The following is a 57,671-nucleotide window of genomic DNA, read 5'->3' as shown; positions in this document are numbered from 1 at the left end:
AGCCGATATAAAAGCTCCAGGCCAATATTAGTAAAATAATAATAGAAAACATTATTTCTCCTCTATTTACCCGACTTTTCTCTCAAATCACTGAGCATTTTGTGACGAAAATCTTCTAGTTCTTTTTCTTTGTCATCAAACTCAATCTCTCGACTGAGTTGAGTAGATAGGCTATTGACCGCCAGCAAAATCGCCAAGACTTCATCATCTGCCGCAGGCATCTGCTCTTTGATAGCCTTGTATTTTTCCTTTGCTACCCGTTCTACTTCTTCCATAAAGAGATTATCGTGTTCTGTTGTTAGAGTTAAGGTCTTGTTTCCAAATGTAAATTTATATCGATTCAAATTTGCCATAAAATCACCTCATTGTATTATATCAAAAAAGAAGCCCTTTGTCAGTTATTAAAACACTTGGAACTAGACAGGGACTTTCTTTTTCATCTTTTTTGACATTGCAAGCAGCAGTGCTCTCCTACAAAATTTTTGTAGGATTTTCAATCTTATGGCTTTCGACTTTTCCTTTTTATGGTACAATAGGGGGTATGGAAACTATCACCCTCAGTCCCAAACAGCAAGAAATTCAGGCTTTTGTTGAGAAATATCAGGACCAGCTGGCTCCCAGCAAGAACCCACATATTCAATATTTCTTCCGGCTGAATCAGGCGACGGTCAGTGTCTTTAGCTCCGGAAAAGTTCTCTTTCAAGGGGCAAAAGCTGCTTACTACGCTGGCTTTTTTGGTCATCAAGTGACCAAGACCAGTTCTAGTCCTGCTTCTCAGAATTTTGCCCTCATTGGGACAGATGAGGTCGGNAACGGCTCCTACTTTGGAGGTCTAGCCGTCGTAGCTTCTTTCGTCACTCCAGGCCAGCACGACTTTCTGAGAAAACTGGGCGTTGGTGATTCTAAAACCTTGAACGATAGCAAGATTCGCCAACTGGCGCCGGTCTTAAAAGAAAAGATTGCCCACCAAGCTCTGCTCTTATCGCCAGAGAAGTACAACGAAGTCATCGCTTCTGGCTACAACGCTGTCTCTGTCAAGGTAGCCTTACATAATCAAGCTATTTACCTACTGCTGCAAAAAGGCATCAATCCTGAAAAAATCGTCATCGATGCCTTTACCAGCCAGCAAAACTATAATAAATACCTAAAGCAGGAAAAAAATCATTTTCCAAATCCGGTAAGTCTGATTGAGAAGGCTGAAGGAAAGTTTCTAGCTGTTGCGGTCAGCTCTATTATCGCTCGCGACCTCTTTCTGGAAAATCTAGAAAATCTCAGTCAAGAGTTAGGCTATACCCTGCCTAGCGGAGCCGGAAGCAAGAGCGATCATGTTGCCAGCCAGATTCTTCAATCCTATGGAATGGCCGGTCTGCAGCATTCTGCTAAACTCCACTTTAAAAATACTGAAAAAGCACAAAAACTTCTAGAAAGGTAACCTATGAAAAAATCAAATACTGCTGTTGTCATTCTCAAAGAATGGGGACTCTTTATCTTCTTTATCTCTGTCATTATCCTGTCAAGGCTCTTTCTCTGGTCCCCTGTCAAGGTAGACGGCCACTCTATGGACCCTACCCTGGCCAATGGGGAATATCTGCTTGTCCTCAAACATCAGTCTATTGACCGCTTTGATATCGTCGTCGCTACTGAGACAGACGATGACGGAACGACCAAGGAGATTGTCAAGCGGGTCATCGGTATGCCAGGTGACACTATTCAGTATGAAAATGATACTCTTTACATCAACGGTAAAAAAACAGATGAGCCTTACCTGACGGACTACATCAAGAAATTTAAAGAAGACAAGCTCCAATCCACTTACACTGGGGACGATTATGATGACAATGGTGAGTTTTTCAGGAAACTCGCAGCTCAGGCTCAAGCCTTCACTGTTGATAGTGAAGGTAGCCCTGTCTTCACCGTCAAGCTTCTGGATGATGAATATCTGCTTCTAGGTGACGATCGGATTGTTTCCAAGGATAGTCGCCAAGTCGGTACCTTCCAAAAAGAACAAATTCAGGGCGAAGCCAAGTTCCGCTTCTGGCCACTGCTGCCCTTTAAGACCTATTAAGCATATCGAACTCAGTTGAACGTCAGCTGGGTTCGTTTTAAAAGAAGAACCTATAAACTATGGAATTTTACTTTTCAGGAACGATTGAACGGATTATTTTTGAAAATCCCAGCAACTTTTTCCGCATCTTGCTCTTAGATATTGAAGATACAGATGCCGAGGATTTTGAAGATTTTGAAATCATTGTCACCGGATCTATGGCAGATGTCATGGAAGGCGAAGATTACACTTTCTGGGGCAGTCTCGTCCAGCACCCCAAATATGGCCAGCAGCTGAAAATTTCCCGCTATGAGCGAGCCAAACCCAGCAGTAAAGGCCTAGTAAAATACTTCTCCAGCGACCATTTCAAGGGCATCGGGGTCAAGACTGCTCAAAAAATCGTCCAACTCTATGGAGAAGATACTGAGGACACCATTGACAAGATTTTAGCAGAGCCGGAAAAGCTGACCCAGATAAACGGCTTAGCTGCTAAGAACCGCGAGGCCTTTGTCGCCAAGCTCAGACTTAACTACGGAACTGAGATGGTACTAGCCAAGCTGGCAGCCTACGGCATTCCCAATAAGTTGGCTTTTCAAATCCAGGATACCTACAAGGAAGAAACGCTGGATATTGTCGAAAAATATCCCTATCAGCTGGTAGAGGATATTCAGGGGATTGGCTTTAAAATCGCTGACCATCTGGCAGAAGAGCTGGGTATCCAAAGTGATGCCCCTGAGCGTTTTCGGGCTGGTCTTGTCCACACCTTGCTGACCCAGTCTATGGAGCGGGGAGATACCTATGTTGAAGCTCGTGATTTACTTGAGCATACCATCAAGCTCTTAGAAAGCTCACGCCAAGTGGAGCTGGACCCTAGTCTAGTCGCTGATGAGCTGGCCCATCTGATTGAGGAAGATAAGGTCCAGAATGTAGAGACCAAGATCTTTGAAAACAGCCTATTTTTTGCTGAAGAAGGAATAAAAAGTAATCTGGTCCGTCTGCTGGAAAAAGGAGAGCAAGACTGCTTTGACGCAGATAACATTACTGCGGCTATCCAGCAAGTGGAGGAAAGCTCCGGCATCTCCTATGACAGTATCCAAAAAGAAGCCATCCGTCAGGCTATCAATCAGAAGGTCTTTATCCTAACCGGCGGACCGGGTACTGGAAAAACTACTGTTATCAACTGCATCATCGCAGTCTACGCCCAGCTTCGCGGCTTGGATCTGCGAAAGGTCAATGATCTGCCTATTCTGCTTGCAGCTCCGACCGGACGTGCTGCTCGTCGCATGAACGAATTGACTGGTCTTCCTAGCGCTACTATCCACCGGCATTTGGGGATGACCGGAGATGATGATACCAGTCATTTGGATGATTATCTGGATGCTGATTTTATCATTGTGGATGAATTTTCTATGGTGGATACTTGGTTGGCTAATCAACTCCTCAGCAATATCTCCTCTCAGACCAAGCTCTTGATTGTCGGAGATGCGGATCAACTTCCGTCTGTCAGTCCAGGTCAGGTTCTGGCGGACTTACTGCAGATACCGACTATCCCACAGACCAAGCTGGAAACCATCTATCGGCAGAGCGAGGAGTCTACAATCGTCACACTGGCCAGCCAGATTCAGAAGGGCATTCTACCAGCAGACTTTACAGAGAAAAAAGCGGACCGATCTTATTTTGAAGCTAGAAATGAGCATATCCCACCTATGATTGAAAAAATCGCTAGCGCTGCCATTCGCAGCGGTATCCCAGCTCAAGATGTTCAGGTATTAGCACCTATGTATCGGGGGCCAGCCGGTATCGACCAGATTAACAATCTCATGCAAAATCTCATCAATCCTGTAGAGAAAGATGAACTGATCTTTGAAGCTCCCGACTGTCAGTATCGCCAAGGAGATAGGGTTATCCACTTGGTCAATGATGCCGAAAGCAATGTCTTCAACGGTGACTTAGGCTATATCAGCGACCTGCTGCCTGCTAAGTACACCGACTCCAAGCAGGACGAGCTGACCATTGACTTTGATGGCAATGAACTTGTCTATCAGCGTAGCGAGTGGTACAAGATCCGCCTGGCCTACGCCATGAGCATTCACAAGTCTCAGGGCAGTGAATTTCCGGTAGTTATTTTGCCCATCACCAAGAGCAGTCACCGGATGCTGCAGCGCAACCTCATCTACACTGCTATCACCCGCGCCAAGAGCAAGTTGATCTTACTTGGGGAAAAAGTAGCCTTTGACTATGCCGTCAAAAACACCGGTACCGCCCGCAAAACCTATTTAATCGAGCGCTTTGGCGATTTTCTGCAAGCTGAGAGCAATATTCACAATCCTGTGGAAAACTATGTCTTGACTGAGGAAAACTTCCAGAAAATTGACCCTATGATTGGGATAAGAGAAGAAGATATAAAGGGAATTTTTAAGTAAGCCTTGACTCCCTTCTTTGCTCTGTGTATAATGCTAAAATGTGGCTATACGACCAGACAAAACAACAATTAACTTTCTTCAAAGGAGATATTAATGAAATACAATAAATATGCCTCTCTAATAAAATGGGTGCTTGTAGGATGCTGTCTCATTTTATTGGGTACCCGTTCATCAACAAGAATTAAGGATATCAGTGTGGAAACCTTGCGAAAAGAAGGAAAAATTCTTTCTGCAAAAATCTCTGATACCTCCTACAGCCAAGCAATACAAATTACTCATATTGATGGACCGGTTGCAGAGTTAAAAGAAGATCATGACTCAACCTATTTCTACAGAGTAACTTATATAGATAAAAATGGTAGGGAAGCCGATGTTGGCCTGCGCAATGATTCTTCAACTAGCCGCTTCGTAGATGAACTAGAAAAAGCGGATAATTTAGGAGGAGAGCCAAAATGGTTGATTGCCTCAGTAGAGTCTGCTTCAGATATTCCCGATTACGCTAAAATCATGAACTCGTATCTATTTAATGATGAAAATAACCAACAACTGAAATACTACATCACTCTCTCTGATGACAAAGAATTCCAAAAAAGTGGAACAACTTCCTTCACTTTCTTCACCTATATTGCTATATTCTGCATTTTGATCGGGTTCATCCGTTATTACTTAAACCATAAAAGATTGAATGATTTTTTCAAACTCTATCCCGAGTTGAATGAAACGCTGGATCAGATTGAAAACAATGGTGGCTATGTTGACCCAGATATCCGTGTCTTCTTTTACAAGAATCATCTGGTCAGTTACAAATCTAGCTTTAAAACATGTGACATACATGACGCGCTAACAATTTATCATCATAGCAATTCATTCATGATTTCTATCTTTCCAATCATCAGAAAAAATGAGATTCGGGTTGTCCTTTCTGATGGCAACGAAGAGAAACTGCCTCTAAGACATCAAAACGTTTCTAAAACTGATCTTGCTTTAACTCGTTTAAAAAATCAAATCCATGAAAAATTTCCAAATATTGAATTATAAAGAGGACAGTTTTCTGTCCTCTTTATATTAACTTTCTACAATTGTATTTGGAAAATTCGGTGTACCAATCATCGCTTAGCTTCGTTTTAAGTATGTCAGAGTCTGTTCCATCAGATCGTCACTAAGAATATCAATGCCAATAGATTCCAGCATAAAGCGGATAAAGCGGAGACGCTCAGCCTGCTTTTCAAAACTTTTCTCTGAAAATCGACCCNCTAATCGGCCTGACCGAGGAAGATATCCACAGTATATTCAGCACATAAATAAAAAGGCTGGGACAGAATTAAATTTTTTAGTTCTGTCCTATCGCCTTTTTTTATGCCTTATTTTTCTGGCTAAAGTGCTGCAGGAGCTCGTCAGTAAAGATATCCATGCCGACCGAGGTCATCATAAACTGCAGAAAATGGATGCGTTCTGGCAGTTTTTCAGGATCGCTTTCAAAAACGGTCTCATTCATCCAGAAGTTCACCAGCAGCAGAAAGACTTCCGCAGCCTGGTCCGGATACTGAGTCTGGATAGACCCATCTGCCATGCCTTTTTTGATAATATCGCTGACCAGAGGGGAGCCTATCCGCAGATTGTCCCGCATCATGGTCAAAATAAAACCTGCATCCTGCTCGTACTCTTCCACAATGCCGTCCATGGCCCGGGCTGTCTGACTTTCCAGATTAGACTTGAGGATGGTTTGCAGCTGCTCCCTACCGGTCAGATTTTCCGTAGCCTTGAGCCACTGCTTCATCTCTTCTTCCATCAGCTCCTGCCGGCTCCTCATCACCGCCAGGACAATCTCATCTTTTGACTTGAAATGATGGTAGATAGCCCCCTTGGAAATGCCTGCCGTCTGAGCAATATCCTGCATACTGGTCTTTTCGGACCCCTTTTGGATAAAGAGCTGGGTTGCTGTATTTAAAATTTTTTCTCTCATGGCCTGGGATTTGTCTTTTCGCTGCGCCATTCTGTTCCCCTTTGTTTCTAATATAGCTTTATTCTACCAAAAAAGCCGGAGAAATACAAAATCATAAAAATATCTTTAAGCCTTGTCTTGCTGATCCCTTTGATACCAAAGATAGATACTGTAAGCCGCCATCAAGATATAGCCTAGGAAAAAGAGCGGATTTTCCGTCCCCTTGCCTACAAAGATGCCTTCGCCAATTGTATTAATGAGCCCATGAAAGAGGACACAATAGAGGACAGACTGACTGGTCTTGTAAAGGGCTGCCAGCCAGAAACGGCCGAGCAGGCAAAATGCTGTAAAGACCAGAAGAGAGGTCCCTGCCTGACTGCTGCCGGGGGTAAAGAAGAGGGGCAGATGCCAGACAGCCCAGATTAACCCAGTTGCTACAGTTGCCAAAGGGAAGGGCAGGATCTTCTCCAGACTTGGCTGCAGGAAGCCCTGCCAGCCAATTTCTTCATTACCACCTGTCAAGAGAGTGGTTACCAGAGCCAGAACCAAGACATTCAAAAGATTCAAATTTGGCAGCGGCTTGGTCACAAAGACAATGGAAATCGTGAAGAGACCCACAAAAATCAACAGATAAGGCCAGCTTCCTTTCCTGGCAAACTTGATAAAAGTCAGCATTTCTTTCAAAGACTTACCTAAGACAAGCTTGGCACTTATAGCAGGACCAAATGTTCCCACTATCGTGAGCAGCGGAGGAAGCAACGGCACTCGCCCTTTCAGCACAGCCGAGAGAATCCACGCAGACCAAGTGATACCAAAAGTCCAAAGCAGAAAAATTAGAATTTGCTTGACAGATGAGGAATCTTTATAGTTTCTAGCTTGCATCTTTCTCAGCCCCTTTCCGATTGCCCTTCCAGTACCACCAGCCTAGCAGTAAAATTGTCATCACCGCATTTGCAGCATGAAAGCTTAGGGACGTTCCGCCCTTGCTAGCTGCTCCTACGATGACTGTCTGGGCAAAGTTTATACAGCCATGAAAGACCATGCAGGCAAAAACAGACGCCGTCTGCTTATATAGAACAGCCAAACAAAAGCTACCCATGACGCAAAATAGAGTATAAAAAGGCAGGGAAATCTGACTTTGACTCGTTCCCGGAATCAGCCAGAGGGGCAGATGCCAGGCCACCCAGACCAGAGCCGTGATGACAGTTGCCAGAGGGAAGGAGATTTTTTTCTCCAGAGCCGGCTGCAGGAGGCCCCGCCAGCCCAGCTCTTCGTTCCCGCCTCCAGCAAAGGTGACAAAGGTCCAGCCCAGAGGAAACATCAGAATAGCATTCAGAGGCGGCAAGGCTGGATTGGCGATAAAAAGGGTCAAAACCCGAACCAGACAGAAGGCCAGCATATAAATCCACCAGCCCTTAGCATGAGAAAAGATAAAGTCCAGCATCTTCTTGGGATGAGAAATTTTGAGGCTGATAAAAGTTCCCAAAGTCGGTCCGAAGCCCCCAATGAAATTGAGAGCAAAGCCCAAAGGCTCAGCCCCGCTGGTCAGCTTCAGGGCGGTTAAAATATACTGAAGCAGCCAGGCTCCCCAGGTAATGCCAAAAGTCCAGGCCAGAAAGGGCAGGATATGCCTTGTCTCTGGCTCTACATGTGTTTGTTTGTTCATACGATAACTCCTTATCAAATGTAGAATAGTGAAAAGTCATTCGAAAACTGGACAAAGGCATCCTTTACTCTCAGTCTTTCAGATGATTACCTGTTTTGAAACGCAGATTTTTAAAATCCGACCATTCGGTTTGTTTTATTATAAAAAATAAAGACCTGCGCCAAATAGAAAACGTAGTCTTTTAGTCCTTGCTTGAAATAAAAAGCAAAGATAGACTAAATAATGCTAAAAGCTATGTCAGCACCGTTTAGCTACTGCCTGCTGCTTTTAGTTTCTAAGTTGTCCTGACTCTGATGCTTAAGACAGGCCATTTCTCTGCTACTTGCTCCTTTCCTGATTTTGCAATCGCCGGATATGCCAGAGATTGGAGGCAAGGCTCAGACCCCCTACTGCCATAATACCCAGTCCTCGCCATGGGCTAAAGACAGAAGTCAGCAAGCCACCAGCAAGGACAGCATATCCAGCTTTGACTCCCCACTTAGAATAGCGTATGCCATTCTCACCCTGTGTTATCTTTTCTAGCCACACCTTACGTTTTTCTGCCTGCTGCTGCAAAAACTCTTTCTGACCTTCCCGCTGCCGATCCAGTTCCTGATTCAACTTGAGAATGTGCTCGCTTGTTTTTTCTACTACAGATTTCTTCATTTCTGCTCCTTTCTTTTTAAAAACCGACCGGGCGGTTTTTGTTTTACAAACTTAGTATAACAGACACAGAAAACTTTGTCCAGTATTTTTTCAAAAAAGATTATTTTTAGTTAATGAAAATCATCAGACAACTTAGAAACTCGTCACAANCAACTCTCTTATATTAAAGACTATATCTAAAAAAGCTCGGTAACGAACCAAGCCTTTATCTTTATTCAAACCCCGTCACTGTCAGTCCTAGCAGTCGGATACCTCGTGGTTGCTCTTCCAAGCTATCGTAAATCTCATGAGCCGTTCGCTCGATTTGCTCCTTGTCTTGAGTGGCTAGATTCAAACTTTTCCTTTTAGTCAAGGTGGAGAAATCGGCATAACGAATTTTCAGAACGATGGTTCGCCCTTTCTTGTCATGCTTAGTCAGGCTATTTTCTACTTTTTGAGCCAGCAGGGTCAGCTCTTTCTTGATATCCTCCTCACTATAGAGCAGTTTGGCATAGGTCCGCTCCTTCCCGATCGACTTACGGATGCGATTGGACTTGACTGGACTATTACTGATGCCACGCGCTTTCCGGTAGAGATCAAAACCAAAGCGACCAAACTTATCAATCAAGGTCATTTCCGGTATCTTGAGCAGATCTGCACCAGTATAAACTCCCATTTCATGCAGTTTTTCAACGCTTTTCTTACCAACCCCATGAAACTTGGCAATGTCCATAGGCGCCAGAAAGGCCTCAGCCTCTTCGGGTAGAATAACAGTCAGACCATGGGGCTTCTCATAGTCACTGGCAATCTTGGCCAGAAACTTATTATAAGAAACGCCTGCCGAAGCTGTCAGATGCAGCTCATTCCAGATATCGTGCTGAATCAGCTTGGCTATTTTGACTGCGGATTTAATCCCAAGCTTGTTTTCCGTTACATCCAGATAAGCCTCGTCGATGCTCATTGGCTCAATCAAGTCCGTATAGCGTTTGAAAATTTCTCGAATCTGCAAGCCGACTGTTTGATATTTTTCATAATTTCCCGAGATAAAAATGCCCTGCGGGCAACGCTCATAGGCTTCCTTGGAACTCATAGCCGAATGAACTCCGAACTTTCTGGCCTCATAATTGCAGGTGGAGACGACACCACGACCTCCAGTCAAGCGTGGGTCGCTGCCGATGATGACCGGATGCCCCTTTAACTTAGGATTATCCCGCTCTTCCACCGAAGCGAAAAAAGCATCCATATCAATGTGGATAATCTTCCGAGATGTATCGTTAATCAGTGGAAAAATCAGCATGCCCTCCTCCTTTCTCCTACAATCAATCTCAGCTTACAGGCTTTCACAAAGTCGGCCCTTTTTGCTCAAATAAATCTGAAACAGTTTTTCATTCTTGTAAAAAGTATTTTAAACGTAAGATTCTTCGTCAGTAATTTTTATATGACATTTTAATTACTTTTATTATAACTTTTTTACCCATTTTTCCAAAATATTTGAAAAGAGTTATGTTTTTCAAATCTATAGTACACATCCGCTATTTTTTACTTTCTGTATTATAAAAGAAAGTCTTTCTTTCTGCCGAAAATGGTTTGTGAAACCGATTACCGTATGATATACTTTACTTATAAATGTAACAGTTTATGTTGCTAGAATAAAGAGGAAAATCAAATGGTTGTAAAAACAGTTGTTGAAGCTCAAGATATTTTTGACAAAGCTTGGGAAGGCTTCAAAGGTGAAGACTGGAANGAGAAAGCAAGTGTTTCTCGCTTCGTTCAAGCTAACTACACACCTTATGATGGAGATGAAAGCTTCTTGGCAGGTCCTACTGAGCGCTCACTCCACATCAAGAAAATCGTAGAAGAAACAAAAGCTCACTACGAAGAAACTCGTTTCCCAATGGACACTCGTCCAGCATCTATCGCTGGTATTGACGCTGGTTACATTGACAAGGACAACGAACTGATTTACGGTATCCAAAATGACGAACTCTTCAAATTGAACTTCATGCCAAAAGGCGGTATCCGCATGGCTGAAACTACTTTGAAAGAAAATGGATACGAACCAGATCCTGCTGTTCATGAAATCTTTACTAAATATGTTACTACAGTAAATGACGGAATATTCCGTGCTTACACTTCTAACATCCGCCGTGCTCGTCACGCCCACACTGTAACTGGTCTTCCAGATGCTTACTCACGTGGACGTATCATCGGGGTTTACGCACGTCTTGCTCTTTATGGAGCTGACTACCTCATGGCTGAAAAAGTTCGCGACTGGAATGGTTTGACTGATATTGATGAAGAAACAATCCGTCTGCGCGAAGAAATCAACCTGCAATACCAAGCACTCGGTGAAGTTGTAAAACTTGGTGACCTTTACGGAGTAGATGTTCGCCGTCCTGCCTTTGACGTTAAAGAAGCTATCCAATGGACTAACATCGCCTTCATGGCTGTCTGCCGTGTTATCAACGGTGCTGCTACTTCTCTTGGACGTGTGCCTATCGTTCTTGACATCTATGCTGAACGTGACTTGGCTCGCGGTACTTACACTGAATCAGAAATCCAAGAATTTGTTGATGATTTCGTTATGAAACTTCGTACAGTGAAGTTTGCTCGTACAAAAGCTTACGACCAACTTTACTCTGGTGACCCAACCTTCATCACTACTTCTATGGCAGGTATGGGTAACGACGGCCGTCACCGTGTTACAAAGATGGACTACCGTTTCCTTAACACACTTGACAACATTGGTAACTCTCCAGAACCAAACTTGACCGTTCTCTGGACTGACAAACTTCCATACTCATTCCGTCGCTACTGTATGCACATGAGCCACAAGCACTCTTCTATCCAATACGAAGGTGTAACAACAATGGCTCGAGATGGTTACGGTGAAATGAGCTGTATCTCTTGCTGTGTGTCTCCGCTTGACCCTGAAAATGAAGAACAACGCCACAACATCCAATACTTTGGTGCTCGTGTAAACGTTCTGAAAGCCCTTCTGACAGGTCTCAACGGTGGTTACGACGATGTTCATAAAGATTACAAAGTATTTGACATCGAGCCTATCCGTGACGAAGTTCTTGAATTCGAATCAGTTAAAGCGAACTTTGAAAAATCTCTGGACTGGTTGACTGACACTTACGTAGATGCCTTGAACATCATCCACTACATGACTGACAAGTACAACTACGAAGCTGTTCAAATGGCCTTCTTGCCAACTTACCAACGTGCTAACATGGGATTCGGTATCTGTGGATTTGCCAACACTGTTGATACCTTGTCTGCTATCAAGTACGCAACTGTTAAGCCAATCCGCGACGAAAACGGCTATATCTACGACTATGAAACAATCGGAGAATACCCACGTTGGGGTGAAGATGATCCTCGTTCAAACGAACTGGCTGAATGGTTGGTAGAAGCTTACACAACTCGTCTGCGCAGCCACAAACTGTATAAGAATGCAGAAGCTACTGTGTCTCTTCTGACTATCACATCTAACGTTGCTTACTCTAAACAAACTGGTAACTCACCAGTCCATAAAGGAGTGTACCTCAACGAAGATGGCAGCGTGAACTTGTCTAAATTGGAATTCTTCTCACCAGGTGCTAACCCATCTAACAAGGCAAAAGGTGGCTGGTTGCAAAACCTTAACTCTCTTGCTAGCTTGGACTTCAGTTACGCAGCTGACGGTATTTCCCTGACAACTCAAGTATCACCTCGTGCGCTTGGTAAGACTCACGACGAACAAGTAGACAACTTGGTTACTATCCTGGATGGCTACTTCGAAAACGGTGGTCAGCACGTTAACTTGAACGTTATGGACTTGAAGGATGTTTACGAGAAGATTATGTCTGGCGAAGATGTTATCGTTCGTATCTCAGGTTACTGTGTAAATACTAAGTACTTGACTCCAGAGCAAAAGACTGAATTGACTCAACGTGTCTTCCACGAAGTGCTCTCTATGGACGATGCTTTGAGCTAATAAACGACTAAAGACTTACAAACCATTTGAAAGAAGATTGGAAATCCCCAATCTTCTTTTTTATATCTATGAGTCCAAATGGCTGCCAACTTGATGATATTTTTAAGAGGCTTTATGGTATAATGGTTCTATTGCTATACTAGGAAAAGGATTGGGGAAATGACAGAGAAAGGTATCAGGGAAGAAGCCAAAGATTTCAATCTGGCAGTAGATGTTATCATGCTGGCTGGGACACTGCTGCTGCAGAGCGGATCCGAGACCTATCGGGTAGAAGACACCATGATTCGCATCGCTCATTCGCAAGGGATCATCGACTGCAATGCCTTAGCAATGCCAGTGGCTATTTTCTTTTCGATTGAAAATACAAATGTTTCACGGATGAAACGTAATCTCAAGACCAACTACAATATCGAAAAGGTCTGCGACGTCAATCAAGTCTCCCGTCAGTTGGTAACAGGAGAAATCAGTCTTCAGGAGGCTTTTGATGAGCTGAATCGCCTCAAGGTGAAGGAGCTGCCCTATAATAACAAGCAGCTGATTGCTGCCGCAACGCTCAGTGCTCCCTTCTTCTCCATCATGTTTGGCGGAAATTTCTACGATGCTTTGGGGGCTGCCATTGCTACCTTCTTTGGCTTTGCTTTCTCTTTGTATGTTGACAAATATATCCGTATCCCTTTTGTGACAGCTTTTGCCGGAGCCTTTGTCTTCGGACTGCTGGCTCATATCTGGACGCGTTATTCCGGTTTTAACTCCACAGACGATTTGATTATTGCGGGTTCTGTCATGCCTTTTGTGCCTGGCATTGCTCTGACCAACTCTGTGCGTGACATCATGACCAACCATATCAACTCTGGGATGAGCAAGCTCTTTGAATCGCTCCTCATCACTCTTGCTCTCGGTGCAGGTACCTCTGTTGCCCTCCTTATTATGAAATAAGCCTATGACAATCTTGACTTTCTTACTGCAAGCAGTTGCCAGCCTACTGGCTATCATTACTTTTTTAATCGTTTTAAATGTTCAGCGCAGTATGCTGATTCCCGGCGGAGTGCTGGGCATGGCTATTTGGCTACTCTATCTCCTACTCAAAGGACCGACCAACGTCATCATAGCAACCTTTGTAGCTGCTATCATCGGTTCCTGCGTCAGCCAAATTCTCAGCATCATCTATAAAACGCCTGCTGTTGTTTTTATTTTGGCTATTCTAGCGCCTTTGGTCCCAGGCTATATTTCCTATCGGACGACTGCCTTCTTTGTCACTGGTGACTACAGCCAGGCTATGATTCACGCCACTCTGGTAGTCATTCTGGCCTTAGTCATCTCAATTGGTATGGCCAGCGGCACTGTCGTACTCAAACTCTATCACTATTTAAAAAAGCGCCAAACCAAACTCACAGTAAACAAACAGTAGAACCATCTGCTGTTTTTCTTTTGGAAAATACATCTTAAGCCTGATTTAGTTGAGATTAGATGTTTTTGTAAGAGTTTTATTCCTAAGTATGGTAAAATAGTCTTCGGAATATACTAGAATAAAAGGATTTAAAGAGGTCTTATAATGACAATCGGAATCGACAAAATCGGTTTTGCGACCAGTAATTATGTCTTAAAATTAAATGATTTAGCTGCAGCCCGTGGGACTGACCCAGAAAAGCTTAGCAAGGGGCTCTTACTCAAGGAACTTAGCATTGCTCCTCTGACTGAGGATATTGTTACCTTGGGAGCGGCGGCAGCAGAGCCCATCCTGACAGCAGAGGACAAAGAAAAGATTGATATGGTCATCGTGGCCACTGAGTCAGGGATTGACCAGAGCAAGGCGGCAGCCGTTTTTGTCCACGGCCTTTTGGGCATCCAGCCTTTTGCCCGCAGCTTTGAAATCAAGGAAGCCTGCTATGGGGCAACTGCTGCACTGGACTATGCCAAGCTCCATATCGAAAAACATCCAGACAGCAAAGTTTTGGTGTTAGCTAGCGACATTGCCAAGTATGGCATTCATACACCTGGTGAGCCAACGCAGGGAGCGGGAGCTATTTCTATGCTGATTAGCAGCAATCCTCGTATCCTCGCTTTCAATGATGATAATGTGGCCCAGACACGCGATGTCATGGATTTTTGGCGCCCAAATTACTCGACAACGCCTTATGTCAACGGGCTCTATTCAACCCAGCAGTATCTGGATAGCTTAAAGACAACTTGGACGGAGTACCAAAAACGCCACAAGCTGGCTCTCAAAGATTTTGCGGCCTACTGCTTCCACCTGCCTTATCCAAAACTGGCTCTCAAAGGTCTCAATAAAATCATGGATAAAAGCCTGCCTCAAGAGCAGCAAGACCAGCTTAGAAAGAACTTTGAAGCCTCTATTCTCTACAGCCAAAAAGTTGGAAATATCTATACAGGCTCCCTCTTCCTAGGCCTCCTGTCTCTTTTAGAAAACTCTGACAACCTCAAGGCTGGCGATCGGGTTGCTCTCTTCGGATATGGCAGCGGAGCTGTCTCTGAAATCTTCAGTGCCAATTTGGTAGAAGGCTATGAAAAGCATCTATCCAACACACGCCTAGAGGAATTAGACCAGCGTCAGGCTCTTTCCATCGTAGACTACGAGCGCATCTTTTTTGAAGAAGCTGAGCTGGATGCAGAGGGCAATGCTCGCTTCTCTGGCTATGAGAACCAAAGCTTTGCTCTGGCTGAAATTGCAGAGCACCAGCGTAAGTATATCAAAGTTGAGAAATCATCATGAAAGTAAACTGGACTGGATTTTCCAAAAAAACTCCTGCTGAGCGGCTGCAGATGCTGAAAGAAAAGGGACTTTTACAAGATGAACATTGGCAGCTGCTAGACAGTCAGCAGACTTTGCCTCTGGAAACAGCCAATCAGATGAGCGAAAATGTAGTGGCCACTCTGGCCTTGCCCTACTCTCTGGTGCCAGACTTTCTGGTGGATGGCAATACCTATCAAGTTCCTTTTGTGACAGAAGAGCCATCTGTGGTAGCAGCAGCCAGCTTTGCCGCTAAGATTATCAAACGTTCAGGCGGATTTGAGACAGAGGTCCACAAACGCCAGATGATTGGGCAAATCGCCCTCTATCAGGTTGATAATGCAGACCAAGCCATTAAAGATGTTCTCAGGCAAAAGAAAGAGTTGCTGGAACAGGCCAACCAAGCCTATCCATCGATTGTTGCTCGTGGTGGCGGTGCTAGAGATCTTTGGCTGGAGCAAAAGGATGACTTCCTCATTTTTTATCTGTCTGTAGATACGCAGGAAGCCATGGGAGCCAATATGCTCAACACCATGCTGGAGGCCCTCACCCTTCCTCTGGAAGATCTGACTGGCGGTAAGAGTCTGATGGCTATCCTGTCAAACTATGCAACAGATAGCCTGGTAACAGCCCGCTGTGTCATCGACTATCGCTTTCTCAGTCGGGATAAGGCTGAGGCGGAACTTCTTGCGGATAAAATGCAGCTGGCTAGCAAGCTAGCCCAGGTCGATCCTTACCGAGCAGCTACCCACAATAAAGGTATCTTTAATGGTATTGATGCTTTGGTACTGGCTACTGGAAATGACTGGAGAGCTATAGAGGCTGGCGCTCATGCCTATGCCAGCCGAGAAGGAAGTTACCGCGGCCTCTCTACTTGGACGGCGGACCCAGACAAACGCCAGCTTCATGGTCAGATGACCCTGCCCATGCCTATTGCAACTAAGGGAGGATCCATTGGCCTCAATCCCAAAGTGACAGCCAGCTTTGACTTGCTGGGGCTGCCTCAGGCCAAGGACTTGGCTTCCCTCATCGTATCGGTCGGATTGGCGCAAAATTTCGCTGCCCTCAAAGCCCTGGTCAGCACTGGCATCCAAGCCGGACACATGAAATTGCAAGCCAAATCTTTAGCATTGCAGGCTGGAGCCCAAGGCGAAGAAATCGCTGCTATAGCCAGTCGCTTAACAGCCAAGAAGACTTTCAACCTCGCTGCTGCTCAGGAAACCCTAGCTGACTTGCGAAAACAGGACAAGTAAAAAGGCCATTGATGGCCTTTTTTGTATGTCTTTATGCTATTTAATCTGTTCCTGAGCTTCTTTCAGTCGCCCATAGAGTAGATAGGGTACACTCTTTAGTTCTTGCAAGTTTCGGCAGGACAGGGCGCACATGATGAGGCGCAGATCTGATTTCCAACCTTCTACAATATCAATAACCTCTTCCACTGAGTGATTTTCTACCAAGTCCAGCATGGCGCGAGAAAGGCCAACTGACTTGGCTCCTAAGACCAGAGCTTTGATTATGTCCAAAGGATGGCGGACACCTCCACTAGCCAAAAGTTCGACCTCATCGCGAAGTGACTGAAGTGCTAACAGGCTCTGCAGAGTAGATTGCCCCCAATCATTGAGGTAGTCACGATTGCCACCCCGCTGATTTTCAATATAGGCAAAGCTAGTGCCACCCCGGCCGGAAATATCAAAAGTCTGAATGCCCAAGGAGCGTGCTTCTTCGACAGTAGAGCGATCCATGCCAAAGCCAACTTCTTTAAGAATTAGGGGAATATCCAGTCGCTGACTATAATCAGTCAAGTGCTGGCGCCAAGAACGAAACTCCCGCTCGCCCTCTGGCATGAGCAATTCCTGCATGAGATTGACATGAACCTGCAAAAAGAGGGGCTGCAAATCAGCTACTGCCTGCTGGGCGTCTTGATAAGGCTTGTCCAAGCCGATATTGGTAGCCAGCAATAAATTAGGCCGACCAGCCGCCACCCGATAGGAAGGATCAGAAGGATTTTTCAAGGCTGCGCTGTAAGAGCCAGTTACAAAAAGAAGGCCGCAACTTTCAGCTACTTGAGCCAGCTTTTCATTGATCTGACCACCTTTTTGGCTGCCGCCAGTCATGGCATTGATGTAAAAAGGAAACTCCCAGTCACGACCAGCAAAGTGAGTAGATAGGTCAATCTCAGCCAAATCGTACTTGGGCAAAGAGCGGTGAACCAGTTCCATTTCATCAAAACTGTTGTAACCCGGACGCTGCTCTAAAGCGTATTTGATATGGTCGTCCTTACGATTCTGGCTCATCATGGCTCATCCTTTCTCTATATAATAGCTCAATGCCAGCTTCTTGCCAGGCTTGAATCAGTTGCTTGCTAGATGCGGCATCAAAGCTGAGAGCAATCCCGCAGTCGCCACCGCCGGCACCACTGCTCTTAGCCACGCAGTTCAGTCCATCTGCCGCTTCTTTTAAGACTTTCAGCCTGTCTGTATAGATAGCTGGGCTGAGCCTTTCTAAGAGCTGGCTAGCCTTTTCCAGACTAGACTGAATAACGTACTTCTCTCCTGCTAATAAAGCTCTCTCCAAAGCATCAACCTGCGTTCTACTGCCTGTCAAAAAGGACTCCGAAATAGCTGACTTGACCTGATTGACCAAGTCCTTAGAAATCGCTGGCTGCTTGGTCCATCCAACCAGAAAATCCATGGCTAAGCAAGGCTTAATACTACGAATTTCAAAACCCCAATCCTCTGCTAACAGCTGTGGCAAATCAACTTTGTCTATACGTTTGCGGACCAGCTCTCTATCAAAAGACCGGTAGTAAATCATGTCTTCATAAGCAATGCAGGCTAGATCTCCCATGGAGCCATTGTCTCCGCGCCTGAGGAGGACGTAGGAAGCCAGCTTAAAAAGTAGCTCGGGCTCTATGTCCAGCTCATAAAGTGCTGCCATGGCCTTGAGGGTCAGAATAACAACACTACCGCTGGAGCCAATCCCGAACTTCTTGCCTTCTCTTTCCATCTTGCCACTAATCTGCAGAAAAAAAGGCTGAAGCTGGTAGCCTAAGTCTAGCAGATAAGTGTTCATAACCTCTATCGTCTCCTGAATCAAGGCATAATCAGGGTCTGGCTCTAGCTTAGCACTATGATCAAACATATCTGATGTCAAGTGATAGTCAGGCGCTGTCTGGATTTCGCCCGTCATATAGATAGGAATGGCCTTGATAATGGCTGGCTGACCGGCCGTCAGCACTGCATATTCACCCGCTAGATAGAGCTTGCCACAAGTTTGGACTCTTGCACTAGCTTTCATCTGACAAGTCCTTTGTTTTGGAGACAATAAGGCGATAGTCCTTCTCAAAAATAGCCACCAGATGGTCTAGGTCTTCCTCCAAGCAGAGCACCTTGACATTTGGCCCCGCGTCCATGGTAAAGTAGCAACGCTCGCCCTGCTCCCGCAGCTTTCTGACAGCATCCATAGCTTGGTAAGACTCCTCTGTCAGATAAGAAAAGGGCGGATAAGCTTTTTCTGTCGTAGCATGCATCCGAAGAGCATTTTCTTCCGTCAGCTGGCCCACCTTGGCAAAATCATTGTCCCGTAAATAACCCAGCATAGCCTGATAATCCAAGGCAGACTGGGTAATCCAATCTGGGAAAATCGTGGAAGTTTTAGCACAGAGCTCCATACCGTCACGGCTGGAAATGGGCTTTTTCTCATCGTGCAGAACTAGCATAATCATGGCTAATTTCAAATCCGTCTTGACTGGATAGATGGCCCCGCTGTCCTTATCCCAGGCTGCTAGCGGACCAAAGAAAGACCGAGCAGATGACCCTGAAGCAAACTTAGCCAGCTGGGCCAGCTCTTGCGTCTGATAACCCGTCTGAAAATAGGCATTGCAGGCCTTGACTAGGGCTGACAGACCGCTGGAGCTGGACGACAGACCAGCTGCTGTTGGCATATTATTGCTCGTATCAACGCGGACAAAAGCATCTTCTGGAGAGCGGAAACGGTCAATAATCTTACTGATTTTGGCATGTTCTGCCGGACTTTGCAGCTGACCGTCAATATAAAACTCATATCCAGTCGCTGTATCCGGCAAAGGACTCAGTTGCGTCTCGGTGTACATATTTTCCAATGTCAGTGAGATACTGCTGGTAGACGGAATCATCTTTTCTGCATCTTTCTTCCCCCAATATTTGACAATTGCAATATTGGCATAGGATTTGACACTTACAGGCTTTCGATCCATGTGTTAATGGCCCCTTTCTCTCTCAATAAGGCGGCTAAGGCCTCCGCCTGACTTTTTTCTCCTACAAGAGCAATGACACAGCCACCCAGACCACCGCCGCTCATTTTAGCACCCAAAGCTCCATTTTCAAGCGCTGCCGCCACCAGCTCATCTGCTTTCTGGCAAGACACTCCTAGCTTGGCTAACTTCTCATGAGCCTTGGTCATAGCTTGCCCCATCGTCATCAGGTCCTTGATAGAAATAGCCTTCTCAAGGATTTTCGTTAAATTGCCCAATTCCTGCAGCAAAGGCAGAGCCTTTTGACCCTGACTTTCTACAGCACGGATAGCTTCGCGGGTATGACCGTGAATGCCCGTATCTGCAATCACTAAAAAGGCATCCAGATCCAGCTCAATTTCACTGAAACCGAAATTGCGGATGAACTTAATAGCCACATCACTAAGGCAGGTCTTGGCATCAAGGCCGCTGGGATTCATATGGGCAATCATCTCAGCCCGATTGGCTAGAATCTCCAGTGTCTGGTCATCCAGCTCTTCCTCAAAGTAGTCAAAAACCGCCCGAATAGCCGCAATACTAACCGCTGCTGAAGAACCCATTCCCCTCTTCTCAGGCACCATGGACTCCACCTGACAGCGAATCTTAGCTCCCTGCCGACCGAGATGTTCCAGACAGGCAAAAACAGCCATAGACAGCGTATCCTCGGCGTAGAGGGTCCAGGCCCGCTCAGACGGAAAGACCTGACAGGTCACTTCGATACGATTAAGAGGCAGGGAAATAGCCGGATAGCCATAGACCACCGAATGCTCTCCCATTAAAATAATTTTACTGTGTGCCTTGCCGACACCGATTTCTTTTGTCATAGTCTTCTCTTATCTGTAGATTCTCTCTATATTATTTTAATATACTTTGGCAAAAAAAGCGATTTTTATTCAGAGAAAATCACTGGGGCTAGAGACCGATATTTATATAGGCAGTCATGACAAAACTCCGGGGCTTGCAGCCGGAGTCTTTTAAAGTTCTATTCTTATCAGGTCCATCAGCTGGTTACGATCCAAAATCCATTGAGCTCGCTCGTCTTTTTCATAGGTCCGGTTGGATAGGAAAATAGCCGCCTTTTGCTCCTTGCGATTATACATGATAAAGGTTCCCGTGTAACCAGTGTGATCCAGCCAGCTGCCCTCTAGATTCCAGGCTAGACTACGTCTTTTGCCTGGCTCCTTGGAAAAATTCTGGGTCAGATTGGCCGCAAAGTCATCCTGCAGATAATGTTCCAGAAATATTTCCAAATCCCTGAGAGTTGAAAATAAGCCAGCACTGCCAGCATGGATGCCTAAAACACGCGCCTTGGGGTCATGAACCTGACCATCCTGGACACCGCGAACGGTCGGCACAGCTCCTGAAACTGGCCCAAAACCTGTCTCAGTCAAACCCCAAGGCTGGAAAATCTGACTTTGAAAAATCTGATCCAAGGCCTGACCGTAGATCTCTTCCAGCATAAAGCCCAAGAGCAGAAAATTCACATCCGTATAGCGGAAGGACTTATCTTCAAGCACTGTCAAATAATTGAGTGCTGCTTTCAACTCGGGAGCTGTCAGCTGATCACGATTGGGAATAAAGGGATCCAGCCCAGATGTGTGGGTCAAGAGCTGACGCAAGGTCACATCTTCTCGATGGAAGGCCGGATAGTAATGCTGCAAGGGCAAATCCAGCTCCAGCTTGCCCTGCTCATACAAAAAGGCTGCCAGAGTACCAACTCCGACCACCTTGCTGACGCTAGCCAAGTCATAGACCAAATCCGCTTGAGTAGCTTTTGCTTCTTCCGGATCAGCTAGACCAAAGTAGAATTCCTGCCACCGGCCAGCTTGATACAAGGCCAGACTAGCACCGGGATAGATACCGTCTTTCAGCTGTTCTTGTATTTTACTGATGATGTTTTTTAGAGTCATGCTTCGAACCACAATTCAATCTTGCTCGAATCCTGACTCAGCAGGAACTTATCTGACTTAGGTACAAAGATTTCGTGCCCTTCAAAGACAGGACGCAGAGAAGCTGTTTCGAAACGATTGACCTGAGCTTTGAGCATGGTCAAGTCCCAAGTTAGGGCATTGTCAGTCTGCAAGTCTTGTCCCTCTGCTTCTGTAAAGGTCAGGAAATCCAGCGCATTTTCAATCTTGCTGTAAAATTCTTGGGCTGCATTGGCATCAGGCACACGAATTTCTACCGTCTCTATCTCAAATTGGCTAAGACCGATAAAGTCCTCTTGCTTTTCAAATTCAGGCGCCGCCGTGACTTCTTGCAGATTTGCTCTATTCTCTTCTGCATGCAGGAGAACTAGGTCTCCTTCTGGCGACAGAGCTTCAAAAGCATAGCCTTTCTCTCCTTGATACAGCTTTGTCCAAGCAGGCTTTTGAGCCAATAGAGACTCGATTTCTTTAGCATCTGCAACCTTGACAACGATTTTGGCTAACTTTTTAGGCCCTTTAACTCGCCGAGACCGCATACTGGGCGATTCTTCCAGCTGCAGTTTCTCAGTCTTTGTCTGATCTCCCAAGGACAGAAAAGCAGCTTCCTCTAAAAGGGCCTTCATGCCCAGCTGATTTACAAAAAATTCTTGATTTAAATGACGGTTATTTATCTTTAATACAGGGATAATTCTAATAATATGATTCGCGCTCATAATTCCTCCAAACCATTTTATTGTAATGGATTTTCATCTTTTTGACAAGAAATTATGCGCAAATAAACAATTTTTAAAACAAGAAGGCCTTGGATTTATTGGTAAACGGTCTGAGCAATGACCAAGCCTCTAGCGGACTCAAACTCGTACTGCAGATAGGACTGGTAGGTACCGGGCGCGATAATCCCGCGAATATCCAGAATATCTGTCCCAGCCTGCCCAATAATCGAATCTGCTAGTAGGCAACAGTTGGTCGACAGGACAAAATACGTCTTGAAACGACTGGTTTTAAACTTATATAGCTGCGCTCCTAGTTCATGCTTCAACTTGTAGGAGTATGTTGGCTGGCCATTTTTCAATTCTGCTGGCGGCTCCCATTCTACCAACAGCTGATCGATTTCAGCCAAGCGCTTTTCAACCGCCTCTTTCTCCTTATCTGTCAAAGCCAGAGAATAACCAAAGAGTGTTTTCTTGCTTTCTTTTTTGCAAAGCTCAATATAAGCGTCTTTAGGAACCTTGAAGAGAACACCGTCTCCAATCATGCCCTTGCATCGCTCAGAAAAAACATCATAGCTACCATAAGAAATCACTTGTCCCTGATAACAAATATCTACATGACCAATGGCTCCTAATAAACTTGTCTTTGAAGTATGGACCAAGACCTCCAAGTCCGCCTTTTTTTCTCTATTCTTAACAAGACTATAAACATTTTTACAATCAGAAGCTGCATCTCCCTGAATCAATCGATTAAAGCGTTCCAGATTTTCTACCGGAATAAAGGCTGCAAAAATAATAGGTAGGTTAATACGAATTTGCCTACGTAGCCGATGTTTTTCCCAGTCGTTGTCGAAAAAGAGGCCATCCCGGATATTGGACATTCCCAGCATCATCAAATAGATTCCCAAAATCAAAAACTGTAAGTGTCCGTCGGTCGCAGGCGAAAGAATACTGGTCAGCCCAATCCCACCATAGAGAATGGTATCAAATAGATAGCGTAAACCTCCCTTGACATGATTTTGCCGATAAAGCAGATAGGTCATTCCGTAAATACCGGCAGTCAAGAGCTGGTAGCTACCCAAACTGATAATCACAATATTGACAGGCACATCACTGATTCGGTTGAGCCAGCTGATACCCATGGCGACTGCAATCTGAAGCAGACTATGCCAGACAGCCCCTTCTTTCTTGCGCGTAAAAACATGAAGAACAATATTTACCAAGCCAACAACTGTCAGATAAAGCGAAATAAAATCGAAGGCCAGCTTGGTAAATCTGAAGCCATTGACAATGATAATCAGGCCAAAAACAAGGGCTAAAAAACCAAAGAGTAAGGTCCTGCGGCCACTGACCTTATGAAATTTTGATACTTGCATCTCCATCTTTACCTTCTCTATCGTTCAAAAAAGAGCTGGGGGAAATCCCCCCAACTCTGATCTTATGTGCTTATCCGTAGATTGTTTTAAACAAGAGGACTGCTGTGATACCTGCAAGAATCGGTGCCACAACTGGAACCCAAGAATACCACCATTTTGAATCACCCTTGTGTTTGCCCAAAATGGATTCTGGCAGGATGAAGTGGAGGATACGAGGTCCGAGGTCACGAGCTGGGTTCAGTCCTGGTCCTGTAGGGCCTCCCAGAGAGGTTACCAAAGCCATTACCAAGAAACCAAGTGCCAAGTGAGCGACTGAAAGGCTACCAACTTGGAATGGTGCAACTTGGTCTTTAGCCTGAGATATTGCAGCAGCAATCTGTTCTTTAGGAACTGAAGTCCCTTGTGCTGCCATCTGAGCAGCTTGCGAATTGATAGTTGCTTCAGCTTTGCTCAACAATTCTGCTCCAAAGAAGTTCTTGGTCAAGCCCATAGCAGCAAAGAAAAGAACAAAAGAACCAACAAATTCATTGATAAAACCATTGAACAAGGCTGCTTTACGTGATTCAGGCGTGCCATGGTCTAGACTAGAGATGGTAGAGAAAGTACCCAAAATATTATTAGGATTTTCTGTTCCCAAATAGTAAGGGCGATGGGTCGCAACGACTAAAGCCTGTCCGAAGATAGCTCCCAAAATCTGCGCTGCAATATATGGTGCAACCTGTGCCCAAGGGAAATAACCGCTGACAGCAAGTCCCAAAGTAAAGGCAGGGTTGATATGGTTACCGGACACATTACCAAACATCAAAGCTGGAATCATAACCCCCATACCGTATCCGACAGCGATGACTAACCAACCGCTCTGGTGTCCCTTAGTTCCTTTTAATTCAACGTTGGCAACAGCTCCGTTCCCCAAGACAATGAGGATAGCTGTTCCTAAAAATTCTGTGGCGTATTTAACGACCCATTCGAAATCCATTTAGTGATTCTCCTTAAATATTTTTTAGACAAAGTCTATTTTATCAAGTATAATGGATAATGTAAAGGTCATTTTTAATAAAAATAAGAAAAAGAGGGAAGAATATGCGTTTTAATCAGTATAGTTATGCAAGAACGAAACGGGAAAATATGTTGATAGAATTAGCTGAATTAGGCTTTTTTTATGACAGCAATCGCTCTGACAAGGAAAATCTTGAAGATTTTCTCCGCACCAGCTTTTTCACTTATAAAAATACAGATTATCCCTTGAAATCCTGGGCTGCTGACAGCCAAACAGACCTGCTGAGCTTTTTCCAGTCTGACAGAGAACTGACAGCACCTATCTTTTACACTGTGGCTTTTCAACTGCTTGAGTTCTCGCCCTTTATTGATTTTACAGATGTTGAGGCCTTTCGCAAGGAAACAGGCTTTCCCATTACATTTGGAGACTTGTTGGAAAATCTCTACCAGCTGCTCAACACTCGGACAAAAAATGGCAACCTCTTAGTTGATAAGCTAGTCAGCGAGGGTTTGATTCCTGAGGACAATACCCACCACTACTTCAACGGCAAGAGCCTGGCAACCTTTTCCAGCCACGATGCCATCCGAGAGGTGGTTTATGTAGAAAGCCGAGTTGATACCGATGGAAACGGTCGGCCAGACCTCATCAAGGTCAGCATTATCCGGCCCCGCTATCAAGGACAAGTTCCTGCTGTCATGACCGCTTCTCCTTATCATCAAGGAACCAATGACCCCGCCAGCGACAAGGCTCTCCACGATATGAATGTGGACTTAGTAAAAAAAGAACCCCATCAAATCACAGTCCAAGATCCTGAGCTCAAATTGCTCCAACTGGATTCGCTGGCCCCTGCCCAAGAAGTCTCTGAAGCCGAGGAAAAATTGGGTCATATCGGCACCTACACGCTCAATGATTACTTGCTGCCCCGCGGCTTTGCCAATCTCTATGTGTCTGGTGTAGGAACTAAAGACTCTGAAGGACTGATGACCAGCGGCGACTATCAGCAGATCGAGGCTTATAAGAACGTTATTGACTGGCTCAACGGTCGCTGCCGAGCCTTCACCGACCACACTCGCCAACGGGAAATCAAGGCCACCTGGTCCAACGGAAAAGTGGCTACGACCGGTATCTCCTATCTGGGCACCATGTCCAATGGATTGGCAACGACTGGAGTAGATGGGTTAGAAGTCATTATCGCTGAATCTGGGATTTCTTCTTGGTATAATTACTACCGCGAAAACGGCCTTGTCACAAGTCCTGGCGGCTATCCAGGAGAGGATTTTGAATCCTTGACCGAACTGACCTACTCCCGCAATCTGAGGGCTGGTGACTACCTGCGCAACAACGACGCTTATCAGCGAAGCCTAGAGCAGCAGCGCAAAGACCTAGACCGGCAAACCGGAGATTACAATCAATTTTGGCATGACCGCAACTACCTGCTCCACGCAGAGAAGGTCAAGGCTGAAGTCGTCTTCACCCATGGCTCTCAAGACTGGAACGTTAAGCCTCTCCATGTCTATAATATGTTTCGGGCCTTACCGCCCCATATCAAAAAGCATCTTTTCTTCCATAACGGTGCCCATGTTTACATGAACAACTGGCAGTCCATCGACTTCCGCGAGTCTATCAATGCTCTGCTGAGCAAGAAACTGCTGGGATGTGAATCAGACTTCGAACTGCCAGCAGTCATCTGGCAGGACAATGGCCAAGCTCAAAGCTGGCTGACCTTGGAAGACTTCGGTGGACAAGAGCAGAATCTTCATCTCCAACTAGGCCAAGACTGCCAATCTATCCAAAATCAATACCCAGAAGAAGACTATAATCGTTTTGCTAAAAACTACCAAAGCTTTAAGACTGAGCTCTTTGACGGTAAGGTCAACCAGATTACTCTGGACTGGACCTTGGAAAAGGACCTCTTTCTCAACGGAGCGAGCCAGCTCAATCTTCGCCTCAAATCCAGCACCGATAAGGGATTGATTTCTGCCCAATTGCTGGACTTCGGACCAGCTAAACGCCTAACTCCGATTCCGACTCCTATTGAGCCTAGAGTCATGGATAACGGCCGCTACTACATGCTGGACAATCTGGTTGAACTCCCCCATACTGAAACGCCTCATCGCGTCATCACCAAAGGCTTCATCAACCTGCAAAACCGGACCAACCTACTGACTGTCGAAGAAGTCACTCCTGACCAATGGCTGGAATTTTCCTTTGAACTGCAACCAACCATCTATAAAATGAAAAAAGGCGACCAACTGCGCCTGGTCCTCTACACTACAGACTTTGAGCATACCGTCCGTGATAAGACCGACTATCAGCTGACGGTAGATTTGGAACAATCTAGTCTGGATTTGCCGACCATGACGTTACTTTAATAAAAGCTAAAAGACGCTGAGATTCAGCGCCTTTTTCTTTTATCGTAGATTGAGATATTTCTCTGCATATTTTTTATAATCTGGCTTTTCCTTGCGGTTCATAGCAAAGAGCATACTGCCTGTGAGATAGTCATCGTCTGAATCAGGAATTAACATAATAGCAGTGTTTTTATCTTTCTCAGGAAAGACGATAGAAAATGTTCCGCCATTATCTTTCCGAGTCAGGCCATAATAACTCACTCCATTCTTAAAACCAACTGCATTTTGAGTATACTCATACTCTTCTTCGTTGACAATGATAGTCTTATCTTTTATTTCAATGGTCTTTTGTTCACCGCTAGCATCCTGTACATTCCATTTTCCCTGAATTTTGGGACTGCCGCTACAGCCAATTAGGATGAAGAGGGATGAGAGCACTACCAACAACAAACCTTTTATCTTCTTGTTTTTCAAGTTGTCTTCTCCTTGATATATAGATTCATGACCATTCTACTATAAATGCTAAATCTTTGTCAAACCTCTTAGAAATGTTCTTCTTGCCACTTTTTCAAAAAATGATATAATTTGAAGAGTGAAGATTACCAAGGGCTTAGCCCTTGCGAGAGAAAGGAAAGAAAATCTTATGATGAACATGCAAAGCATGATGAAGCAAGCACAAAAGCTTCAAAAACAAATGGAAAAAGGACAGGCAGAATTAGCTGCAACAGAATTCACCGGCAAATCAGCCCAAGATTTAGTCATCGCAAAACTGACAGGCGATAAAAAGGTAGTCAGCATTGACTTCAATCCAGCCGTTGTGGATCCTGAAGATTTGGAAACTCTGTCAGAGATGACTGCACAGGCCCTGAATCACGCGCTGGCTCAGATTGATGATGCCACTCAGAAGAAAATGGGCGCTTTCGCAGGCAAATTGCCTTTTTAAGCAAGATAAATAACCTTACCTCTTGACTAAACATAAATCAAGAGATACTCGAACCAGCAAAAAAGACTGAAGAATCTCAGTCTTTTTGATTTATAGTCGTTTCCTCACTAGCCCACTACACAAAATTAAGTAAATCCGCTGCCTTACTCATCAAAAGCAGGGCATAGTCAGGATTGTTCTGCAGTTCCTTGATAGAGCTCTGCACTAGCTCTAAATCATCGGTAATCATGCCGTCAACACCCAGACGGAAGGATTTGCCAATGCTGTCTGCATCATTGATAGTCCAGTCATAAAGCTTCTTATCCGTCGTCCAAAGCTTATCGACAAAGTTTTCATCGAGAGTCGAGTACTCCATCGTATAGCCAGAAGCCTGTGTCCGTGGGAAAATAGTATTGTAGGGCAGGATAAAGAAGGTCTGTATGCTCTCATCATACTGGACTGTCTTATCAATAACCTGATAGTCCAAGGACTGAATCTGGTGACCATAAACCTTGATATTGGCTCCGTATTGACTAAGGAAACGGTCCATCATATCGTCTGAATCCAAGCTGCTGGTTTTGATTTCTATCAAGAGTCGCTGCCCCATTTGATTGGCTCGTTTGAGATAAGCATCAAAGCTGGAAATTTTGGCAGTGTGTCCATTTTCTGAAATATCTAAAGCCGTCAGCTCTTGCAGAGTCAGCTCTTGCGGTCTGGCATCGACGCCGGCCAAGGCTTCTAGATTGGCATCGTGCATCATGACAAACTGGCCATCCTTGGTCTCCTGAACATCCATTTCGATATAATCTGGCTTAAGAAGGGCGGTTTTCTCTAGCGACTCAACCGTATTCTGGACACCATTTCCCTGCGAAACTCCGCGGTGAGAGATGGTCAGAGGGACGTTTTCCAAGGGCAGATTGAGATAGACAAAGCCTTCAAGGGCAAAGACAGAGCTAGTGACCAAAAGGATAAACCAGCGCATGAGAGGCAGGCCTTTTCTGTAGCGGTATTCAGACAGCTTACTGTCTGTCAGAAAAGCCACAAACTTAATCAGAAAGTAGGCTACCATAAAGTAATAAGCCATCTTGATGAGGCAGTAATTGACAACCGCTGCTATCAAGGCTATCTGATTGGACTGGCCATCCGCATACTGCTGCAACATCAAAATCGGAATACTGCTTAAAAGAAAGAAGAGAAAGCTCTTGGCCAGTATCCAAAAGAGCTGCCAAGTATAGCGAATCAAGTGCCCCTTGGTCTTCTCCAAGCTATACCTAATCGCATCTCGGAGACGGAAATGCTCAAAAAAGAGCTTGGGCAGGGCAAACATCAGTCGGACAGCTATCAAAAAAAGCAGAAAACCTAAAGCATAGATTGATAATTTCATCCATAAGGCCGTCTTGAGATAGGTCACGATAAATTCTGGAATCAGAATTTTATTCAAATAGTAGATTTTGAGAATTTGCCGCAGAAAGGGAAAGATAAAGCCCATATACAGTGCAATAAAGAGGACCTTGCTGGGCCTAGCGTAGCGAATCAGCGAGCCGCTGTCTTTGAAACTTTTCTTGATAAACTGAAAAGCGCTTCGCTCTTCCTCATCTAAAAGATTGCGGAGCCCCATAAATATCAGTCCAATCTGAAAATAAGCGACAAAGAGATTGGCCGCAAAAAGCGCTAGAAAAGCCAAGCCAACCCAGATATTTGAAGTCAGGACCTTCAGGGCATTCGTATAAGATAAGAAGAGGTAACCTGTCTGCTTGAGCAGAGTCTCTGCTGCAAAGGAGTTGAAAGGCACCCAGACCAGCTCCATGAGCATAAAGACTGTGAAAAAGAGCAACAAAATTTTATCAAGATTGCGATAGAGACGTAAAAGTCCCAGTCTTTGTGATTTCATTTTCCTCCTTTATGTTGTGAACAATACAAAACTTGCTAAAAAGCGATTCTTATTTAAAACAAGGTTGAGACAGATGTCCCAACCTTATTTTTATTTTCCAAATAAACGTGCCCAGAAGCCCTTGCTTTCCTGCTCCTGCACCTTTTCCTTGGCTTCATCCAACTCCAACAGCAAGGTCTCACGCTCATTCATAGCCTTAGCTGTTAGCTGCTGCTGCTGGTCCAACTGCTTGTCCTTTTCAGCAATCTGAACATCCTTGATGCGCAGCTGCTCATCTTTCTTAGCTAACTGGCTGTCCTTGGCCTTAAGCTGCTCATAGAGACGCACAATCTCAGCATTTTTTTCGTCCACCAGGATTTCCATCAGCTCGCGTTGCTTCACATCTTCGCTAACAGGTTCATCTTCAAAAATAGTTTTCTTATAAATCTCTTCCAGCTTAATCAAGCCGCTGCGGGTCACCACCGTGACTCCTTTTTCATTCTTTTCCGTATCTTCTGGCGGCAGTGCCTTGACACGATTGTTAATCGCCTGGCGGCTAACTCCAAGAATCTCGGCTAACTCGCTGACTGTCTTTTCAATTGCCATAATTTCCTCAAAAACTTTTTCTAGTTTGTAGATACCTAAATCTTATCATATCAAGCCTTAACTGTCAAATTTCACAATATTTTTTGAGCCTGACTCCTATCTTTTTAGCCCTTTTTTATGATACAATGAGACAGATTAGTCTAATAAAAGAAATGAAAAAATCGAATGAATTTAGAAGTCTAGAGATGTTCAGCTACAACCTTCCAAGAACGTCTACAAGATAGCAAATCCTGCTCACCAAGGAAACACAAGATTTCTGACTAACTGATAGAAGCCACTCTCTACGAAAGGAAACCACAAATGAACCATTTCGATACAATCATCATCGGCGGAGGACCGGCTGGCATGATGGCTGCCATTTCCAGCTCTTTCTACGGACAGAAGACCCTGCTCCTCGAGAAAAATAAACGACTGGGCAAGAAACTAGCTGGTACAGGTGGCGGGCGCTGCAATGTGACCAATAATGGAGATTTGGATGACCTCCTGGCTGGTATTCCTGGTAACGGACGCTTTCTTTATAGTGTCTTTTCCCAATTTGACAACCATGATATCATCAACTTCTTTACAGAGAACGGCGTCAAACTCAAGGTTGAAGACCACGGCCGTGTTTTCCCAGCGACAGACAAGTCCCGCACCATTATCGAAGCTTTGGAAAAGAAAATTGCAGAGCTGGGCGGTACTGTCATCACCAATACCGAAATTGTCTCCGTCAAAAAATCTGATGAGCTTTTCACTGTCAGATCCAGCGACCAGACTTGGGCCTGCCAGAAATTGATTGTGACGACTGGTGGCAAGTCCTACCCTTCAACAGGCTCGACAGGCTTTGGTCACGATATTGCCCGACACTTCAAGCACACGGTGACTGACCTGGAAGCTGCTGAAAGTCCTCTTCTGACTGACTTTCCTCACAAAGCGCTTCAGGGGATTTCGCTGGACGATGTGACCCTCAGCTGTGGCAAGCATGTCATCACCCACGACCTGCTCTTTACCCACTTTGGCCTATCAGGCCCGGCAGCCCTGCGCTTGTCTAGCTTTGTCAAGGGTGGAGAAACCATCTTTCTGGATGTCTTTCCTCAGATGAGTCAGCAGGATCTGGCGGACTTTTTAGAAGAAAACCGGGAAAAATCGCTGAAGAACTGCCTGAAAATCCTCCTGCCCGAGCGAATGGCAGAATTTTTTGCCCAGCCCTTTCCCGAGAAAGTCAAACAACTCAATCTCAGTGAAAGAGAAACTCTGATCAAACAAATCAAAGAACTGCCCATCCCTGTCACTGGCAAAATGTCCCTGGCCAAGTCCTTTGTAACCAAGGGTGGCGTCAGCCTCAAAGAAATCAATCCCAAAACTCTGGAAAGCAAACTCGTTCCCGGCCTCCACTTTGCTGGAGAGGTCCTAGACATCAATGCCCACACGGGCGGCTTCAACATCACATCTGCCCTCTGCACTGGCTGGGTGGCAGGAAGCTTGCATTATGAGTGATGGCTCATATTTATCCATTCAGGTCAAACAAAAGGAATAAGCAAATGAATCGACTAGAAAATGTAGAATTCGTCAACATGTGCATGATTTATGACGGAGAAAAAGTTCTCGTACAAGAACGAGTCAAGTCTGACTGGCCCGGCATCACTTTTCCTGGCGGGCATGTAGAGCGCGGAGAATCTTTTACCGATGCAGTTATCAGAGAAATCAAAGAAGAAACTGGATTAACCATATTCAATCCTCAACTTTGTGGCATAAAGAATTGGTATGATGATAAAGATTTTCGTTATGTCGTCCTGCTCTACAAGACAAAGCACTATTCTGGTGTGCTGCAATCCTCAGATGAAGGAAAGGTCTGGTGGGAAGATTTTAGAAATCTGTCCCATTTAAAGCTAGCAACAAGTGACATGTCTGATATGCTGCGTGTTTTTTTAGAAGACGATTTAAGTGAATTCTTTTACTATAAAAACGGTGACGACTGGCTTTATGACTTGAAGTAGAAATAAATAGGCTAGGAAATTCCTAGCCTATTTATTCCGCATTTGTTCGCACATAAGCAGCAATCACATCTGCTGTGTACTGAGCTGTGCCAACTCCAAATTTATCGATGTTTTTCTTGAATTCTGGATTGTGGACATAGCCCTGACCGATGTGGGCAAAGACTTGCAGTGAGCAGTCAAAACCATAAGTGCGAATGGCTTGTAAGAGACGCGCTGCCTGCTCTTGATTTTCTGCTGCTTCAATCGGCAAGCCTTGCTGCATATTCTCTGCCAGACTTTGAAAAACTTGATTGAAGGCTGCGGCAGATTCTTCTTCCCGTCCATTTTGACGAACCAATGCTTCCGACATGACTTCTTGACCGTATTCTTCGACGGCTTCTTGATGATATTTGTGATTGTCTTCATAGGTAAAACCTGCGAATTTTTCTTTCATTGTCATTTTTCTTTCTCCCTTTTCATCTTGGATGGTTTTTTGCAAGGTGGAAATCAAGGTATCCAAGCGGTCTCTTTCCTGCTGCAAATACTCTAACTGCCTAACCAGATGCGGCAATAAGGCCTGTTCGTCCTGACTCAGCAGCTCTGCTATTTTCTCCAAAGAAAAACCCAGATACTTATAGTAAAGGATGACCTGTAACCGCTCTAAATCAGCTTGGCTGTATGTCCGATAGCCATTTTCTGATTTGGCGGGTACTAAAAGTCCGATTTTGTCGTAATGATGCAGGGTTTTGACAGAGACTCCCGAAAGCTGCGCAGCTTCTTTGATATGGTACATGATAGACCTCCTTACCACTATAGTATAAGCCCTGACCAAAGGTCAGGGTCAAGCTTTTTTAGAAATTTTTTTAAACCACTTTAGAGTTTCTAAAGCGGCTAGCAGTTATTTACGAGAAACCATAGCAATAAAGCCCAGTTTTTCCTGATTTTTTTGGAACATCTTAAACATCTTCATAAATTGACTGTAGTTTTCTTTCTTAAGGGCATTGAAGCAGATTTTCAGTGTGCCGCCCAGTCCTTCGTCATATATCATCCCTCGAAGGCTCATCAAGGTCATTTCGCCGATAAAGGTGTCTACACGGTCAAAAGCATGAGAGCGCGCTAGCTGAATCCAAGAACCTTCTGTCAGAGGCCCCACATTGACATTAATCGCACGAGATAGCTCTTCCCGGACATTCTCATCTCTTTGTTTGAGCATGACGTCGTGGGTGAGGAGCACTCCGCCTGGCTTCAGCACCCGGTAGTACTCATCCATACATTTGGCTTTTCCCTTCTCCGTCTGCATGGTCAGCATGGCTTCATTGATAACGATATCAAAAGAATTGTCATCATAAGGCAGCTTCATGGCATTAGCCTGCTCAAATGTGACGAGTTCACCAACACCAGCCTTGTGTCCATTAATCTTAGCCTGAGCCAACGCAGCCTTATCCAAATCAACTGCAGTAATTTGGCAGCCATATGTTTTAGCTAGCTCAATCGTTGTGGTCCCCATATTGCAGGCAACTTCCAGAACTTTCTTATCGCTGGAAAACTGCCCCTGCTCAATCAGCCAGTCTGTTGCCAGCTTACCACCTGGACGAAGACGTTTCTTTCCTAATTTTGCTAAAAATTTATGACCTGCTTCTGCCATTTCCGAACCTCCATGATTTTGATTGGTTCCATTATAGCATAAAATATTATATTTTCAGATAATTTTTAGAATTTAACAAAAAACAGACGGAATCGACCGATTCAATCTGTCTTGTATCTTCTTTACAAGCCAAGAAATCCAGCTAGATAGCGCAGCAAGGCCACCAAGACTACACCAAATACAACAGTTGCAATTAAGTTTTTATACTTAAATGCCACATAGCTAGTCGGAAAAACGACCATTAAATCCAGCCATTTAAAACTCGGCAGCTGACCTGTTTTAGCATTGGTGACACTGGACAGGATAAGGGCAAAGATAATGGAAACTGGCAGATATTTGAGGAAACGCTCTGCCACGGGCGGAAGCCCCTTGTACTTGACTAGGATAAAGGGTAAAACCCGCGGAATCCAAGTGACTAGGGCTGACAAAAGAATAGCCAGCAAAATATACTTACTTATCATCCAAAATCACCCCCACTGTACAGCCTAGCAAGGTTGCAAAAAGCACCGCCAGCGAATTTTGAAGGAGCATGGTCAGGAGCAAGTAGGCAAGACCCACCACGCCCAAGACGAAAAAGAGCTTCTTTATCTTGACCCGGCGCAGCATGATTGTAAACTGAGAAGAGAAAATGCCAATAAACATGGCGACTAGGGCAAAGTCCAGGCCGAAGCTCTCAGGATTGGGCAGAAGGGCACCGAGGGCAGTTCCCAAAATAGACCCCAAAATCCAAGCAGTATAACTCATGAAATTATTCCCCATCATCCAGCTAGCAGCGATTTCCTCTGTATGTGCCCGCTCTCCCATCAAGACCCCATAAGATTCATCCGTCAAAAAAGAGCCAATGACAATATTCTGCATCAAGCTAGCCTTACGAAAAAAAGTTGATGCATGCAGACAGAGCAAAAGATGCCGGATATTAATAAGAAAAACAGTGAGTGCGATGGCCAAGACCGGCGCCTGCTGGGCAAATAAACCAATCATGGCAAACTGGGCACTGCCCGCATAAACCAGAATACTCATCAGCCCCATCTCCAAGGGATTCATATAGGGCGCCGCCATGATGCCACAGGCTAAGCCAATCCCAATATAGCCCAGAGCTGTTGGCACTGCTGCTTTTGCACCCTGTTTAAATGTCTGCCCGCGCATTCTTCTCCTTTACTCCATCGTTTCAAAAGCCAGACTCGGCTTAGCATTGAGGTCCAAACTTGCAAAATTCTCCTTGTTCCACTCACTGACACTAGCATAGGCAATCATACCAGCATTGTCACCGCAGAGCCGCAGAGGCGGAATAATCACCTTAACATCCTGAATCTCAGCTGCCAATCGTTCTCTCAGACCTTGATTGGCCGCAACACCGCCCGCCACGACCAGAGTCTTGACTGGATATTTTTCCAGTGCTTTCTTAGTCTTGGCCATGAGAATATCCATGACCGCTGCCTGAAAGCTTGCTGACAAGTCTTGATTAGACAATACCTCTCCTTTTTGCTGGGCATTGTGGTGCAGGTTGATAAAGGCCGACTTGAGACCAGAAAAAGAAAATTCCAGATTGTCTTCCTTGATCATGGCCCGCGGAAAATCATAAATATCCTGTCCTTCATGAGCTAACTGATCAATCTCTCGACCTGCTGGATAGGTCAGCCCCATAACTCGACCGACCTTGTCATAGGCTTCACCGACCGCATCATCACGAGTTTCCCCCACAATCTTATAATCACCAGCCTGACTGACATAGACCAGCTCAGTATGGCCGCCACTGACCAAAAGAGCCAGCAAGGGAAATTCTAAGGGCTCCACGCTCTGGGCTGCCATCAGATGTCCAGCCATATGATTGACTGGAATCAGGGGAATATCATGAGCCCAGGCAAAGGACTTGGCCGCTGCCAAGCCGACAAGAAGCGCCCCAACCAGACCAGGACCGTAGGTGACGGCCACCGCTGAGACTTGCTCCTCGCTAATCCCTGCTTCTGCCAAGGCCTCCTCGATGCAAACCGTAATGACCTCCACATGGTGACGGCTGGCCACTTCTGGCACCACTCCGCCAAAGCGCTTGTGGCTCTCAATCTGGCTGGCAATGACATTGCTCAAAAGCTCAGCCTCATTCTTCAGAACCGCCACACTGGTCTCATCACAGGACGTCTCAAAAGCTAAAATATATCTATCTTTCATGGACCTCTCTTTTCATGACTATCGCGTCTTCCGCCGGCGCATGGTAGTAGGCCTTTCGCCGCGCGATTTCTTCAAATTTTTCTTTTTTGTAAAATAGCAGAGCTGGCTTGTTGGACTCCCTCACTTCGAGGAAAATTTCTTTGTCTACTGGCAAAAAGTCAAACAAGGCTGTCGCAATTTTCTGTCCCTGGTTGCTAGGCAATACAGCAATCTGCAGGACTTCTGCTTCAAAGTCTGTCTCCTGCCAGATTAAAAAGCCGACAAGCTGATTCTCATCTGCTGCTAGCGCACAACTGTTCACATCCGAACGCAGAACCTCTTCCACTTGGCCTGCGGTCCAAGGACTGACCTCATAGACTGCAAGTAAGAGCTGTTCCAGCTCTTCTGCGAGAGGTACCACGTCCACGTCCGAGCTGTCGCTCCATTTTCTCAACTTAATCATAGGCGCTGAATGTAAGAATCGCTGGATTCCTGGTGGTTCTTGAGCCAATTTTCCTCGGCTTCTACACGCTTGAGATAGTTAGGAACAAAGTCATGAATGGACTGGGCAGGCAGGCCTAAACCGATACGACCAACAGCTGCTGCGTCTGGCAAGGTAGGCTGAAGGGTAGCCTGAGGAAGAACGGCTTCAATCTGCTCCGCAAAAGCTGCTGTCTCTCCGACAAAGGTGACTGGCTGGTTGGCAGCGCCAGCCATTTCCAAAACCTCTGCCAAAGGCAGATGAGCTTCTGGTTGAACAACCTGACCAAACTGATAAAAGCCAGCATAGACATTATTGCGGCGGGCATCCATGATGGGAATAACCAAGCCTTCCACCTGATCTGGAATCAGAGCCTGTAGACTAGACACACCAACTAGCTCAATCTTGAGGGTATGGGCCAGAGTCTTAGCTGTCGCAACCGCAATTCTCAGGCCTGTGTAGCTGCCCGGCCCCTGCGCCACTGCGATCCGATCCAAATCTGTCGGTTTCATATCCAGACTATTCATCAGAAAATCGATAGCTGGCATAAGGGTAATGCTATGATTTTTCTTGATATTGAGCGTCACCTGTCCCAAGAGCTCCTTATCCTGCAAAAGTCCCAAGGACAAGGCTTTATTGGACGTATCCATCGCTAAAATGTTCATAAAAATCCTCTCATTCTTCACTGTACCAAAGAGAGCGGCGTTTTAATTTGTCTTCGTAGAAACTATCTACCAAAAATTCCTCTAAAATCTGGCTAAAAGCCTCCAAATTAGGCACTTGCTGCGCCAAGTGTTTTCCAAAAATCGCTTCTTGCTCAGCAATCTTGGGCAGCAAATCCGCTCCAGCAGCAGTCAAGCTCAAGCGAGAACTGCGCTTGTCCTTGCTAGAAATTTCCTTCTTGACCAAGCCTTTTTTAATCAAAGCCTGCACCAAGCGACTAGGGCTTTTTTCCTCACAAATCAGGGATTCCCCCAAGCCCTTGAGAGACAGCGGAGCATGTTCGCCCAAAACGAGCAAGACCTCGCTTTGATTGGGCGTAATTCCCAAAGGCTCTAGCAACTTCCCATATTCTCTCGTCGCTAAGCTCTCTGCACTTCTAAACAAATAGCCAAATCGAATTCCTTCTGCTACCACGCTGCTCTCCTTTCAAAAATCACTTCTATACTATTTTACACTAGATTAGGTAAATTGTTGACAATTTTAGTTAAAAAATATAAAATTTTAAATAGATGATATATCATCTATTTGCAAAAGGAGGAAAAACGGATGACCCCAAACCCTACAAATCAAAAACCAGCTAGAACAATGACCCACGCTTTTGTGACTGGTGCGACCGGTCTTTTAGGAAATAATCTCGTGCGTGCTCTGCTAAAAGAAAACATTCAAGTGACCGCTCTCGTTCGCTCCGAGGAAAAAGCGCGCAAACAATTTGCCGACCTGCCTATCCAGATTGTCAAGGGGGATATTTTAGAGCCCGAAAGCTATCGTGACTATCTAGCAGGCTGCGACAGCCTCTTTCATACCGCTGCTTTTTTCCGCGATAATTATAAAGGCGGCAAGCACTGGCAGGAGCTCTACGACACTAATATTATAGGCACAAATAACCTCCTAGAAGCTGCTTATGAGGCTGGTATCCGCCAATTTGTCCATACTTCCTCCTGTGTCGTACTGGAAGGTGAGGCCAATCAGCTAATCGATGAAAGCATGTCTCGCTCAAAAGATACTCCTTTTGATTACTATCGCAGCAAGATTTTGAGTGAAGAGGCCGTTCGTGATTTCTTGGACAAGCATTCAGATGTTTTCGGTTGCTTTATCTTGCCGAGTGTAATGTTGGGTCCTAGAGACCTTGGTCCGACCTCCAGTGGGCAGCTGATTATCAATTTTGTAGAGCAAAAACTTCCAGGTATCTTAAAGGCTAGCTATAATATGGTGGATGCTAGAGATGTAGCAGATATTCATCTCCGCGCCATGAAATACGGACGCTCAAAGGAGCGCTATCTGGCAGTTGGACGGCGAGTGACCATGACAGAATTGTACCAAATACTGGAAAAAATCACTGGCGTTCCCGCCCCCAAGCGCAAGATCTCCCCTCTTTTCGTCAAAATCTATGCCCAAGCAAGTGAGCTCTACCACCGGCTCACCAAAAAACCAATTTTGGTTACCAATGAGCTCGCTCATCTCATGGCCGAAGAATATCTCAAAAGTAATTTTAGCTTTGCCAAAACCGAGAGCGAGCTAGGCGGACAGCATCGCCCTCTCGAAGAAAGCTTAGCTGACGTGGTAGATTGGTACCGCAAGCACGGCTATTTCGCCAAATAAGCAGCCCTCAAAATCAAGTGACCAAATGTTCATCGCTTGATTTTTCTTTTTGTCAAGCCGCTTTGGCTGAAAAACCGTCTCTGAAATTCACCGTCCCGACTTGCTTCCTAAGCTCATTCTATGGTATAATTACAATAATAATTAAACATCAGGTCAATTTCATTACTCTTACTTTTCCATAAGATACAAGGCTAAAACAGCATTTTAGCCTCTTCATTTGAGTAAGCCCTATCAGAAGTCACAGCAATCGCTCACTTTCCATTTATCATTTTTAATTTATCATGTGAAGAAATGCGCTAACGCCTGCCTTCTTTTATTTTTTAGACCTTATCACAGAAAGGAATCTTATGATTTACAAAGTTTTTTATCAGGAAACAAAAGATCGCAGTCCGCGCCGTGAAAAGACACGTGCCCTTTATTTAGAGGTAGAAGCAGCTAATGAATTGGAAGGCCGCATTCAGGCTCGTAAGTTAGTCGAAGAAAATACCCCTTACAATATTCAATTTATTGAGCTCTTGTCTGACAAACACCTCGAATACGAAAAAGAGTCAGGCACTTTTGAATTGACGGAGTTCTAACCCATGGCATATACCTTAAAACCCAAAGAAGTTGGCGTTTTTGCGATTGGTGGGTTAGGCGAAATCGGTAAAAACACCTACGGGATTGAATACCAAAATGAAATCATCATCGTGGATGCCGGTATCAAGTTCCCAGAAGACGACCTGTTAGGAATTGACTATGTCATTCCCGACTACTCTTATATCGTGGAAAATATTGACCGCGTAAAAGCTGTTCTCATCACCCACGGGCACGAGGACCATATCGGCGGTATTCCTTTCCTGCTCAAGCAAGCCAATGTTCCTATCTATGCTGGTCCTTTGGCCCTGGCCCTCATCCGAGGCAAGCTAGAAGAGCATGGACTTTTGCGCGATGCCAAACTCTATGAAATCAATCAAAACACAGAACTGCAGTTCAAGCATCTGAAAGCTACTTTCTTCCGAACAACCCACTCTATTCCAGAACCTTTGGGAATTGTCATCCATACGCCGCAGGGTAAGATTGTCTGTACAGGTGACTTCAAGTTTGACTTTACACCAGTCGGTGAGCCGGCAGACTTGCACCGTATGGCTGCTCTGGGCGAGGAAGGCGTTCTCTGCCTCCTATCTGACTCGACCAATGCTGAAGTTCCGACCTTTACCAATTCCGAAAAAGTTGTCGGCCAGTCTATTATGAAGATCATTGAAGGCATTAATGGACGGATTATTTTCGCCTCCTTTGCCTCAAATATCTTCCGTCTTCAGCAAGCCGCAGATGCTGCTGTTAAGACTGGACGCAAGATTGCGGTCTTTGGCCGCTCCATGGAAAAGGCTATTGTCAACGGGATTGAGCTGGGCTATATCAAGGTTCCTAAAGATACATTCATCGAGCCAAATGAACTCAAGGACTATCCAGCTGGCGAAGTGCTGATTATGTGTACCGGAAGTCAGGGTGAGCCGATGGCAGCCCTGTCTCGGATTGCTAATGGTACCCACCGTCAGGTTCAGCTGCAGCCTGGAGATACAGTCATCTTCTCATCCAGCCCTATCCCTGGTAATACGACCAGCGTTAACAAGCTGATTAACATCATTTCCGAGGCTGGTGTAGAAGTGATTCACGGTAAGATTAACAACATCCACACCTCTGGACACGGTGGCCAGCAAGAGCAGAAACTCATGCTCCGCTTGATCAAGCCTAAATATTTCATGCCAGTCCATGGTGAATACCGTATGCAGAAAGTCCATGCAGGTCTAGCCGTTGATACTGGAGTACCAAAAGACAATATCTTCATCATGAGCAATGGTGATGTGCTGGCTCTAACAGCTGACTCAGCCCGTATTGCCGGTAGCTTCAACGCTCAAGATATCTATGTCGATGGAAACCGCATTGGTGAAATCGGAGCTGCTGTCCTGCGCGATCGTAAAGACCTGTCAGAGGATGGTGTTGTCCTGGCTGTCGCAACGGTTGACTTCGAGTCCAAAATGATTTTAGCCGGTCCAGATATTCTCAGCCGTGGCTTTATCTACATGCGCGAATCAGGCGACCTCATTCGCCAAAGCCAGCGTATCCTCTTCAATGCCATTCGCATTGCACTCAAGAATAAAGATGCCAGCGTCCAATCTGTCAGCGGCGCTATCGTCAATGCCTTGCGTCCTTTCCTCTACGAAAGCACCGAGCGCGAACCTATTATTATTCCGATGGTGCTTACACCAGACGAAGACAACTAAAAAATAAGCTTTGCTAGACTAGCAAAGCTTATTTTTCTGCTTTATTTTTTGTTCGCGAAGCATGCTTGATAATCCAAGCGCAACTCGGACTCAGTTTTTCCTCTTGCCAAGTCCCAATCACCCTCTCAAACTTTTCAGGATCTTCTTTATATAAATCATTCAGATTATTGGCGACACTTTTTTGGATTGATTTATCTGTGTCATCCTTTAGATTTGTCAAAATAGCGGTAAATTCATCAAAATAATCTAAAACCACAGTCTGCTTCTTAGCCCAGGGCAATTGGATACGCATACACTCGCTGGCTAATCTGCGGACGCGCATATTCTCATCTCGGCTCCACTCTAACAGTAAATCCATGGTAGCATTAGGATAATTAGCCAGCAAGGGCCGCATGGAAAATTCTCCAGTAAATCGCTTGGTTAATTCCTTACTGAAGGCTGCACTCAACTCGAATTCCTGACCTCCGTAAAGTTCTACGTATTTGCCAATCGGCCACAACCAGTATCCTTCTGAAAACATGCCCAAGCCACCCTCTAACTCTGGACCAAGTATCTGCTCAAAAACCTTCAGAGAATCAGCATAAGAAAGCGGCAAGCATTCTTTGATACTCTTTGCCAGCAGCTCTTGACGCTGAGTAAATTCCAAAGCCTCTAAGTCGCTTTCAACTAGAGATCTAAAATGCTGAGCATCAAATTTATCTGTGACTTCTTGCAAGCGACGGCTCAAATCCTTCGCATAAACCAAATCATAATAATCTTTAACCTTTTTCGCCATGATTTTTAAATCCCCTTAACAGACTTCTCACTGCTTCTCTGACTTCTGCTTCTTCCTCTTTCTCAGCCAGAAAAAGAGACAACTCGTTCAAGGCGCCTGAAATCATATGAGCTGCCATATCCAGATCAATAGAGATAAGTTTCCCTTCTTTAGATAAAATGTCTAATTGCTCTCTCAAATGAAAGAAAGAATTAGCCTCGTCCTGACGACGCCACTCTTTCCACTCAACGATATTGGGACCATCAAGCAGGAGAATATGTTTATTTTCAGTCAAGGTCGCAAAACGAACAAAAGCAACACAGCCTTCCACCAACTGCTCCCAAGAATCGTGTGCTTCCAGGGCATTTTTTTCTACATAAGACCCCAGTTCGGACTGAATTTGTGTCAGTACGGCGGTAAATAAAGTTTTCTTATTCCCGAAATGGTGATAAAGTGCGCCTCTTGTCATTCCCAACTCATCTACAATTTCTTCCAAGGAAGTTTCTGCATAACCCTTTAAAGAAAAATGTTTCCGGGCGATAGCTAATATTTTCTTGCTTGTCTCTAGAGAAGCCTGCTGTTTTTTATTCATCTTCACTCTCCAAATAATTTGCCGCAAACTCAGCGCTAGGTGGAATTACTTGAATCACATCAACCAAAACAGAACCCGGCGCTTCCACAATGAAATGGCGCTGACCAAAATCTTCACTCTTAATAGGAAGAAGGAACTCCATTTCTTCTTGCTGACGCAATTCTTCATAAAGAAAATCCACATTGTCAACTTCGATATTGATGATTAGACCACTCGCCTTAGACTGGTAGGCTTGTGGCACTGTCCCATGCTTGCTATCAATAAAAGCAAGCTCAAAACCACTCTCAATATTCTTTAAACTAATATACCAATCTGAACGGAAGGTTTCCTGAAATTGGAAATGCTCAATGAAAAATTGTGCCGCTTGATGGACATCTTCGCTCATTAAAACGGGGTATAAACTGGTAATCATTTGTTCTCCTTTTCTTAAACTTTATTTTAACATACATACTGAATGTATGCAAATAAATATTAAAAAACAGAAGCCAAATTGACTTCCACCTATTTGAGACTGGCTTCGTTTAATCGCTTGATAAAATGATATTTGGTAATGCCCTTTTGTGGGACATCTGTTAGACTGGCGTAAATTTCATAGCCTTGCTTGATGTAAAAATCCCTGGCTTGATAAGATTTAGTGGACAAGGTAATGCTAGTTACCCCAGCTTCTACAGCCTTTTCTTCTAATTCTGCCAGCAGACTGGCTCCCAAACCTTTTTTCTGATGTTCTTTATCCACCACCAAAGCCTTGACATGAATATTTTCCAACACCTGTTGGGCATGGAGCAAGGCAATTAACTGGCCATCTTCCTCCCGTGTCAAATAATAGTCTTGAAGCTCCAGTTTTTCAAGCATATCTGGACCAAAACAAGCCTCATATTGCTCATCGAAAACCCGCTTGATAAAATCATGAAATTTTTCCATCTTTCTCCTCCTCCACGAAAAAGCAGGGGATATGCCAATCCTCCTGCTCTAAGTTTAGTATAAATCCAGATAATTATCCACTTCCCATTGGGAGACAAAGGTTGCATAGCTAGCCCACTCGATACGCTTAGCTTCTAAGAAGCTCGTATAGATATGCTCGCCAAGAGCCGCTTTAACGACTTCGTCTTCTGTCAAGGCCTTCAAGGCATTGTGAAGAGTTGATGGTAGGTCTGTAATTCCAGCTTCCTTACGCTCCTCTGGAGTCATGATATAGATATTTTCTTCAATTGGGGCTGGAGCTTCGATTTTATTCTCAACACCGTGCAATCCAACTTCCAAGAGAACAGCCATAGCGATATATGGATTGGCCATCGGATCAACCGAACGCAGCTCCAAGCGAGTACCCATACCACGAGAGGCTGGCACGCGCACCAATGGTGAACGATTACGTCCTGCCCAAGCAATATAAACTGGTGCTTCATATCCAGGAACCAGACGTTTGTATGAGTTGACCGTTGGATTCATGATAGCTGTGTAGTTATAAGCATGGTTAATCAGACCACCCAAGAAATGGTAGGCTGTTTCTGACAGCTGCATACCTTTTGGATCTTCTGGATCGAAGAAAGCATTATTGCCGTCTTGATCAAAGAGAGACATATTACAGTGCATACCAGATCCTGCAATGCCAAACTTAGGCTTAGCCATAAAGGTTGCATACAAACCGTGCTTACGAGCAATAGTTTTCACAACCAGCTTGAAAATCTGAATCTTGTCACAAGCCCGAAGCACTTCGTCATACTTAAAGTCAATCTCGTGCTGGCCGACTGCTACCTCATGGTGACTAGCTTCTACTTCAAAGCCCATCTTGGTCAGGACATTGACGATTTCCCGGCGAGTATTGTCTGCCAAATCTGTCGGCGCCAAGTCAAAATAACCGCCCTTGTCATTTACTTCCAGCGTCGGATCACCATTTTCATCCAGCTTAAAGAGGAAAAATTCTGGCTCTGGTCCGAGGTTAAAGGACTTAAATCCCAGCTCTTCCATATGCTTGAGGGCACGCTTGAGGTTACTCCGAGGGTCCCCTAGAAACGGTACATGATCTGTCGTATAAACATCGCAAATCAGACCCGCTACACTACCGTTTTCATCTCCCCAGGGAAAGACTGTCCAAGTATCTAGATCAGGATNAAGATACATATCTGATTCATTGATACGTACAAAACCTTCAATGGAAGAACCATCAAACATGGCTTTATTGGATAAGACCTTGTCAAGCTGTTCATCCGTGGCAGGAATTTCCACATTCTTCATAGTTCCTAAAATATCAGAGAACATAAGACGAATAAAGGTAACATTTTTCTCCTTTACTTCGCGACGGATATCAGCTGCTGTAATAGACATTAAATTTCTCCTTGTAATTCAAACAAAATAGCTATGGTCGACGCATCTGACCAAAGGTTGGCAGAGAAGAAGCAAAACGGCCTTGCTGCAAGATGTCATGATGCAGGGCACGGCGAACATCTTTGTCACTAATGGTCTTGCGGGACTTGGCTTCACGCTCAGCATATTTCCTCTTAATCGCAGCGATATTATAACCTTCTGAAATATAATCCTTAATTTCTAAAAGGCGGTCCATATCATTCAAAGAATACATCCGACGATTGCCCTCATTCCGAGCAGGGGTAATCAGATTCTGGTCTTCATAATAACGGATCTGACGGGCAGATAGGTCCGTCAGTTTCATAACACTGCCGATGGGAAAGACTGCCATGTTTCGGCGAAACTCTTTTTCCTTCATTCAAATTCCTCTCTACGCACTATTATAGGACGAAATAAATCTTATGTCAAGAAATAATGTTAGATTTTCTTACACAGATTTATTTTTTCTTTTCAAAAATGGTTCGCAGCCGATCTATATCAGAATTTACCAGAATTGCAACAAAGACTCCCATAAAGGTTTCAAAAATTCTGGCAAAGACATACAAGATGGTATCTTCCGGCCGAATGGACAGGGTAATAATCAGCATAGCAGATACTCCACCAATGACTCCAGCCTTGTTGTTCATGGCGACATTGGTCATGATTGTCAGCATGGTACAGACCGGCACCAAAAGGAGGGTGACCCAATACTGCTCCTTAAAAACACTATTGACAATGAAAAATAGCAGAGCGTAAAAACCACCGATGCTGTTTCCCAAGATTCGCGATGTTCCGAAGTGGACACTCTTATCAAAATCCTCACGAAGACTAAAGACTGCCGTCAAAGCACCGATTTGCAGGCCTTTCCAACCAAAAAGCCCAAAGAGCAGTAGAATGATGAAAACAGCCAGACCGGTTTTAAAGGTACGCATGCCCAGACGAAATTTCGATTTATCAAACTTGTACTTATTGAAATAACTCATTAGTCTCCTTCCAGGAAATCCTCCCTCTCTTCATTTTAACATATTTCGCCTCAAAAAAACTCTTTCTGCTTAGGAGATTTCCCACACAAAGAAAAAGCCCTATCAGTTACCACATCAAGAGCTATTGACTATTTAAAAGCTGAGACATTATCTGTCCCAGCCTCGTTTTTATTATCTTTAGTTTGGATAGATATAGGTAACGCCACCCATAAATTCATTCGGGTTAAAGTAGCCACGATAGTTGTTAATTTGCTTTTGGCGATTGTAGTTCGCTTCCAAGACTTGAATAGAGCTGTCGCTTTGCACATCTGTCACATAAGCAACGTGTCCGTATTCACCGCCATCCCAAACTGCAATAGCGCCTGCTACTGGGACATTTCCTGTTGCATAACCCTGAGCACCAGCATTGATCGCCCAAGTATTAGCATTGCCCCACCAGTTGCTTGCCCAAGGAGCCATTTCTTTCACACCCCAGGTACATTGACCGATTGGGTAAGAATTGCCATAGTCAGTTGGCGTATTTAAGACAACATCTTCAGTATCAGATACCAAAGCAGCATCGCTTGTCGCTTCATAAGCTGGAGCATTGTACGGATTGTAAGTCTGTGCCAAAGCAATGCCATTTACTTGCAGCACATCCCCTGGATTAATCGTATCAAAAATTGATTTTCCATTATTGGCAGCAAGTTCGTAAGGATTCATCCCATTGGCGCTAGCAATGGCAAAAAAAGAGTCCCCATGCTGGACAACGTAAGAATCTGCATTGACAGCCTGAGCGCCGATTGTCGCCAAAAAAGCTGTAGAAGTTAAACCAAGAGTTGCTTTAGCAAATGCTTTTTTCATAACTGTTTTTCTCCGTATAATTTGATGATAAAAAAATCATACCTCATTTACATGTCAGTTTTTTTAGAGTTATGTTTTTGTCATGTTACAAATGATTTAGACTTTTGCTACATAAGATTTAGCAGTATTTTTAAAGGTAAAAAGGCTAGGGATTCCCTAGCCTCATCTATTATCAGTCTTCTTTACGTCTCAATTTTCCTAGACCTAAAGCACCAATAATGGCTGCTAAACCTAGATATGGCAGATAGACTGCATCTTTGGCTCCCGTTTCTGGCAGAAGAGAAACAGGAATCTTTTTAGCCACTGGAGTTGGATTGGCTCTTCTTGGATCGTTTACACCCGAAACAATCAGATGCTGTGACTTAGGAGTGACTGTTGTAACTGTATTTGAAGCATAGACTACATGATTGACAGTATTGATGTAGGTATTTTCAAAAGTACCCGCAGCAATCCGCTTCATCTGTAGATAGGTTTCAGCCTGAAAAGCTGAATCCAGAGAAATAGTCTCTAAGAATTCTTCCTTGAAACGAATAGAAATCAAGCCTTTCTCAAGATCAATATTCGCAGCTGTATACTCAGTCAAATCTGTACCAGCCTTTATCACCTTACCATCTTTGAGCGTGATGTCTACTTTGGCAAAGGTTTTGTAAGCCCCCGTGTACTCATCGCCTCGTTGATCATAATCATCCACAAAGCTATAGTCTGTCAAATCTTCAGAATGGTTAGCAGGGATCAAGCCGCCGATGAGACGGTAGTTAAAGTGCCGTCCCAAAGTCAGTTCCTTGCCATCCAAGTTCTCTGCACTTGTCGGATCCAAACTCAGGGTAATATCTTTTTCAGGACTGATTTTAGGAACATTGTTCACGACTACGTCTGTCGCATAACCATTTCCAAAGTCAATTTGATAAGCCCGGTTCTCGAATTTACCGCCTGTGCGGCCCATTCCTTCTTTGACAGCCATAGGGCTTGTTATCGTCAAAGACTTACCTGTTACGACATATTGGTCATAAAAGGCTTGGGCATCGTCTGCTGCAAAGAGTTGGAAAGAACCTTTAACAGTGATATTGGCCTTTTGAAGGAGCTCTCGAACTGCTGCAGGGGCTGTTTCAAGGCTCTCGTAGTGGGTCACTGTCACACCTGCCGCAGCCTTGCCATCTGCATCTACTAGCTTGACTAATTCCGGACGAAGTTCGAGTGCTTCTTCCGGATAGTCATCTACATAGTAGAAACCTTTTTGAATTGTGCTCTTAGATGACTTGTCACCCTTATACTGATCCAAATCCCAGTTCAGCTCGTAGTAATTGGTCGAACCAGCCAGGACTTCCTTACCATCAATCACCAATCCTGCCTTATTTTTATTGACCTTGGTTGGCTTAATGTAATTATTGCTAGGATTATCTGAATCATCAGGCTTGCCTGGCGTAGTCACGCGTACTACGTTTGAACGGACACCATAGGCATCATTGACTGTCAGGGTGAAATTATTGGTATAGGTTGCGCCATCATTGAGAACTCGACCGACTACAGTTGGAAAGAGCGTAGCAACTTCTTTGGTCGTATCAGCGTTATAAGTAGCTAGCGTTGCTGCAGTTGCCTTGAATGTTACTGTGTGACTAGCCTTATCATAGCTGACGTCAAAACCTGCACTAGCAGCTTTTGTTGCTTCTAAGTCAACTTCATAACCACTTGGCAACGGATCAGCAATGACAAATGAAGTCGTTTCACTGCGTCCAGCTGGAAGAGCTTCTGTCTTTAAGGCAAACTGAACGACGGACTGCTTAGCCACCAGAGTCTTATCAATATTGGTGCCTTGGTCATTTTGAATCTCTTTATTAATCTGCGGTTGAGATTGCAAGAGATGATAATGATAATGCACAGTCGGAGCTACGGGCGCTGCTGGCTCTTTTTGATAAACAGGCTCTGCTGGTAAGGTTGGCAGCGGGCTATAAGTTGGTTCTACCGGCTTATTAGGCTCTGGTGTTTCTGGTGTAGGAGTTGGTGCTGCCGGCTCCTTCTCATAAGTCGGTGCTGCCGGAGGTGTTGGCTCCTTTTCATAGGTCGGTTCTACCACTGCTGGCCGGACAGCTTTTTCTACTTCATAGCTTGGCTCAGATGGCTTATTAGGCTCCGGTGTTTCTGGTGTACGCGTCGGTGGCGTCGGATCTTTTTCATAAGTCGGTGCTGCCGGAGGTGTTGGAAGAGCCTTCGGTGTCGGTGTAGTTGGAGCTGGATCCAAAGGCTTAAGCGCTTCTTCAGTTGGCACTGCAGGAGCTGTAGGAGCTACTGGCACTTCCGGTTCTTCTACTGTGATGATTGGCAGATCATTCGCTCGAACATCACCATTAATCGCAAACCAAATATTTGGTTTCTTAGGAGCTAGCTTGTCAGCCCTACGTGGATCAGTAGCCTCTGGCTGGCCTAACACTTCAGAAGAGGAAATCGTTCCAATCGTCATGCTGTTGGTTGTACCAGAAATTTCCACCGCTCCTGCCCCATACCATGAGTTAGGAGCATCTGTAGTGTCCCAGCCTGAGTCTGGCTGAGCATTCTTATACATGGTAAAGCGAGATCCGCCAACTCCTTTTTTGAAGTTTTCAGACTCAGTCGCATAGATTTGGCCGTTCTTTTCACCAATAGATGAACCCGAAATCTTGTTGAAAGTTCCGGTATAATCTTTGGCCATTTCGATAGAGTTAGCTTCACGGTTGAGGGAAGCCACGGACATCAAGGCCTGATCAAAATTAATCGGTTGGCCTTTATCATCATAAAAGACAAATTCCGTCTTCACAAAGAGAGAGGTTGCATCTTCAAAATTTCCTGTATAAGCTGAAGCAAACACTCCCATGGTTGGATCTTTAAAAATACCTAACCAAGCCTTATCATTGCGGAATTGGGAGCTTGGATCAAGAGTATAAGTATAAACGATTTTAGAAACTTTTTTCCCTCGATAATAAGTTCCCTGAAGATTTGTATAGGTTGCTGTTGCAGACTGACCGCGGCTCAGCAAAACAGAAGACCATTCAGTCGGCCCTTTACCACTTGTTACGTTAGAACTATAGTCTGCATACTTGCCAACCGTACCAAAGCTTTCCTGCTGATTGGTCTGATAGTTAGCATTTTGAATATCTGTTACTTTGAAGTTGTCCAACTGGAAGAGTTTCTTAGAAAACTCTGCAGTGTTCTTCACAGCGGCTTCCATGCCAGCATAGCTGACAAACTCACCAGTTGTAGTCAGTGACAGATCAGCATTAGGTTCTGATTTGAAAACCAGACTTTGCGCAATTGGACGGCTCAGATGCCCGTCTTCAGTCTTCTTTGCTTCTGCGATAGCCAGTCCAGCCTTAATCTTGGCCTGTTCAGCATCATACTTAGCCTTATCTTGCTGATACTTGGCTAATTTTGTATTATAGACAGCCAAATCAGCATTATACTGGGCCAACTGAGCTTGATAATTTGCTTGGGCTTGAGCATTACGCTTCTTGATTTCTTCATTTTCAGCTGCTATAGTGGCATTCTTAGCTTGGTTCTCTGCCAGCTTTTGCTCATATTCTTTTTGAGCTGCTGCATTTTCAGCTTCAATTTGAGTCTTTTTAGCTTCATAAGCTGCTAAATCTGCTTCATATTGAGCTTTTTTATCTTGATTTTCCTTTTGGATACGGGCCAATTCTGCCTGATAATTCGCCTGAGCAGCTTGATATGCCGCTTCATTATCAGCATTGGTCTTTCGGACAGTAGCTAAATCTGTTTGATATTGGGCAAGTGCTGCCTCGTAGGCCGCTTTTGCAGCCGCATTCCTCTGTTTAATAGCTTCATTATCAGCAGCAATCTTAGCATTGGCAGCTTCATTGTCAGCCAAAGCTTTTTCATACCGAGCCTTAGCTTCCGCATTCGCTTTTTGAACACGGTCCAGCTCACTAGCATAAGCCGCCAGAGCCGTATCATAATTAGCCTTTGTTTCCGCATTCAGTTTTTGAACACGAGCTAATTCTGCATCATAGGCAGCTTTAGCTGCTTGATAGGCTGCCGCATTATCCGCATTCGTCTTTTGAACCGCTGCTAAATCTGTTTTGTACTTGCTCAGTGCTGCTTCATAATCTGCTTTCAGCTGAGCATTTTCTGCTGTGATCCGAGCTACTTCTGCTTGATGAGCAGCCAAATCTTTAGCGTATTGTTCCGCTGTCGCTTTGTTTTCTGCTGTAATCCGAGCTACTTCCGCCTCGTAGGCTGATACTTTTTCTTTGTACTCCTTGACCTTGGCATCAATCTCGGTTACCTGCGCTTGATAATCTGCTGCAATCTCCGCTTTTTTGTCTGCTGTTTCTTGAGCAGTCTGGGCTACTCCTTTGTCAACAGCTGGGTCTTTGACCACTGTCAGCCCAGCTTCTTGAGCCTTTTTGACGCTTTCATCTAAACCAGCTGTTGGAACAGTCACTGTCACACCGCCATCTGCCTGACCTGCTCGCGCCTGACTCTCTTGAGATGCCTGACTGGCTGCCCCTTGAGCTTGAGGCAGATTGGTCGCTGCATTTCCAGTACCTACCATTTCAGTATTGACAGGACTATTGGTATCAGATACCACTTCATCTGCTCTTACTTGCATCGTTGACGTTAAAAAAGCCGCACCTAGAACAGCACCGCATAAAGTTTTAACAGCCTTATTTTTCCGAAAACCAAAAACTTCTTTTTTCTTCATTTTTCTCCTCCCCCTGCAAACTTTTACAGTCTGCCGTTTTCCCAAGCCCTCCGAAAATCAAAAAATAATTGAAACCTCCTATTAGAAGCTCCATTCTCATTTTGACTATCTGTAAGCATCAGAATACATACCTTTATCCTATCAAGTTTTCCCTCGTTTTGCAAGCATTTTTTCCTCAGTTTATTTACCTTTTTTGTTTTTTAGACATTAAGTGTATAATGTCTATTTTTGATTTTCTCTTCCCTCTCTGTTCCACAGATTTTACGTAAAAAAGAAAGGACCAGTCTTTACTAGTCCTTCTCTTATTATAGTTTTATGGTATATTAAATATTCTGAGTATACCGCTTATTTCTCAGTCAGTGCTGCAAGTCCTGGTAATACTTTACCTTCAAGGAGTTCCATTGATGCACCACCACCAGTAGAAATCCATGAGAACTTGTCTGCACGGCCAAGGTTGATGGCTGCGGCAGCTGAGTCACCACCGCCTATGATTGATTTTACGCCAGGTTGTTTCACGATAGCGTCCATGACACCGATTGTACCAGCTTGGAAGTCTGGGTTTTCAAATACACCCATAGGGCCATTCCAGACAACAGTTTTCGCACCAGTCAACGCTTCATCAAATTTAGCGATAGATTTAGGACCGATATCCAAACCAAGGAAGCCTGGATCCACTGCTTCACCTTCAGTGTCTTTCACTTCAGTGTAGTCCGCAAAAGCATTTGCTTCTTTAGAGTCAACTGGCAGAACCAATTTACCATTTGCTTTTTCAAGAAGAGCTTTCGCAACATCCAATTTGTCTTCTTCTACAAGTGAGTTACCGATTTCGATACCTTGTGCTTTGTAGAATGTGTAAGTCATACCACCGCCGATAAGGACTTTATCAGCTTTTTCAAGCAAGTTTTCGATAACACCGATCTTGTCAGATACTTTTGAACCACCAAGAATAGCTACGAATGGACGTTCTGGAGTTTCAACTGCTTCTTGGATGTAGGCAATTTCATTTTCAAGAAGGAAGCCAGCAACAGCTTTTTCAACGTTTGCAGAGATACCGACGTTTGATGCGTGTGCACGGTGAGCTGTACCAAATGCATCGTTTACGAAGATACCATCTCCAAGAGATGCCCAGTATTTACCAAGTTCAGGATCGTTTTTAGATTCTTTCTTGCTGTCCACATCTTCAAAACGAGTATTTTCAACCAAAAGAACTTGTCCATCTTCAAGAGCATTGATAGCTGCTTCCAATTCTGCACCACGAGTGACACCTGGGAAAACAACGTCTTGACCTAATTTAGCAGCCAAGTCTGCAGCTACTGGTGCAAGAGATTTACCTTCTTTGTCCGCTTCTTCTTTGACACGTCCAAGGTGAGAGAAGAGAATTGCGCGACCGCCTTGCTCGATGATATATTTAATAGTTGGAAGAGCGGCAGTGATACGGTTGTCATTTGTAATCACTCCGTCTTTCAATGGTACGTTAAAGTCTACACGAACGAGGACTTTTTTACCTTTCAAATCAACGTCTTTAACAGTAAGTTTTGCCATGTTACAAAAACTCCTTTTCATATTTTATACGCACCTATTATATCATATTTTCCAAAAGTTTTCTTGATATAAAGAAAATTTTCACAAAAAAGAAGTGCGACGCACTTCTTTCTCTTGAACTTTGGAATTAGAGAATAGGAAAAAGGGCGCTGAACTCATTCAGACAATAGTTAAAGCTCAATTTTTCTCTAGATTCGACAACTCAAAAAGCCAGTAAAACTACTGACTTCAATTTTTTCTACTATCTAAATTGCAAACACCTGCCCTACTGCATAGGTGACCGCCATGGTTAAAAGACCAATAACGAGGTTGCGAATCATAGCATTTTTGAGTGGTGCTTTGCCCAATCTAGCGCTGGTATAACCTGTTCCCAAAAGGGCCAAGGCCACGATTAGTACGGTTGCCCAGATACGAATGCTGGCTGGAAGCATGATAATGGTAATCATAGGAAAAAGCGCACCAACAGCAAAGGCTAAAAAGCTTGATACGGCAGCATGCCAGGGATTAGTGAACTCCTCAATCTCGATTCCATATTTTTCCTCTACCAAAGCCTCCAACGGATCTTGGAGAAAAGCCCGATTAGTCATGAGCTGGGCAGAAGTCTCACACTCGCCATTTTGAACATAGGCAGCATAGAGAGACTGCCTAGCAATATCTGGATTTTTCTCTAAAAGCTCCCTCTCTCTGGCAACAGCAGCTTCTTCTGTATCCTTTTGAGTAGAAACAGAAACATACTCTCCACCAGCCATAGAAAAGGCGCCCGCAAAGACTGCCGCTAAACCAGATAGAAAGATAATCCAGACATCGTCCGTCGCACTAGCCACCCCAATAACTACACCTGCTATGGAAATAATGCCGTCATTAGCTCCTAAAACCCCAGCCCGCAAGATATTCAGCCGACCGCTAAAATTCGTATCAATTTTATGTTCTTCCACTATTTAAATTTTCTCTTTCTTTTTATTTATAATGATTATAAATAAAACCTAAAACTAATACAAGAGAAAATCGAAAAATGAGAAAAGTTCTACTATTTAAGAGAAGAAAGACATTGAAAAAAGAGCCGTTTTAAACGACTCCTCTCTAAATTCACTATAATGCTGTAACAAACTAATTATTTCACCACGATATTAACTAATTTATTTGGAACGCTAATCACTTTCACGACTTCTTTTCCAGCGATTTCAGATTTAATTTTCTCATCTGCAAGGGCAATTTTCTGCAGTTCCTCACGGCTCAGGTCCTTAGCTACGACTAACTTAGCACGGACTTTACCCTTGATTTGAACTACGATTTCGACCTCTGCCTCAACCAGCTTGCTTTCGTCATAAGTTGGCCAGTCTACGTAGGAAATGCTCTTGCCAGTTTGAGCTACTGCCTGCCAGAGTTCTTCAGCCAAGTGCGGTGCAAAAGGCGCAAGCAATTGAATGAAACCTTTAGCATATTCGACATAGAGTTTTTCTTCCTTGTTGGCTGCATTGACAAAAATCATGAGCTGGGCAATGGCTGTGTTAAATTTGAGCTCCTCAATCTGTTCTGTGACAGACTTGACTGTTTCGTTGTATACCTTGTCGAGAGCACCATTGTTATCCGCAACGATTTCTTTACTTGTAATCAAACGGTAGACACGATCCAGGAACTTGCGGCTGCCTTCCAGACCTTCCTCGCTCCAAGCGATGGATGCATCCAACGGCCCCATGAACATTTCATAGACACGAAGTGTATCGGCACCGTACTGCTCCACTACATCGTCTGGGTTGACCACATTCTTCAAAGACTTAGACATCTTAGCAGGCGCTTGCTCCAGCTCTTCTCCAGTTTCGATGTTGAAGAAAGAACCATCGCGTTTCTCTACTTTATCTGTCGCCACAAGAGCACCACGGCTGTCACGGTAGCTAGTCCCCAGAATCATTCCTTGGTTAAAGAGTTTTTGGAAAGGCTCTTTGGTCGGAACCACTCCGATATCATAGAGGAACTTGTGCCAGAAGCGAGCATAGAGGAGGTGGAGCACAGCGTGCTCTGCACCACCGATGTAAATGTCAACTGGAAGCCAAGCCTTGAGAAGGTCTTCGTCTGCTAATTTCTCATTGTTGTGAGGGTCAATGTAACGCAGGTAATACCAGCTGGAACCAGCCCATTGAGGCATGGTGTTGGTCTCGCGGCGTCCTTTGACCCCATCTTTGCGAGTCACTTCCAGCCAGTCAGTCAGATTAGCCAATGGACTTTCACCGGTACCTGACGGACGGATATCCTTGGTTACAGGCAAGACAAGCGGAAGTTCATTTTCAGGAACAGCCGTTGAGGTGCCATCTTCCCAATGAATAATTGGAATTGGCTCACCCCAGTAGCGCTGACGGCTAAAGAGCCAGTCGCGCAGGCGATAGGTGACTTTTTCGTTTCCGACACCTTCTGCTTCCAGCCAAGAAACCATCTTGTCAATAGCGGCAGCCTTGTCTAAGCCATCTAGGAAGCCAGAGTTAATATGCGGACCGTCTTCTGTGTAAGCAGCATCAGCAACATTGCCACCCTCTAGAACCGGAATAATCTCTAAATCAAACTGCTTAGCAAACTCCCAGTCGCGCTCGTCATGCGCAGGAACAGCCATGATAGCCCCTGTTCCGTAGCTAGCAAGCACATAGTCGGCAATCCAGATTGGGATTTCCTTGCCATTGACAGGATTGATGGCATAAGCTCCTGTCCAGACACCGGTCTTCTCCTTAGCCAAATCAGTCCGAGCTAGGTCGGATTTGAGGCTGGCTGCATGTTTGTAGTCTGCTACTGCTTGGGCTTGTTCTGCACTTGTAATGGCATCGACGAGAGCATGCTCAGGAGCCAAAACAGCATAGGTCGCACCAAAAAGGGTGTCCGGACGAGTCGTAAAGACGGTGAAGTCCTTGTCTGTGTCCTTAATCTTGAAAGTTACATTGGCACCGGTTGACTTGCCAATCCAGTTGCGCTGCATATCCTTGATAGACTCTGGCCAGTCCAGCTCCTCCAAGTCATTGAGCAAACGTTCTGCATAAGCTGTGATTTTCAGCATCCACTGACGCATAGGCTTGCGGACAACTGGATAACCACCGCGCTCAGATGTTCCGTCTGGCAGAACTTCCTCGTTAGCGATAGCCGTTCCCAGCTCTTCAACCCAGTTTACTGGCACTTCTGCTTCATAAGCCAAGCCTTTTTCGTAAAGCTTGGTGAAAATCCACTGGGTCCACTTGTAGTAATTAGGGTCAGTTGTATTGACCTCCCGGTCCCAGTCATAGGAGAAGCCAAGAGCGTTGATTTGACGCTTGAAGTTGGCAATATTTTCCGCTGTAAAGTCAGCCGGGTCATTCCCTGTATCCATGGCGTATTGCTCAGCTGGCAGACCAAAGGCATCCCAGCCCATAGGATGAAGGACGTTATAGCCCTGAGCCCGCTTGTAGCGGCTGAGGATATCTGTCGCCGTGTAGCCCTCTGGATGCCCTACATGGAGCCCCGCTCCGGATGGATAAGGAAACATGTCTAATGCATAAAAATTAGGCTTGTCCTTGTCCGTGCCTGTCTTGAATGTATAGTGCTCTGCCCAGTATTTCTGCCACTTGGGCTCAATTTCTTTGTGATTATAATAAGCCATTCTTTTCTCCATTTTTTGTACTGTTTCTATTATACCATTTTCAAGGGATTTTGAAAGACGGAATTTCATGACTGCCAGACACATCAGACAAGGAAGCTCTCCACCAAAAAACAAGCCACATTGTCAGCCTTACGGTTGAAAGGTGGCTTGTTTTGTATTTTGCTTTTATTTATCCAAATCCCTGACATATTGGTCGACTGCTAGGATAGCACCTGCAATGTCAGAAGCTGAAATCTCAAATGGCATCTGATGGATGGTTTCGCCCTCAATTGTCGCTTGCTGACCAACTTTGAACAAATCTTCATAGCTGGCATTTTCCAAATGCATTTCTTTCAGAGTTGTCGGCATACCAATCTTTTGATAGAAGCGTATATATTTTTCCAATTCTTCTTTAGGTCTGTTTTCTAAGAAGAGCTGGGTCAAGGTCCCATAGGCAACTTTTTCGCCGTGGGTCAAGTGATGAATATCGCCTGTAAGAGCTGTAAAGCCGTTGTGGATAGCATGGGCTGCCGCTAAACCGCCGCTCTCAAAGCCGACGCCGCTGAGAAGGGTACTGGCTTCAATGATATTTTCCAGAGCTGGGGTCACGACTTTCGCTTCACAGGCTGCGATAGCCTGCAGGCCATCTGCAAACAGTGTTTCTTCACACTTCTTCGCAATTGCTACACCAGCTAAGCTCTGTCTTTGTCCCAGCATGGTAGTGCCATTTTTTTGCTGGACAGCACGCGCCTCTACCCAAGTCGCTAAACCATCTGCAATCCCAGAAGCCAGAAGCCGTTTTGGTGCTCCAGCAATCACTTTCGTATCCACCAAGACGAGTTCTGGGTTTTTACTATAGAAAATATACTTTTCAAAGGCGCCGTCTTCTGTATAGATAACAGAAAGTGCTGAAGTTGGGGCATCCGTAGAGGCAATGGTTGGCGCAATGACCACAGGACGACCTAGTATGTCTGCAATCGCCTTCGCACTGTCAATGGTTTTTCNACCACCTAGGCCAATAACTAAGTCTGCTCCGTCTTTTTCAGCCAAAGCAACGACA

The 57,671-nt window shown here is 44.8% G+C and carries 55 protein-coding genes (2 of these 55 cut by a window edge); 16 read left to right on the top strand and 39 right to left on the bottom strand.

The genetic code is table 11. The features are described 5' to 3' along the window. Both D8886_RS00570 and D8886_RS00565 read right to left on the bottom strand, forming a co-directional pair. Positions 1 to 52 carry the 5' end (the start) of a CvpA family protein gene (locus D8886_RS00570; RefSeq protein ID WP_125433895.1) on the bottom strand. The gene continues 500 nt to the left of window position 1, outside the view, so 52 of the gene's 552 nt are visible here — the first part of the coding sequence; the start codon lies at positions 50 to 52; its stop codon lies off the left edge, out of view. Positions 53 to 62: 10 nt separating this feature from the next. Continuing rightward, complete coding sequence (locus D8886_RS00565) at positions 63 to 353, bottom strand: hypothetical protein (protein ID WP_002896593.1); 291 nt, start codon at positions 351 to 353, stop codon at positions 63 to 65. 188 nt (positions 354 to 541) lie between these two features. On the opposite strand from D8886_RS00565, the gene rnhC reads away from it, so the two are divergent. The 4 genes from rnhC (at position 542) to D8886_RS00545 (ending at position 5,505) form a co-directional block, all read left to right on the top strand. Beyond that, positions 542 to 1,432: a ribonuclease HIII gene (gene rnhC, locus D8886_RS00560; RefSeq protein ID WP_185761209.1), complete on the top strand. Its 891-nt coding sequence runs from the start codon at positions 542 to 544 to the stop codon at positions 1,430 to 1,432. 3 nt (positions 1,433 to 1,435) lie between these two features. Then, positions 1,436 to 2,065: a signal peptidase I gene (gene lepB, locus D8886_RS00555; RefSeq protein ID WP_125433894.1), complete on the top strand. Its 630-nt coding sequence runs from the start codon at positions 1,436 to 1,438 to the stop codon at positions 2,063 to 2,065. A 59-nt stretch (positions 2,066 to 2,124) separates the two neighbouring features. Continuing rightward, a complete protein-coding gene (recD2, locus tag D8886_RS00550) occupies positions 2,125 to 4,467 on the top strand; it encodes an SF1B family DNA helicase RecD2 (protein WP_125433893.1) in 2,343 nt (780 codons plus the stop codon). A gap of 93 nt (positions 4,468 to 4,560) precedes the next feature. Then, the gene (locus tag D8886_RS00545) at positions 4,561 to 5,505 is read left to right on the top strand and encodes a hypothetical protein (protein WP_002910687.1); all 945 of its coding nucleotides are present in this window, start codon (positions 4,561 to 4,563) and stop codon (positions 5,503 to 5,505) included. 316 nt (positions 5,506 to 5,821) lie between these two features. Here D8886_RS00545 and D8886_RS00540 read toward each other — a convergent pair whose 3' ends face one another. The 5 genes from D8886_RS00540 to dinB form a co-directional block, all read right to left on the bottom strand. After that, positions 5,822 to 6,460, bottom strand: a complete 639-nt coding sequence (locus D8886_RS00540) for a TetR/AcrR family transcriptional regulator (RefSeq protein ID WP_061592255.1) — start codon at positions 6,458 to 6,460, stop codon at positions 5,822 to 5,824. Positions 6,461 to 6,535: 75 nt separating this feature from the next. After that, positions 6,536 to 7,291, bottom strand: coding sequence for a CPBP family intramembrane glutamic endopeptidase (locus D8886_RS00535; protein ID WP_125433892.1), 756 nt, complete (start codon positions 7,289 to 7,291; stop codon positions 6,536 to 6,538). Continuing rightward, positions 7,281 to 8,075 carry a CPBP family intramembrane glutamic endopeptidase gene (locus D8886_RS00530; protein ID WP_125433891.1) on the bottom strand — a complete coding sequence of 265 codons (795 nt, stop codon included), beginning with the start codon at positions 8,073 to 8,075 and terminating at the stop codon, positions 7,281 to 7,283. Before D8886_RS00530 ends, D8886_RS00535 begins: the two co-directional genes overlap by 11 nt. 318 nt (positions 8,076 to 8,393) lie before the next feature. After that, positions 8,394 to 8,720 carry a hypothetical protein gene (locus tag D8886_RS00520; RefSeq protein WP_002914412.1) on the bottom strand — a complete coding sequence of 109 codons (327 nt, stop codon included), beginning with the start codon at positions 8,718 to 8,720 and terminating at the stop codon, positions 8,394 to 8,396. A 211-nt stretch (positions 8,721 to 8,931) separates the two neighbouring features. Beyond that, positions 8,932 to 9,996: a DNA polymerase IV gene (dinB, locus tag D8886_RS00515; protein WP_125433890.1), complete on the bottom strand. Its 1,065-nt coding sequence runs from the start codon at positions 9,994 to 9,996 to the stop codon at positions 8,932 to 8,934. Between the two features lie 369 nt (positions 9,997 to 10,365). Between dinB and pflB the strand changes: the two genes are divergently transcribed. The 5 genes from pflB to D8886_RS00490 all read left to right on the top strand — a co-directional run bounded on the left by pflB (position 10,366) and on the right by D8886_RS00490 (position 16,683). Beyond that, a complete protein-coding gene (gene pflB / locus D8886_RS00510; RefSeq protein WP_125433889.1) occupies positions 10,366 to 12,681 on the top strand; it encodes a formate C-acetyltransferase in 2,316 nt (771 codons plus the stop codon). A 159-nt stretch (positions 12,682 to 12,840) separates the two neighbouring features. Next, positions 12,841 to 13,617, top strand: a complete 777-nt coding sequence (locus D8886_RS00505) for a threonine/serine exporter family protein (protein WP_002901514.1) — start codon at positions 12,841 to 12,843, stop codon at positions 13,615 to 13,617. Between the two features lie 4 nt (positions 13,618 to 13,621). Further along, positions 13,622 to 14,089: a threonine/serine exporter family protein gene (locus tag D8886_RS00500; RefSeq protein WP_002926806.1), complete on the top strand. Its 468-nt coding sequence runs from the start codon at positions 13,622 to 13,624 to the stop codon at positions 14,087 to 14,089. Between the two features lie 144 nt (positions 14,090 to 14,233). After that, on the top strand, positions 14,234 to 15,412 hold the full coding sequence (locus D8886_RS00495; protein WP_125433888.1) for a hydroxymethylglutaryl-CoA synthase: 1,179 nt from the start codon (positions 14,234 to 14,236) through the stop codon (positions 15,410 to 15,412). Beyond that, positions 15,409 to 16,683, top strand: coding sequence for a hydroxymethylglutaryl-CoA reductase, degradative (locus D8886_RS00490; RefSeq protein ID WP_125433887.1), 1,275 nt, complete (start codon positions 15,409 to 15,411; stop codon positions 16,681 to 16,683). The genes D8886_RS00495 and D8886_RS00490 overlap by 4 nt, the downstream gene beginning before the upstream one ends. A gap of 36 nt (positions 16,684 to 16,719) precedes the next feature. Here D8886_RS00490 and fni read toward each other — a convergent pair whose 3' ends face one another. From fni to gla, 8 genes are all read right to left on the bottom strand, one after another. Beyond that, positions 16,720 to 17,727 carry a type 2 isopentenyl-diphosphate Delta-isomerase gene (gene fni / locus D8886_RS00485; RefSeq protein ID WP_125433886.1) on the bottom strand — a complete coding sequence of 336 codons (1,008 nt, stop codon included), beginning with the start codon at positions 17,725 to 17,727 and terminating at the stop codon, positions 16,720 to 16,722. Beyond that, positions 17,708 to 18,727: a phosphomevalonate kinase gene (locus D8886_RS00480; protein ID WP_125433885.1), complete on the bottom strand. Its 1,020-nt coding sequence runs from the start codon at positions 18,725 to 18,727 to the stop codon at positions 17,708 to 17,710. Before D8886_RS00480 ends, fni begins: the two co-directional genes overlap by 20 nt. Further along, a complete protein-coding gene (gene mvaD / locus D8886_RS00475) occupies positions 18,717 to 19,664 on the bottom strand; it encodes a diphosphomevalonate decarboxylase (protein WP_125433884.1) in 948 nt (315 codons plus the stop codon). The genes D8886_RS00480 and mvaD overlap by 11 nt, the downstream gene beginning before the upstream one ends. Then, positions 19,646 to 20,524, bottom strand: a complete 879-nt coding sequence (gene mvk / locus D8886_RS00470) for a mevalonate kinase (RefSeq protein WP_111676569.1) — start codon at positions 20,522 to 20,524, stop codon at positions 19,646 to 19,648. The genes mvaD and mvk overlap by 19 nt, the downstream gene beginning before the upstream one ends. Before the next feature lie 150 nt (positions 20,525 to 20,674). Continuing rightward, a complete protein-coding gene (locus D8886_RS00465) occupies positions 20,675 to 21,610 on the bottom strand; it encodes a serine hydrolase domain-containing protein (RefSeq protein ID WP_125433883.1) in 936 nt (311 codons plus the stop codon). Continuing rightward, positions 21,607 to 22,341 (bottom strand): CppA N-terminal domain-containing protein, encoded by a 735-nt coding sequence (locus tag D8886_RS00460; RefSeq protein WP_125433882.1) that lies wholly within the window; start codon positions 22,339 to 22,341, stop codon positions 21,607 to 21,609. The genes D8886_RS00465 and D8886_RS00460 overlap by 4 nt, the downstream gene beginning before the upstream one ends. Positions 22,342 to 22,436: 95 nt before the next feature. Continuing rightward, positions 22,437 to 23,720, bottom strand: coding sequence for a DUF308 domain-containing protein (locus D8886_RS00455; RefSeq protein WP_125433881.1), 1,284 nt, complete (start codon positions 23,718 to 23,720; stop codon positions 22,437 to 22,439). A 64-nt stretch (positions 23,721 to 23,784) separates the two neighbouring features. Continuing rightward, positions 23,785 to 24,690: an aquaglyceroporin Gla gene (gene gla / locus D8886_RS00450; RefSeq protein ID WP_125433880.1), complete on the bottom strand. Its 906-nt coding sequence runs from the start codon at positions 24,688 to 24,690 to the stop codon at positions 23,785 to 23,787. Positions 24,691 to 24,794: 104 nt separating this feature from the next. Here gla and D8886_RS00445 point away from each other — a divergent pair, with 104 nt between their 5' ends. After that, positions 24,795 to 27,083, top strand: coding sequence for a Xaa-Pro dipeptidyl-peptidase (locus D8886_RS00445; RefSeq protein WP_125433879.1), 2,289 nt, complete (start codon positions 24,795 to 24,797; stop codon positions 27,081 to 27,083). A 39-nt stretch (positions 27,084 to 27,122) separates the two neighbouring features. Here D8886_RS00445 and D8886_RS00440 read toward each other — a convergent pair whose 3' ends face one another. Further along, positions 27,123 to 27,536: a hypothetical protein gene (locus D8886_RS00440; protein ID WP_002919722.1), complete on the bottom strand. Its 414-nt coding sequence runs from the start codon at positions 27,534 to 27,536 to the stop codon at positions 27,123 to 27,125. Between the two features lie 169 nt (positions 27,537 to 27,705). On the opposite strand from D8886_RS00440, the gene D8886_RS00435 reads away from it, so the two are divergent. Next, positions 27,706 to 28,005: a YbaB/EbfC family nucleoid-associated protein gene (locus D8886_RS00435; RefSeq protein ID WP_125433878.1), complete on the top strand. Its 300-nt coding sequence runs from the start codon at positions 27,706 to 27,708 to the stop codon at positions 28,003 to 28,005. A gap of 115 nt (positions 28,006 to 28,120) precedes the next feature. On the opposite strand, the gene D8886_RS00430 is transcribed toward D8886_RS00435, so the two are convergent. Together D8886_RS00430 and D8886_RS00425 are read right to left on the bottom strand one after the other, a co-directional pair. Beyond that, positions 28,121 to 29,875 (bottom strand): glycerophosphodiester phosphodiesterase, encoded by a 1,755-nt coding sequence (locus tag D8886_RS00430; RefSeq protein WP_125433877.1) that lies wholly within the window; start codon positions 29,873 to 29,875, stop codon positions 28,121 to 28,123. 90 nt (positions 29,876 to 29,965) lie between these two features. After that, positions 29,966 to 30,460, bottom strand: a complete 495-nt coding sequence (locus D8886_RS00425; protein ID WP_002896624.1) for a DUF536 domain-containing protein — start codon at positions 30,458 to 30,460, stop codon at positions 29,966 to 29,968. 300 nt (positions 30,461 to 30,760) lie between these two features. Between D8886_RS00425 and aao the strand changes: the two genes are divergently transcribed. Then, positions 30,761 to 31,936, top strand: a complete 1,176-nt coding sequence (aao, locus tag D8886_RS00420; RefSeq protein WP_125433876.1) for an aminoacetone oxidase — start codon at positions 30,761 to 30,763, stop codon at positions 31,934 to 31,936. Between the two features lie 44 nt (positions 31,937 to 31,980). Further along, complete coding sequence (locus D8886_RS00415; protein WP_125433875.1) at positions 31,981 to 32,436, top strand: 8-oxo-dGTP diphosphatase; 456 nt, start codon at positions 31,981 to 31,983, stop codon at positions 32,434 to 32,436. Between the two features lie 31 nt (positions 32,437 to 32,467). Here the strand turns inward: D8886_RS00415 and D8886_RS00410 are convergent, their stop codons facing one another. The 8 genes from D8886_RS00410 to D8886_RS00375 all read right to left on the bottom strand — a co-directional run bounded on the left by D8886_RS00410 (position 32,468) and on the right by D8886_RS00375 (position 37,823). After that, the gene (locus D8886_RS00410; protein WP_125433874.1) at positions 32,468 to 33,208 is read right to left on the bottom strand and encodes a MerR family transcriptional regulator; all 741 of its coding nucleotides are present in this window, start codon (positions 33,206 to 33,208) and stop codon (positions 32,468 to 32,470) included. A gap of 105 nt (positions 33,209 to 33,313) precedes the next feature. Beyond that, the gene (locus tag D8886_RS00405; protein ID WP_125357017.1) at positions 33,314 to 34,060 is read right to left on the bottom strand and encodes a class I SAM-dependent methyltransferase; all 747 of its coding nucleotides are present in this window, start codon (positions 34,058 to 34,060) and stop codon (positions 33,314 to 33,316) included. Positions 34,061 to 34,182: 122 nt separating this feature from the next. After that, positions 34,183 to 34,521, bottom strand: coding sequence for a branched-chain amino acid transport AzlD family protein (locus tag D8886_RS00400; RefSeq protein ID WP_125357016.1), 339 nt, complete (start codon positions 34,519 to 34,521; stop codon positions 34,183 to 34,185). After that, on the bottom strand, positions 34,511 to 35,206 hold the full coding sequence (locus D8886_RS00395) for an AzlC family ABC transporter permease (RefSeq protein ID WP_125357015.1): 696 nt from the start codon (positions 35,204 to 35,206) through the stop codon (positions 34,511 to 34,513). The genes D8886_RS00400 and D8886_RS00395 overlap by 11 nt, the downstream gene beginning before the upstream one ends. Before the next feature lie 9 nt (positions 35,207 to 35,215). Beyond that, positions 35,216 to 36,226, bottom strand: a complete 1,011-nt coding sequence (gene tsaD, locus D8886_RS00390) for a tRNA (adenosine(37)-N6)-threonylcarbamoyltransferase complex transferase subunit TsaD (RefSeq protein WP_125357014.1) — start codon at positions 36,224 to 36,226, stop codon at positions 35,216 to 35,218. After that, positions 36,216 to 36,668, bottom strand: coding sequence for a ribosomal protein S18-alanine N-acetyltransferase (gene rimI, locus D8886_RS00385; protein WP_125433873.1), 453 nt, complete (start codon positions 36,666 to 36,668; stop codon positions 36,216 to 36,218). Before rimI ends, tsaD begins: the two co-directional genes overlap by 11 nt. Then, positions 36,665 to 37,351: a tRNA (adenosine(37)-N6)-threonylcarbamoyltransferase complex dimerization subunit type 1 TsaB gene (gene tsaB, locus D8886_RS00380; protein WP_125433872.1), complete on the bottom strand. Its 687-nt coding sequence runs from the start codon at positions 37,349 to 37,351 to the stop codon at positions 36,665 to 36,667. The genes rimI and tsaB overlap by 4 nt, the downstream gene beginning before the upstream one ends. A 10-nt stretch (positions 37,352 to 37,361) precedes the next feature. After that, entirely contained in the window at positions 37,362 to 37,823 is a 462-nt protein-coding gene (locus D8886_RS00375; RefSeq protein WP_002929093.1) for a MarR family winged helix-turn-helix transcriptional regulator, read from the bottom strand. A gap of 132 nt (positions 37,824 to 37,955) precedes the next feature. Here D8886_RS00375 and D8886_RS00370 point away from each other — a divergent pair, with 132 nt between their 5' ends. The 3 genes from D8886_RS00370 (at position 37,956) to rnjA (ending at position 41,272) form a co-directional block, all read left to right on the top strand. Then, entirely contained in the window at positions 37,956 to 39,008 is a 1,053-nt protein-coding gene (locus D8886_RS00370; RefSeq protein WP_125433871.1) for an SDR family oxidoreductase, read from the top strand. A gap of 347 nt (positions 39,009 to 39,355) precedes the next feature. Further along, positions 39,356 to 39,586: a DNA-directed RNA polymerase subunit epsilon gene (gene rpoY, locus D8886_RS00365; protein WP_125433870.1), complete on the top strand. Its 231-nt coding sequence runs from the start codon at positions 39,356 to 39,358 to the stop codon at positions 39,584 to 39,586. Between the two features lie 3 nt (positions 39,587 to 39,589). Beyond that, positions 39,590 to 41,272 carry a ribonuclease J1 gene (gene rnjA, locus D8886_RS00360; protein ID WP_002929089.1) on the top strand — a complete coding sequence of 561 codons (1,683 nt, stop codon included), beginning with the start codon at positions 39,590 to 39,592 and terminating at the stop codon, positions 41,270 to 41,272. Positions 41,273 to 41,300: 28 nt separating this feature from the next. Here the strand turns inward: rnjA and D8886_RS00355 are convergent, their stop codons facing one another. From D8886_RS00355 to D8886_RS00295, 13 genes are all read right to left on the bottom strand, one after another. Next, positions 41,301 to 42,047, bottom strand: a complete 747-nt coding sequence (locus D8886_RS00355) for a DNA alkylation repair protein (protein ID WP_125433869.1) — start codon at positions 42,045 to 42,047, stop codon at positions 41,301 to 41,303. Continuing rightward, positions 42,031 to 42,618 (bottom strand): TetR/AcrR family transcriptional regulator, encoded by a 588-nt coding sequence (locus tag D8886_RS00350; RefSeq protein ID WP_125330853.1) that lies wholly within the window; start codon positions 42,616 to 42,618, stop codon positions 42,031 to 42,033. The genes D8886_RS00355 and D8886_RS00350 overlap by 17 nt, the downstream gene beginning before the upstream one ends. Then, positions 42,611 to 43,030, bottom strand: coding sequence for a VOC family protein (locus D8886_RS00345; RefSeq protein WP_125433868.1), 420 nt, complete (start codon positions 43,028 to 43,030; stop codon positions 42,611 to 42,613). The genes D8886_RS00350 and D8886_RS00345 overlap by 8 nt, the downstream gene beginning before the upstream one ends. An 89-nt stretch (positions 43,031 to 43,119) precedes the next feature. Next, the gene (locus D8886_RS00340; protein ID WP_125433867.1) at positions 43,120 to 43,539 is read right to left on the bottom strand and encodes a GNAT family N-acetyltransferase; all 420 of its coding nucleotides are present in this window, start codon (positions 43,537 to 43,539) and stop codon (positions 43,120 to 43,122) included. Between the two features lie 54 nt (positions 43,540 to 43,593). Further along, complete coding sequence (gene glnA / locus D8886_RS00335; RefSeq protein WP_125433866.1) at positions 43,594 to 44,940, bottom strand: type I glutamate--ammonia ligase; 1,347 nt, start codon at positions 44,938 to 44,940, stop codon at positions 43,594 to 43,596. Positions 44,941 to 44,971: 31 nt separating this feature from the next. Continuing rightward, positions 44,972 to 45,337 (bottom strand): MerR family transcriptional regulator, encoded by a 366-nt coding sequence (locus D8886_RS00330; protein ID WP_002896641.1) that lies wholly within the window; start codon positions 45,335 to 45,337, stop codon positions 44,972 to 44,974. 79 nt (positions 45,338 to 45,416) lie between these two features. After that, positions 45,417 to 45,941 carry an FUSC family protein gene (locus D8886_RS00325; protein ID WP_002898470.1) on the bottom strand — a complete coding sequence of 175 codons (525 nt, stop codon included), beginning with the start codon at positions 45,939 to 45,941 and terminating at the stop codon, positions 45,417 to 45,419. Between the two features lie 177 nt (positions 45,942 to 46,118). Next, on the bottom strand, positions 46,119 to 46,784 hold the full coding sequence (locus tag D8886_RS00320) for a COG3942 and LysM peptidoglycan-binding domain-containing protein (RefSeq protein WP_125433865.1): 666 nt from the start codon (positions 46,782 to 46,784) through the stop codon (positions 46,119 to 46,121). A gap of 172 nt (positions 46,785 to 46,956) precedes the next feature. Beyond that, positions 46,957 to 51,522, bottom strand: a complete 4,566-nt coding sequence (locus D8886_RS00315; protein WP_312023300.1) for an antigen I/II family LPXTG-anchored adhesin — start codon at positions 51,520 to 51,522, stop codon at positions 46,957 to 46,959. Between the two features lie 300 nt (positions 51,523 to 51,822). Next, positions 51,823 to 53,019, bottom strand: coding sequence for a phosphoglycerate kinase (locus tag D8886_RS00310; RefSeq protein ID WP_125433863.1), 1,197 nt, complete (start codon positions 53,017 to 53,019; stop codon positions 51,823 to 51,825). Between the two features lie 245 nt (positions 53,020 to 53,264). After that, a complete protein-coding gene (locus D8886_RS00305) occupies positions 53,265 to 53,954 on the bottom strand; it encodes a VIT1/CCC1 transporter family protein (RefSeq protein WP_002929076.1) in 690 nt (229 codons plus the stop codon). A gap of 176 nt (positions 53,955 to 54,130) precedes the next feature. Further along, the gene (leuS, locus tag D8886_RS00300) at positions 54,131 to 56,632 is read right to left on the bottom strand and encodes a leucine--tRNA ligase (protein ID WP_125433862.1); all 2,502 of its coding nucleotides are present in this window, start codon (positions 56,630 to 56,632) and stop codon (positions 54,131 to 54,133) included. Positions 56,633 to 56,797: 165 nt separating this feature from the next. Next, positions 56,798 to 57,671 carry the 3' portion of a glycerol dehydrogenase gene (locus D8886_RS00295; RefSeq protein WP_125433861.1) on the bottom strand. 221 nt of this gene lie beyond the right edge of the window, so only the last 874 of its 1,095 coding nucleotides appear in the window; its start codon lies off the right edge, out of view — the gene reads right to left on this strand; it ends in the stop codon at positions 56,798 to 56,800.

The organism is Streptococcus sanguinis, assembly GCF_003943655.1.
Classification (GTDB): domain Bacteria; phylum Bacillota; class Bacilli; order Lactobacillales; family Streptococcaceae; genus Streptococcus; species Streptococcus sanguinis_F.
Note: the sequence above shows the minus strand (reverse complement) of the source record. Positions and strands in the feature narration are given on the sequence as shown.

What these genes read in the sequence shown, in the direction of transcription:
- D8886_RS00565 (WP_002896593.1), bottom strand. Translation starts at nt 353, where the DNA reads ATGGCAAATTTGAATCGATATAAATTTACATTTGGAAACAAGACCTTA.
- lepB (WP_125433894.1), top strand. Translation starts at nt 1,436, where the DNA reads ATGAAAAAATCAAATACTGCTGTTGTCATTCTCAAAGAATGGGGACTC.
- recD2 (WP_125433893.1), top strand. Translation starts at nt 2,125, where the DNA reads ATGGAATTTTACTTTTCAGGAACGATTGAACGGATTATTTTTGAAAAT.
- D8886_RS00545 (WP_002910687.1), top strand. Translation starts at nt 4,561, where the DNA reads ATGAAATACAATAAATATGCCTCTCTAATAAAATGGGTGCTTGTAGGA.
- D8886_RS00540 (WP_061592255.1), bottom strand. Translation starts at nt 6,460, where the DNA reads ATGGCGCAGCGAAAAGACAAATCCCAGGCCATGAGAGAAAAAATTTTA.
- D8886_RS00535 (WP_125433892.1), bottom strand. Translation starts at nt 7,291, where the DNA reads ATGCAAGCTAGAAACTATAAAGATTCCTCATCTGTCAAGCAAATTCTA.
- D8886_RS00530 (WP_125433891.1), bottom strand. Translation starts at nt 8,075, where the DNA reads ATGAACAAACAAACACATGTAGAGCCAGAGACAAGGCATATCCTGCCC.
- D8886_RS00520 (WP_002914412.1), bottom strand. Translation starts at nt 8,720, where the DNA reads ATGAAGAAATCTGTAGTAGAAAAAACAAGCGAGCACATTCTCAAGTTG.
- dinB (WP_125433890.1), bottom strand. Translation starts at nt 9,996, where the DNA reads ATGCTGATTTTTCCACTGATTAACGATACATCTCGGAAGATTATCCAC.
- D8886_RS00505 (WP_002901514.1), top strand. Translation starts at nt 12,841, where the DNA reads ATGACAGAGAAAGGTATCAGGGAAGAAGCCAAAGATTTCAATCTGGCA.
- D8886_RS00500 (WP_002926806.1), top strand. Translation starts at nt 13,622, where the DNA reads ATGACAATCTTGACTTTCTTACTGCAAGCAGTTGCCAGCCTACTGGCT.
- D8886_RS00495 (WP_125433888.1), top strand. Translation starts at nt 14,234, where the DNA reads ATGACAATCGGAATCGACAAAATCGGTTTTGCGACCAGTAATTATGTC.
- D8886_RS00490 (WP_125433887.1), top strand. Translation starts at nt 15,409, where the DNA reads ATGAAAGTAAACTGGACTGGATTTTCCAAAAAAACTCCTGCTGAGCGG.
- fni (WP_125433886.1), bottom strand. Translation starts at nt 17,727, where the DNA reads ATGATGAGCCAGAATCGTAAGGACGACCATATCAAATACGCTTTAGAG.
- D8886_RS00480 (WP_125433885.1), bottom strand. Translation starts at nt 18,727, where the DNA reads ATGAAAGCTAGTGCAAGAGTCCAAACTTGTGGCAAGCTCTATCTAGCG.
- mvaD (WP_125433884.1), bottom strand. Translation starts at nt 19,664, where the DNA reads ATGGATCGAAAGCCTGTAAGTGTCAAATCCTATGCCAATATTGCAATT.
- mvk (WP_111676569.1), bottom strand. Translation starts at nt 20,524, where the DNA reads ATGACAAAAGAAATCGGTGTCGGCAAGGCACACAGTAAAATTATTTTA.
- D8886_RS00465 (WP_125433883.1), bottom strand. Translation starts at nt 21,610, where the DNA reads ATGACTCTAAAAAACATCATCAGTAAAATACAAGAACAGCTGAAAGAC.
- D8886_RS00460 (WP_125433882.1), bottom strand. Translation starts at nt 22,341, where the DNA reads ATGAGCGCGAATCATATTATTAGAATTATCCCTGTATTAAAGATAAAT.
- D8886_RS00455 (WP_125433881.1), bottom strand. Translation starts at nt 23,720, where the DNA reads ATGGAGATGCAAGTATCAAAATTTCATAAGGTCAGTGGCCGCAGGACC.
- gla (WP_125433880.1), bottom strand. Translation starts at nt 24,690, where the DNA reads ATGGATTTCGAATGGGTCGTTAAATACGCCACAGAATTTTTAGGAACA.
- D8886_RS00445 (WP_125433879.1), top strand. Translation starts at nt 24,795, where the DNA reads ATGCGTTTTAATCAGTATAGTTATGCAAGAACGAAACGGGAAAATATG.
- D8886_RS00435 (WP_125433878.1), top strand. Translation starts at nt 27,706, where the DNA reads ATGATGAACATGCAAAGCATGATGAAGCAAGCACAAAAGCTTCAAAAA.
- D8886_RS00430 (WP_125433877.1), bottom strand. Translation starts at nt 29,875, where the DNA reads ATGAAATCACAAAGACTGGGACTTTTACGTCTCTATCGCAATCTTGAT.
- D8886_RS00425 (WP_002896624.1), bottom strand. Translation starts at nt 30,460, where the DNA reads ATGGCAATTGAAAAGACAGTCAGCGAGTTAGCCGAGATTCTTGGAGTT.
- aao (WP_125433876.1), top strand. Translation starts at nt 30,761, where the DNA reads ATGAACCATTTCGATACAATCATCATCGGCGGAGGACCGGCTGGCATG.
- D8886_RS00415 (WP_125433875.1), top strand. Translation starts at nt 31,981, where the DNA reads ATGAATCGACTAGAAAATGTAGAATTCGTCAACATGTGCATGATTTAT.
- D8886_RS00410 (WP_125433874.1), bottom strand. Translation starts at nt 33,208, where the DNA reads ATGTACCATATCAAAGAAGCTGCGCAGCTTTCGGGAGTCTCTGTCAAA.
- D8886_RS00405 (WP_125357017.1), bottom strand. Translation starts at nt 34,060, where the DNA reads ATGGCAGAAGCAGGTCATAAATTTTTAGCAAAATTAGGAAAGAAACGT.
- D8886_RS00400 (WP_125357016.1), bottom strand. Translation starts at nt 34,521, where the DNA reads ATGATAAGTAAGTATATTTTGCTGGCTATTCTTTTGTCAGCCCTAGTC.
- D8886_RS00395 (WP_125357015.1), bottom strand. Translation starts at nt 35,206, where the DNA reads ATGCGCGGGCAGACATTTAAACAGGGTGCAAAAGCAGCAGTGCCAACA.
- tsaD (WP_125357014.1), bottom strand. Translation starts at nt 36,226, where the DNA reads ATGAAAGATAGATATATTTTAGCTTTTGAGACGTCCTGTGATGAGACC.
- rimI (WP_125433873.1), bottom strand. Translation starts at nt 36,668, where the DNA reads ATGATTAAGTTGAGAAAATGGAGCGACAGCTCGGACGTGGACGTGGTA.
- tsaB (WP_125433872.1), bottom strand. Translation starts at nt 37,351, where the DNA reads ATGAACATTTTAGCGATGGATACGTCCAATAAAGCCTTGTCCTTGGGA.
- D8886_RS00370 (WP_125433871.1), top strand. Translation starts at nt 37,956, where the DNA reads ATGACCCCAAACCCTACAAATCAAAAACCAGCTAGAACAATGACCCAC.
- rpoY (WP_125433870.1), top strand. Translation starts at nt 39,356, where the DNA reads ATGATTTACAAAGTTTTTTATCAGGAAACAAAAGATCGCAGTCCGCGC.
- rnjA (WP_002929089.1), top strand. Translation starts at nt 39,590, where the DNA reads ATGGCATATACCTTAAAACCCAAAGAAGTTGGCGTTTTTGCGATTGGT.
- D8886_RS00355 (WP_125433869.1), bottom strand. Translation starts at nt 42,047, where the DNA reads ATGGCGAAAAAGGTTAAAGATTATTATGATTTGGTTTATGCGAAGGAT.
- D8886_RS00350 (WP_125330853.1), bottom strand. Translation starts at nt 42,618, where the DNA reads ATGAATAAAAAACAGCAGGCTTCTCTAGAGACAAGCAAGAAAATATTA.
- D8886_RS00345 (WP_125433868.1), bottom strand. Translation starts at nt 43,030, where the DNA reads ATGATTACCAGTTTATACCCCGTTTTAATGAGCGAAGATGTCCATCAA.
- D8886_RS00340 (WP_125433867.1), bottom strand. Translation starts at nt 43,539, where the DNA reads ATGGAAAAATTTCATGATTTTATCAAGCGGGTTTTCGATGAGCAATAT.
- D8886_RS00330 (WP_002896641.1), bottom strand. Translation starts at nt 45,337, where the DNA reads ATGAAGGAAAAAGAGTTTCGCCGAAACATGGCAGTCTTTCCCATCGGC.
- D8886_RS00325 (WP_002898470.1), bottom strand. Translation starts at nt 45,941, where the DNA reads ATGAGTTATTTCAATAAGTACAAGTTTGATAAATCGAAATTTCGTCTG.
- D8886_RS00320 (WP_125433865.1), bottom strand. Translation starts at nt 46,784, where the DNA reads ATGAAAAAAGCATTTGCTAAAGCAACTCTTGGTTTAACTTCTACAGCT.
- D8886_RS00310 (WP_125433863.1), bottom strand. Translation starts at nt 53,019, where the DNA reads ATGGCAAAACTTACTGTTAAAGACGTTGATTTGAAAGGTAAAAAAGTC.
- leuS (WP_125433862.1), bottom strand. Translation starts at nt 56,632, where the DNA reads ATGGCTTATTATAATCACAAAGAAATTGAGCCCAAGTGGCAGAAATAC.